Raw genomic sequence first — 57,671 nt, forward strand, 5'->3', positions numbered from 1 at the left:
TTGTGGAAGGTCTGGCTCTGCCAGGTCGCGTCCGGCGGGCAGGGCGCCGGGCCGGTCGCGGTGGTGATGCCGTTGTCGATGAGGGTGGCCGCGCTGACGATCTTCATGGTGGAGCCGGGCGCGACCTGTCCCAGGAAGGCGGCGTTCCAGCCGTCGTTGCGGTTGTTGGCTATCGCGAGCACCTCACCGCTGCTCGGCTGGACGGCCACCACCGACGACTCGGCGTACCTCAGGACCGCCTTCTCGGCGGCGGCCTGCGCGCTCGCCCGGAGCGTGGTGGGCACCCGGCCCGCCTTGCCCTCGGCCAGGGTCAGCAGCGGGGTGTCGGCGGACTCCGGGGCGGCGTGGTGGATCGCCAGCTCGACTCCGGCGGTGCCGCCCGCCTTGTCGCCGTACTTGGCGCGCAGTTCGTTCAGGATCGGCCCCAGCGAGGGGTACTTCTCCTTCGTCAGGACCTTGCCGTCGCGGTCCACGGCCTCGATCGGCGGCGCCGCCGACTCGCCCGTGACCAGCGTGTCGTCCATGCTCTTCAGCTCGGGGTGTACGACCGACGGCTGCCAGTCGACCAGCGCCTTGCCCGTGGTCACCCCGCGCACGACGGTCAGCCGGCTGCTGTAGGCGAGCGGCTTGGACTTCCCCTCGTACGAGACCGTGGCCTTCACCGTGAACGGCACACTGTCCCCGGCCGGCGCACCCGGTGTGATCTTCACGCCGACGATGTGCGCGGCCTGGCCGTACGAGGTGAGCAGCGGCTCCGCCTTCCCGGCGTTGTTGGTGAGCGCCGCCGCGCTCGCCGCCTGCCCCTGCTCCCAGGCGGCGAAGAACGCGGCGCTGGTGTCCTTCACCTCGGCGGCGCTCGGCGGCCCGGTCTTCACGGGCGCCGGTCCGCTCGATCCCGGTGCGCCGCCGCCGTCCCCGTCCAGCGCGTTCACGATGTTGAAGGCGCCGTACCCGGCCCCGCCCACCATGACGGCGAAGACCGATCCGACGACCGCCGCCTTGGCCCCCTTGCGCATTGCCACCCCTCCCCGTTGGCCTCCCAGGCCTTTCTGAACGCGTTCAGAAAGCTCCCCTCAAGCTCACAGTAAGCGGAAGGGAGACCTACGGGGCAGGAGTTGTTTGAATCGTTAGACCCAGGTGTCCAACCACATACGTGAACGCCAGTCGTCGATCGGGATGGCGGTCCCCGTGTACAGGGGCCAGAAATAGATGAAGTTCCACGCGATCAGCAGCACCAGGACGCCCGCGCCCGTCGCGCCCACCACCCGCCGGGTGTCGCTCGATCCCGGTCGGCCGACCAGCGCCCCGATCATCATCGCCACCGCCAGACACAGGAACGGCAGGAAGACGACGGCGTAGAAGAGGAAGATCGTGCGCTCCTGGTACAGGAACCACGGCAGATACCCGGCCGCGATGCCGCACACGATCGCGCCCGCCCGCCAGTCGCGGCGGAAGAACCAGCGCCACAGCACGAACAGCACCGCGAAGCAGGCCGCCCACCACAGCATCGGCGTGCCGATCGCCAGCACCTCCCGCGCGCACTTCCCGCCCGTGTCCACCGGACAGCCGTCCGTGCCGGGCGCCGGGGACTCGTAGAAGTACGACACCGGACGGCCCAGGACCAGCCAGCTCCACGGGTTCGACTGGTAGGTGTGCGGTGAGGTGAGGTGGGTGTGGAACTCGTACACCTCGTGCTCGTAGTGCCACAGGCTGCGCAGCCAGTCCGGGAACAGCCACGTCCAGCTGCCGCCCTTGCCGTCGGTGGCCGCCCAGTTGCGGTAGTAGCCGCCCGAGCCGCTGTCCGAGGAGAGGATCCAGCCCGTCCACGACACGAGGTAGGTGACCAGCGCGACCGGCACGGTGGCCAGGAACGCCAGGCCCGTGTCCCGCTTCAGCACCACCCGGTACGGGTGCCGGGCACCGGCCACCCGGCGTGCGGCGACGTCCCACAACACCGTCATCAGGCAGAACGCGACCATGATGTACAGGCCGTTCCACTTCGTGCCGATCGCCAGCCCCAGCATCACACCCGCCGCCCAGCGCCATGGGCGCAGGCCCAGCCGCGTCGTCTCGGCGATGTGCACGTCCGGGCGGTACCGGCCGTCCGCGTCCGGCGGCAGCGCGGCGGCCAGCCTCGCCCGCGCCCTGTCCCGGTCGACGACCAGACAGCCGAACGTGGCCAGCACGAAGAACATCAGCACCCCGTCGAGCAACGCGGTGCGGCTCATCACGAAATGCAGCCCGTCGACCGCCATCAGCGCGCCCGCCAGACAGCCCAGGAACGTGGAGCGGAAGATACGGCGGCCGATCCGGCACAGCAGGAAGACCGACAGGGTGCCGAGCAGCGCCGTCATGAACCGCCAGCCGAACGGATCGAATCCGAAGATCAGTTCGCCGAGCCCGATGACGTACTTGCCGACCGGCGGATGGACGACGTACGCCGCGTCCGTCGGGATCGTGACATGGCCGCCGCTGTTGAGGATGAGGTCGTTGGCGTTCTTGTCCCAGTTGACCTCGAAGCCGCGGTGGACCAGCGCCCACGCGTCCTTGGCGTAGTACGTCTCGTCGAATATCACCTTCTTCGGGCTGCCCAGGTTCCAGAACCGCAGCACGCCCGCCACCAGCGTGACCAGCAGCGGACCCAGCCAGCCCGACCAGCGGGTGATCCGGTCCGCGAGCCCGGGGGGCACGCCGAGCGCCTGCCAGAGCCGCGGGCTCGGCTCGGCGAACGGCGGCACCAGCCGCTCACGGACGTCGCCGTCCGGCTCCGCCGCATAGCCGAACCGGCGCAGCCGCGACGGCCATCCCGGCCGCCGGTCCGGCGGTGCCTGGTCCTGCCGGTGGTCCGTGGAGTCCGTGGAGTCCATGGAGGACGCTGTACTGGTCACCGCGCCATCGTAGGGAACAGGGCTGTGGGAGTCCCGTGCATGGGCCCTACTCGCCCTGCCATCCCAGGCCCGGGTCCGGCCGGTCGAGTACGGCCCCTCTCCCCCTGCGAGGATGGAAACGTGACAGTCGCACCCGGAACTCTGGTCCTTGCAGGCACTCCCATCGGGGACATCGCGGACGCCCCGCCCCGGCTCGCGGAGGAGTTGGCCGGCGCCGACGTCATCGCCGCCGAGGACACCCGCAGGCTGCGCCGGCTCACGCAGGCGCTGGGAGTGACGCCCAAGGGGCGTGTCGTCTCCTACTTCGAGGGCAACGAGTCCGCCCGCACCCCCGACCTGGTCGACCACCTCCTCGGCGGCGCGCGCGTGCTCCTCGTCACCGACGCCGGGATGCCGTCCGTCTCCGACCCCGGCTACCGGCTGGTCGCCGCGGCCGTCGAGAAGGACATCCGGGTCACCGCCGTACCCGGCCCGTCCGCCGTCCTCACCGCGCTGGCCCTGTCCGGCCTGCCCGTCGACCGCTTCTGCTTCGAGGGCTTCCTGCCACGCAAGGCGGGGGAGCGGCTGTCCCGGCTGCGCGAGGTCGCCGAGGAGCGCCGCACCCTCGTCTACTTCGAGGCCCCGCACCGGCTCGACGACACCCTCGCCGCGATGGCCGAGGTGTTCGGCACCGACCGGCGGGCCGCCGTGTGCCGCGAACTGACCAAGACGTACGAGGAGGTCCGGCGCGGCCCGCTGGGCGAACTGGCCGAGTGGGCCACGGAGGGCGTGCGCGGCGAGATCACCGTCGTCGTCACCGGGGCGCCCGAGCGTGCCCCCGGCGAACTCGACGCGGCCGAACTGGTCCGGCGGGTGCGGGTGCGCGAGGAGGCCGGCGAGCGGCGCAAGGAGGCGATCGCGGCGGTGGCGGCGGAGGCCGGGGTGCCCAAGCGGGAGGTCTTCGACGCGGTCGTCGCGGCGAAGAACGCCACCGCGTGAGAGAAATGCCCATCGGGCGGTAAAGAAGTGTCGCCGACGGCAAAGCCCAGAAGTCGCTCCGCGTCCCGCTTCGGCAAGGAACCCCCAAATCGGGCCCAACACTCGACAGGTCGGCTGCGTTCGCCCCGGCGCGGCAGTCCACTGGACGCAGGGACGCACCCGTCCCTCCGTCCAGCGGACCAGAGGAGCTGGCATGAGCGAGACCAGCGGGATCAGCGAGATCACCGGGCAGATCAGCGGGCAGAGCGGCCTGCGCAGCGCGGCGATCCCCGTCGTGCACGAGTCGTACTCCTTCGCCTGCATGCGCTGCGGGCACGCATGGGAACAGTCGTACGAGATCGAGCACCACACGGATGCGGAGGGGCACGAGTTCGTCCAGTACGTGGCGAACGGACGGCTCGTGCCGTCCCCGCTGAGCCGTCCCGCCTGCCAGAACTGCGACGGCCACGTCGTGCGCATCATGCGGGCCGGCCAGGTCTCCTCCGTGCTCAGCGCGGCCCGGCCCCGCCCCGCGCCCCCGGCCGGACCGGTGGAGGCGCCGGTGGCCGCGGCGGAGCGGCCGGCGGACCAGCACCACTGGCACCTGTCCGACCTCCTGCACCCCTTCCAGCGCCGGGCCAGCTGAGCCGAAGGCGGCCGGGACCGGGGGAGTGCGCCTTCCGTAGGATCGGGGCATGCCTTCGAACGCCGACAAGAACGCGGCGCCGCCGCTCCCGGCCCCCCTGCGGGTACCGGTCGCCGACTCCCACACCCACCTCGACATGCAGTCCGGCACGGTCGAGGAGGGCCTCGCGAAAGCCGCGTCGGTCGGCGTGACGACGGTCGTCCAGGTCGGCTGCGACGTCTCCGGCTCCCGCTGGGCGGCCGAGACGGCGGCGGCGCACGACAGTGTCCACGCGGCGGTCGCCCTGCACCCCAACGAAGCCCCCCGCATCGTCCACGGCGACCCCGACGGATGGTCCCGGCAGGGGGCGCGCGAGGCGGGAGGCGCCGGGGCGCTCAACGAGGCGCTCGCCGAGATCGACCGTCTCGCCGCCCTCCCCCAGGTGAAGGGCGTCGGCGAGACGGGCCTCGACTACTTCCGCACCGGCCCCGAGGGCAAGGACGCGCAGGAGCGTTCCTTCCGCGCCCACATCGAGATCGCCAAGCGGCACGGCAAGGCCCTCGTCATCCACGACCGCGACGCCCACGCGGACGTGCTGCGCGTGCTGAAGGAGGAGGGCGCCCCCGAGCGGACCGTCTTCCACTGCTACTCCGGCGACGCCGGGATGGCGGAGACCTGCGCCCGCGCCGGGTACTTCATGTCCTTCGCCGGCAACGTCACCTTCAAGAACGCCCAGCACCTGCGCGACGCCCTCGCCGTCGCCCCGCTGGAGCTGGTCCTCGTCGAGACCGACGCGCCCTTCCTCACCCCGGCGCCCTACCGCGGACGGCCCAACGCCCCCTATCTCGTTCCGGTCACGGTCCGCGCCATGGCGTCGGTACGCGGTATCGACGAGGACACCCTGGCGGCCGCGCTGGCCGCCAACACGGCCCGCGCCTTCGGCTACTGACCCGTGGACAGCGGATCCGAACACAACTCTGGGTAGCCGCGCCGCTTTGGAGAGTGACAGTCGCTCCGCTAGGTTCTGGGGGCCCGATCCGGACCCCTCCGGACCCCAGGACCCCTGGAGCGTGTCGGCGTGAGCAACGTGCACCACCTGCGGGACGCGCAGTACGCACAGAACCCGGAACCCCTCGCCCACGGCGCCGACGACACGTACGTCGACGTCCACAACGCCGAGACCCTCGCGTACGGGGTGTACGCGGCCCCCTGGGAGCAGGGCACGCCGCTCGGGACGGCGTACGAGGACACCTACCGGCCCGCCTACGAGTCGCCGGAGCCGACGCTGCCCCGCCAGGCGTACGCCGGAGACGAACGGGTGGGCGGCCGGGCCGCACGCCGGCGCAGGACGCGCGAGTCGGAGCGCTCGGACTCCCCGATGCGCCGCCTGCTGCCCCTGTTCCCCCTGCTGCCCCAGGCGCTGGTCGTGGCCTTCCTCGCGGGCGGCACCACCGCCTTCGTCGCCAAGGACAAGGCGATCGAGCTGACCGTCGACGGCAAGCCGCGCACCCTGCACACCTTCGCCGACGACGTGAGCGAGCTGCTCGCGGAGGAGGGCGTGCGGATCGGGGCGCACGACATGGTGGCGCCCGCCCCCGGCACGGCACTCGGCAACGGCGACGAGATCGCCGTGCGCTACGGCCGCCCCGTCCGGCTCGTGCTGGACGGCCAACGGCACGAGGTGTGGACGACGGCCCACACCGTGGAGGAGGCGCTCAGGCAGCTCGGGGTGCGCGCAGAGGGCGCGTACCTCTCCGTGTCGCGCTCCCAGCGCATCGGGCGCGAGGGGCTGGCGCTGGACGTCCGTACCGAACGCGCCGTGACGATCATGGCCGACGGCCGGGCCCGCACCGTCCGCACCAACGCGGCGACCGTGCGCGAGGCCGTCGAGGAGGCCGGGATCACCCTGCGCGGCCAGGACACCACGTCCGTCGCGCTCGGCAGCTTCCCGCGCGACGGCCAGACGATCACCGTCCTGCGGATCACCGCCATGAGGGAAGTGCGCGAGGAGGCGATCCCCTTCCTGGTACGGCGCACCGAGGACCCCACGCTGTTCCGGGGCACGGAGGTCGTGGAACAGGCCGGGCAACCGGGGCTGCTGCGGGTCACGTACGCCCTGCGCACCGTCAACGGCGTCCGCCAGAAGCCGAGACACATCAGGACCGAGATCGTGCGCGAGCCCCGCGCGCAGGTGGTCAAGGTCGGCACGAAGCCGCTGCCGGCCTCGGTGCGGGGCGCCGACCACCTCGACTGGCAGGCCCTGGCGGTCTGCGAGTCCGGCGGCCGCCCCGACGCGGTGGACCCCTCCGGCAACTACGGCGGCCTCTACCAGTTCGACACCCACACCTGGCACAGCCTCGGCGGCACCGGCCGCCCCCAGGACGCCCCCGCCTCCGAACAGACCTTCCGAGCCAAAAAGCTCTACACCCGCCGAGGCACAGCCCCTTGGCCCCACTGCGGCCCCCACCTCCAGAACTGAACCCGCCGCCGCCCCTTCGGCCACCCCCGCACCGCCTACGCGACGCACCGAGCCACCGGACGCGGGCCCCCACGCCCCCGCAGCCTGAGACCACCTGCCCGACCCACGGCCACCTGCCGCCGCCGGGTCCGCGCCCAACTGCCCGGCCAGCGGCCACCTGCCCGGCCAGCGGCCACTCGCTGAACCGCCCGCCCGGCGCGCGGCCACGCGCTGAGCCGCCCGGCCTGCGCCCCACCCGCTCAGCCTGCGGCCTGCTGTCCGGCCTGAGGCCACCCGCCCAGCCTGAGGCCACCCGCCGCCCGGTGCGCGGCCACCCGCCCGGCCTGCGCCCCACCCGCTCAGCCTGCGGCCTGCTGTCCGGCCTGAGGCCACCCGCCGCCCGGCGCGCGGCCACCCGCCCGGCCTGCGCCCCACCCGCTCAGCCTGCGGCCTGCTGTCCGGCCCGAGGCCACCCGCCGCCCGGCGCGCGGCCACCCGCCCGGCCTGCGCCCCACCCGCTCAGCCTGCGGGCATGCGTGCCGCCTGGGGCGGCACGGGTGGGCGCAGGCGGCACCCCGTAAGCGCCGGGCTGCGCGACCCGCCCCCCGCACCAGCACCGGGTGACCTGCACACCCCACCCGCGTCCAGTGCACCCCGGCCACCCCGCCCCCCCCGCACCAGCACCGGGGTGACCCGCACACCCGCGTCCAGTGCACCCCGGCCACCCCGCCCCCGCCCAGCTCGCCCCGGGCACTCCCGGTCCGCACACCCCCGTACCCTTGTCCCGTGACGAGCCCCGCCCCCGACGCCCTCCTGGGCCCCGCCGACATCCGCGAACTCGCGGCAGCCCTCGGCGTGCGCCCCACCAAACAGCGCGGCCAGAACTTCGTGATCGACGCGAACACGGTCCGCCGTATCGTCCGCACCGCGCAGGTGCACCCCGAGGACGTGGTCGTCGAGGTGGGGCCGGGCCTCGGTTCCCTCACACTCGCGCTGCTGGAGGTCGCCGACCGCGTCACGGCCGTGGAGATCGACGACGTACTCGCGAGCGCGCTCCCCGCGACGATCACCGCCCGCATGCCGCGGCGAGCGGACCGCTTCGCGCTGGTGCACTCCGACGCCATGCAGGTGACCGAGCTGCCGGGCCCCGCCCCCACCGCCCTGGTGGCGAACCTGCCGTACAACGTCGCCGTGCCCGTGCTGCTGCACATGCTCGGCACCTTCCCGACCATCGAGCGCACCCTCGTGATGGTCCAGTCGGAGGTCGCCGACCGCCTCGCCGCCGCCCCCGGCTCGAAGGTGTACGGCGTGCCGTCCGTGAAGGCCAACTGGTACGCCGAGGTCAAGCGCGCGGGCGCGATCGGCCGCAACGTCTTCTGGCCCGCCCCGAACGTCGACAGCGGCCTCGTCTCCCTCGTCCGCAGGGCGGAGCCGGTCAAGACGACCGCCTCCCGGCAGGAGGTCTTCGCCGTCGTCGACGCGGCGTTCGCCCAGCGGCGCAAGACGTTGCGGGCGGCGCTCGCCGGGTGGGCCGGTTCCGCGGCGGCGGCCGAGGCCGCGCTGGTGGCCGCGGGTGTCTCCCCACAGGCCCGCGGAGAGGCCCTGACGGTCGAGGAGTTCGCGCGGATCGCCGAGAACAAACACCACGACCCCGAGAACGAACAGCACGAGAAGGACTCCGAGTGAGCGTCGTCACCGTCCGCGTGCCCGCCAAGGTCAACGTCCAGCTCGCCGTCGGTGCCGCCCGCCCCGACGGCTTCCACGACCTGGCGAACGTCTTCCTGGCGGTCGGCCTCTACGACGAGGTGACGGTCACCCCGGCCGACGACCTGCGCGTGACCTGCGAGGGCCCGGACGCCGCCCAGGTCCCCCTGGACCGCAGCAACCTGGCCGCGCGCGCGGCGATCACGCTGGCCGAGCGCCACGGCCGTACCCCGGACGTGCATCTGCACATCGCCAAGGACATCCCCGTCGCGGGCGGCATGGCGGGCGGCAGCGCGGACGGTGCGGGCGCTCTCCTGGCCTGCGACGCGCTCTGGGGCACCGGCGCCTCCCGCGAGGAACTGCTGGAGATCTGCGCCGAGTTGGGCAGCGACGTACCGTTCAGCCTGGTCGGCGGTGCCGCCCTCGGCATCGGGCGGGGCGAGCAGCTGACCGTGCTGGAGGCCGGCGGGACCTTCCACTGGGTGTTCGCGATGGCCGGGCGCGGCCTGTCGACCCCGGCCGTGTTCCGGGAGTTCGACCGCCTCGCCGAGGGCCTCGACATCCCGGAGCCGGTCGCCTCGCGGGAACTCCTCGACGCCCTCGCCAAGGGCGACCCCGACGCCCTCGCGGCCGCCGTCTCCAACGACCTCCAGCCCGCCGCCCTCTCCCTCTTCCCCGAACTCGCCGGCACCCTCGCCGCGGGGGAGGCGGCCGGCGCGCTCACGAGCCTCGTCTCGGGTTCGGGCCCCACCACCGCGTTCCTGGCGCGCGACGCCGCCGCCGCGGAGAAGATCGCGGAGGCGTTGCGGGCGTCCGGCACGTGCAGGAGCGTGCGCACGGCGTCCGGCCCCGCCCCGGGCGCCACGGTCGTCAGCGCGTCCTGAGAGTCCTTCCAGGCCTGGGGGTCTTCGCGTCCCCTGCCCGTTGCAGGCGATCACCGTCCACCACACGGACACCCCGAACGACGACCCGGACCCCGCGGCGACCGTCCGGGGCATCTACGAGTACCACGCGGTCACCCTCGACTGGGGCGACATCGGCTACCACTTCCTCATCGACGAGGCCGGCACCGTCTACGAGGGCCGCTACTCCGGCGACGACCTCCTCCCGGCCTTCGACCCGGACGGCCAGCTCGGCACCGCCTTCCACACCGCCGGCTACAACTCGGGCAACCTCGGCATCGCCCTCCTCGGCACCCTCACCGACCGGCCCCCGACGGCCGCCGCCAAGAAGGCGCTGATCCGCCTGATCAAGGTGATCGCCCGCTTCAAGGGCCTCGACCAGCAGGCGAGGATCACCTACGTCAACCCGGTGAACGGCGTCACCAAGGACGTGACGACGGTCGGCGGCCACCGCGACTGGCTGGTCACCCAGTGTCCCGGTCAGACGATGTACGACCTGCTCGACGAGGTCCGCGAGGCGGGCCGCTGACCTGCGGGGGGATCGGCGACCGACCGGCTCCCATTAGGCTGGGAGGCTGACCGATCCCCCTGGCAGGAGAAAAATGGCCGTCAACCTGGTCAATGTCGAGAACGTCAGCAAGGTGTACGGAACCCGTGCGCTGCTCGACGGCATCTCGCTCGGCGTGTCCGAAGGGGACAGGATCGGTGTCGTCGGTCGCAACGGCGACGGCAAGACCACCCTGATCCGCATGCTCGCCAAGCTGGAGGAGGCGGACACCGGCAGGGTCACGCACTCCGGCGGGCTGCGCATGGGCGTGCTCACGCAGCACGACTCCCTGGACCCCACCGCCACCGTCCGCCACGAGGTCATCCGCGACATGGCCGACCACGAGTGGGCCGGCAACTCCAAGATCCGCGACGTCCTGACGGGACTGTTCGGCGGGCTCGACCTGCCCGGCTTCCCACAGGGACTGGACACCGTCATCGGACCGCTGTCCGGTGGCGAGCGGCGCCGTATCGCGCTCGCGAAACTGCTGATCGACGAGCAGGACCTGATCGTCCTCGACGAGCCGACCAACCACCTCGACGTCGAGGGCATCGCCTGGCTCGCCAGGCACCTGCGCGAGCGCCGCTCCGCGCTCGTCTGCGTCACCCACGACCGCTGGTTCCTGGACCAGGTCTGCACCCGCATGTGGGACGTGCAGCGCGGCGCCGTCCACGAGTACGAGGGCGGCTACTCCGACTACGTCTTCGCGCGCGCGGAGCGGGAGCGGATCGCCGCGACCGAGGAGGTCAAGCGGCAGAACCTGGTCCGCAAGGAGCTGGCCTGGCTGCGGCGCGGGGCGCCCGCGCGGACGTCCAAGCCGCGCTTCCGGGTCGAGGCCGCCAACGAGCTGATCGCGGACGTGCCGCCGCCGCGGGACAGCAGCGAGTTGATGAAGTTCGCGTCGTCGCGGCTCGGCAAGACCGTCTTCGACCTGGAGGACGTGACCGTCCAGGCGGGCCCCAAGGTGCTGCTGAAGCACGTCACCTGGCAGCTCGGCCCCGGCGACCGCATCGGCCTGGTCGGCGTCAACGGCGCCGGGAAGACGTCGCTGCTGCGCGCCATGGCCGACGCCGCCCGCACCGAGGGCGAGGCCCAGCCGGCCGGCGGGAAGGTCGCCGTCGGCCGCACCGTCAAGCTGGCGTACCTCTCCCAGGAGGTCTCCGAACTCGACCCGAACCTGCGGGTCCTGGAGGCCGTCCAGCAGGTGCGGGAGCGCGTCGACCTCGGCAAGGGCCGCGAGATGACCGCCGGGCAGCTGTGCGAGACGTTCGGGTTCAGCAAGGAGAAGCAGTGGACGCCGGTCGGGGACCTGTCCGGCGGTGAGCGCCGCCGCCTCCAGATCCTGCGGCTGCTGATGGACGAGCCCAACGTCCTCTTCCTCGACGAGCCCACCAACGACCTCGACATCGAGACCCTCACCCAGCTCGAGGACCTCCTCGACGGCTGGCCCGGCTCGATGATCGTGATCTCCCACGACCGTTTCTTCGTCGAGCGGACCACGGACCGCGTCTTCGCCCTCCTCGGCGACTCCGCCCTGCGGATGCTGCCGCGCGGCATCGACGAGTACCTGGAGCGCCGCCGCCGCATGGAGGAGGCCGCGGCCGCCGCGGTGCCCGCCGTGCAGAAGGCGGTGCCGGAGAGGAGCGCCGCCGACCAGCGCGCCGCGAAGAAGGAACTCCAGAAGATCGAGCGCCAGTTGGACCGCGTCTCCGAGAAGGAGACCAAGCTGCACGCGCAGATCGCCGACAACGCCACCGACTTCGAGAAGGTCGCCAAACTCGACGCCGAGCTGCGCGGGTTGGCCGGGGAGCGTGAGGAACTCGAGATGCGCTGGCTGGAGTTGGCCGAGGACGCCTGAACCTGCGGGTGCCCGGTGCGGGCGACCGGCGTGCGTGACCGAAACGCGCGCCACGGCTGGTCGGGGGCTTCGCCAGCGAGCTGCACGCTCGGTGAACGGGCCCCCGCGCGCGGTGACGGCGCGTGCGCCGCGTGAAGGGGGCGTGAAGGCGCGTAACGGCGGCATCACGGCCCGGTCCTCCCTTGGGAACAGGGGCGGATGCGGGCCCCTTGGCTGTCGGTCCCGGGTGATAGAAAGAGCCGTCTGAGAACTTTCTGAGCACGAGTCCGGGACCGTCACGAGCCTCAGGGCGTGGCTAAAAATCAGTGAGCGAGGGGGAGACGCTGATGACTCAGCCGCCCAACCAACAGCCGCCGCAGGGTGGTTTCGGCGCACCGCAGGACCAGCCGCCGCAGCCGCCGCAGGGTGGTTTCGGCGCACCGCAGACGCCGCCGCCACCGCCGCAGGGCCCGCCCGCCCAGCCGCCGCAGGCTCCGCAGCCCGGTTACGGCTACCCGCAGCAGCCTCCGCAGCAGCAACAGCCGCCGCAGCCGGGGCCGTACGCCCAGCCGAGCGGTCCCTACGGCACACCGGGTACTCCGGGCGTGCCGGGACCGTACGGGCAGCCGGCCGGTCCCTACGGGCAGCAGCCCGGATACGGCTATCCGCCGCCGCAGTTCCCCGGTGCCCCCGGCACCCCGGGGCCCGGCTCCCGCAACCCCTTCAAGGGGAAGCCCGCGCTCGCCGTCGGGGCCGCGGTGGCGGCGCTGCTGGTGATCGGCGGGACGGTGTTCGCGGTCACGAGCGGTGACGACGGCGGCGGCAAGAAGAAGCCCGTCGCCGGGCCGAGCGACGACGGCAAGCCGTCGGCGAGCGACAGCCCCGTCAACCCCGGTGACGGCGACGGCGACGGCGGCGAGGACCCCGAGGACTTCAACGCCGACCGCAAGAGCGGCGAGGCCAAGGTGCTCTGGTACAAGGAGGCGCCCGACGCGCCCGCCTCCGGCGCCGAGGCCCCCGGCATGTGGATCACCTCCAAGACCGCGGTGAAGGCCGCGTACAAGGAGGTCGTCGGGTACAACGTCGGCGACGGCAAACCGGCCTGGGACACCATCGCCCTGCCGCAGAAGGTCTGCGCGGTCACCCCGCAGAAGACGGCCACCGACAAGATCGTCGTGGCCTACATGAACGGCAGCAGCGACCGCGCCAAGTGCAACCAGCTCCAGCAGATCGACCTCAACACCGGCGCCAAGGGCTGGACGGGGACGGTCGCCGACGGCGCGCTGTTCGACAGCGCCATCACCGTCGAACTGTCCGTCACCGGCAACACGCTGATGGTGGGCCGCTCACAGTCGGGCACGGCGTACGACGTGAACACCGGCAAGCAGCTGTGGGAGAAGAAGAAGTACGGCGACGCCTGCTTCCCGACGGCCTTCGCGGGCGGCGCCAAGCTGATCTCCGTGGCCTCCTGCGACGCGACCGACCCGACCGAGCACGACGAGGTGCAGGAACTGGACCCGGCGACCGGCAAGGTCAAGTGGACCCAGAAGTTCGACAAGGGCTGGACGGTCGCCCGCGCGTACTCCATGGACCCGCTGGTCATCTACAGCACCAACAAGGACAAGAACGCCTGGAACATCTCGACGCTCAAGCCGGACGGCACGTTCCGTTCGCAGGTCGGCGTCGACGAGGACTTCGCCCCCGAGTGCGGCTGGGCCATCCTCCAGCGCAACCTGACGGGCTGCGAGGGCACGGCGGCCGACGCCAACACCCTCTACCTGCCCACCGAGGCGACCACCGGAGCCAACGAGATCGTCGCGATCGACCTCGCCACCGGCAAGGAGAAGTGGCGCGTGAAGTCCCCGGCGGACGAGTCGATGGTGCCGATGAGCGTCGAGGGCGGCAACCTCGTCGCCTACGTCGAGCCGTCGTACGACGCGGCCGGCCGGGTCGTGTCGATCCCGGTCGCCGGTTCCACGCACACGCCGACGACGCTGCTCCAGATGCCGGAGAGCACGGTCGACCTGGAGGACAGCTTCTTCTCCCGCGACCTCGCCTGGGCGGACGGCCGCTTCTTCATCTCCTCCACCCGGCTGGCGGGCAACGACGACTCGAAGGAGAAGCTGATGCTCGCCTACGGCAAGTGAGGCGAGCGACTCCGGCCGGAGCGGTTCGCCACGGCCGGTCGGGCGGGCCGCCGCCCCCGGTCGGCACGGCTCGTCCATGGTCCGTCCGTCGATAGTCCGTCAGGCGGACCGCTCCGGCCGGAGCGATCCGCCTGCGGCCGGTCGGGCGGGCCGCCGCCCCGGTCGGCGCGGCTCGCCCGAGGCTCAGTCCGGCGGGCCACCCCGGCCGCAGCGTGCGGCCCTCTCGTCGCCGCCCGGTCACCCCGCGTCCGCGAGGTCCCGTACTCCCGTCCCCGTCTCCCCCAGCGTTCTCCCGAGGTACCCACCATGACCCAGCCGCCGCCCCCGCCGCCGAACCAGCCGCCCCAGGGCACCCCCGAGGACCAGCCCCCGCAGGGCACCTCCGGCGCACCCCAGGACACCCCGCCGCAGGACACCCCGCCGCAGGGTGCCTTCGGCGCTCCCGAGGAGCCGCAGGACGCCCCGCCGCAGGCCGGTTTCGGCGCACCGACCCCGCCCCCCGCGGCACCCCAGCCCCCCGCCGCGCCTGCGGCCCCGCCCGCGGGACCGCAGCTCAGCAAGGCCCCGCAGGCCGGTTACGGCTATCCCGGCCAGCCGACGCCGCCCCCCGCGGGCCCGCCGCAGGCACCCGGTTACGGCTATCCGCAGGCGGCCCAGCCCGCCCAGCCGCCCCAGCCACCGACGGGTCCCGGCTACGGCTACCCCGGTCAGCCGGGCCAGCCGAACGCCTACGGCCAGCAGCCCGCGCCAGCCACCGTCCCCTTCGGCCAGCAGGCGCCGTACGGCCAGCAGCCGGGCTACGGCTACCCGGGCCAGCCCGGCTACCCGACGCAGCAGGCCTACCCGGGCTACCCCGGTCAGCCCACCGTGCCGATGCCGTCGCAGCCCACCGGCGGTGGCCGCAAGATGAACGCGCAGGTCGCGATCATCGTCGCGGCCGTCGTCGCGATCGCGCTGATCATCGGCGGTGGCATCTGGTACGCCGGCTCCGGAGACGACGAGGGCAGGACGGACACCGCGAGCACCGGCGGCACGACCGGCGGGGGCGGTGACGAGAAGGGCGGCAGCGGCGGCACCGGCGGCACGACGTCGTCCGGCGGCACCGAGAAGGTGCCCGGCGACCCGGCCTCCAAGGTCCTCTTCCAGATCCCGTCGCCCGCGGTCGCCAAGGACGACACGGTCATCGTGAGCGGCTCCTGGCTGACGGAGAAGGCGTACGTGAAGTCGGGCGTCGCCGAGATCGTCGGCTACGACCCGGACAAGGGCACGAAGCTCTGGACGATCAAGCTGCCCGGCCCGGTGTGCACGGCCAGCCGGAAGGCCACGGCGGACGGCAAGACCGCGGTGGTCTTCCAGCCGAAGATGCCCGCCAAGGACTCCTCGGCCGGTTGCAGCGAGGTCGCCGCGATCGACCTCGCCGCGGGCAAGGAGCTGTGGCGCAAGACCGTCAAGTCCGGTGACTACCCGATCACCTTCGACAACGTCACCGTCGGCGGGAACACCGTCGCGCTGGGCGCCACCGAGGGCGGCTCGGCCTTCGACATCACCACCGGCAAGCTGCTGTGGTCCCCGAAGGCGGCCGACACCTGCTACGACGCCGGTTACGGCGGCGGCACGAAGCTGGTCGCGGTGCGCAAGTGCGGTACGTACGACGCGCGCGAACTGCACATCCAGACCATCGACCCGGCCTCCGGGAAGGTGCTCTCCGAGTACAAGATGGCGACCGGCATCGAGTACGCGAGCATCGTGTCGACGGACCCGCTGGTCGTGGCCGCCGACGTCGGCGACAGCGCCCAGGACGGCAGCGGCGTCTCGGACTTCTTCTCCATCGACAACAAGACCGGCAAGCTGCTGGCCAAGATCTCCGCCCCGGGTGAGCAGTTCGCGGCCCGCTGCGACGGCATCACCGAGATGGAACAGTGCAGCGGCATCGCCGTCGGCGCGAACCGGCTGTACCTCCCGACGGAGGAGCACGACGGCACCGGCGAGTACAGCCGGACCAACGAGATCCTCGCCTTCGACCTGACCACCGGCAAGCAGACCGGCCAGCGCGCCGACGCCGGCGACGGCTACACGCTGTTCCCGCTGCGCACGGACGGCACCAACGTCATCGCGTACAAGGGAGCGCCGTACGACGAGGGCGGACAGGTCGTCAGCATCGACGGCGGTACGTTCAAGCAGACCAAGCTGCTCCAGAACCCGTCGACGGAGGCGGTGCGGGACGCCGAGAGCCGGATGCTCCCCGAGCACTCGGAGATCATCTACTCGCAGGGGCACCTGTACATGGCCTCGGAGTACGCGGACGACTCCAGCTCCAGTTCCGGTGACAAGGAGTACCTGGCCCTGGCGTTCGGCACCAGCGGCTGATCGTCGCGCCGCTGCCGTGACGGCCCCGTCCCTGTTCAGGGGCGGGGCCGTGCACGTACCGCTCATCACCCTCGAATGCGAGGAATTTCGGCGATCCGGGGCACTTCTCGCCGGTAGGGGGAGCGCAACGTCGAACAAGCGTGTAGCTTCCGGGGGCATGAAGGACGGGGTGCCGGGGGGCACCCTTTGTCTGTCTGTACATGTGCCGGTATCTGGCTTTGCCTGTTTGCCCGTGTGGGCATCCATGGGGGGACTGGGGGGTTGCTCGATGGGAGTGCGGCTGATGGTGGTCGACGACCACCGACTGCTCGCCGAGGCGCTGGCCTCGGCACTGAAACTACGGGGGCACCGGGTGCTCGCCGCGGCGGCGCCGGCCGCGGGCGCGGCGGAACTGGTGATCACGCGGGCACCCGAGGTGTGCCTGATGGGCACGGCGACCCCGGCCGAGCCGGGCATCTTCGACCCGGTCGTCCGCATCAAGCGGGAGCGGCCCCAGGTGGCCGTCCTGGTCCTCGGCCCGGTCCCGAGCCCGCGCGGCATCGCGGCGGCCTTCGCCGCGGGTGCCTCCGGCTACGTACGCCATGACGAGCGCATCGAGGGAGTGGAGCGCGCGATCATGAAGGCGAGGTCGGGAGAGGCGGCGGTGGCCCCCCAACTCCTGCAAGGAGCCTTCAGTGAACTCCTCAACCCCACCGCCCAGCCCGACGACGAGGGCCAGCGTCTCCTCCAGCTCCTGACCCCCCGCGAGGTGGAGGTCCTGGTCCGGGTGGCCGACGGCGAGGACACCCGCCTGATCGCCGCCGGCATGAACATCGCCCCCTCCACGGCCCGCACCCACGTCCAGCGAGTCCTGATGAAACTGAACGTCGGCTCCCGCCTGGAGGCGGCGGCGCTGGCGGCGAGGACGGGGCTGCTGGACCGGGCGGGACCGTTGACGCGGGAGCTTCGGCACGCGGAGGCGGGGCCGGAGTTCCCGTAGGAACTCCGGCCCCGCGCGCGGTGTTCGGCGGCGACGGGCGGCCCGCCCGACCGGGTGGGCCGCCCGTCCGGTCCCGAGGTCAGCCGAATGTCAGCTTGGTCGTGGCCCAGGCGCTGTCCCCGCTGATCACCGCCGTTCCCGTGCCGATCGTCGCTGCGCCGCCCTTGTGGAAGTAGATGCTCCCGGCGCTCGACAGGGCCCAGATGTCGGGGATGCCGTCCTGGGTGACGTCCGGGGTGCCGCGGAGGTGGGTGACGGGCACGGTGGCCGTCGACCAGCCCTCGGCGTAGACCTCGTCGGCGCCCGTTTTGGAGGCCGCCGCCGTGGACAGCGAGGCGATGGTGGAGCCGCCCGCGCCGTCCTTGACGCCGAACCTCAGGTAGAGGCGGCTGGAGGAGCCGGAGCGCCACAGCAGGTCCGGGGCACCGTCGTTGTCGTGGTCGCCGACCGAGACGAGGTCCCGGTCGAGCCACGCCGTGGAGGCGATCTTGGTGACCGTCAGGAAGGTGGCCCCGGTGTACCCCTCGAACGCCCACAGCTCGCCGCCGGTGGCGGTGGCGAAGAGGTCGGGGCGGCCGTCGGCGTCGTAGTCGCCCACGATGAGCTGGTCGAACGTCGCCGGGTCGGGTGAGCCGGACGGCAGTCGGACGGTGCTGCGCTGCGAGATGTCGACGCTGCCGTAGCCGTCGCCGGGGTAGACGTAGAGCTTGCCGTCCGGCATACGGGCGAACAGGTCGCCCACACCGTCGGCCGCGAGCGCGTCGCCGGCGTGTGCGATCAGCGCGGGCTTGCCGTCGCTGCCCATCCAGTAGCCGGGCAGGTGGTCCTCGCCGTCGCCGTCCGGGTCGGAGAGCAGGCCGACGCCGTCGTCCTGGCCCGCCTCCAGCCCGACGTGCAGGTCACCGGCGATGGTGGACGGGTACATCAGCAGGTTGCCGTTGGAACTGATCGCGTACAGGTCCGGGATGCCGTCGCCCGTGGTGTCGCCCGGCTTGTCGGCCGCGTCGCGCGGGGTCACGTAGAACAGGTACTTGGTGCCCAGCGACGGGTTTCCCGAGCTGTCCACGGCACGCACGTAGAGCACGTTGGGTCCCGCCGTGGGCGGCGGCAGCGACACGGTCGCCGAGGAGCCCGCGGTGACCGTCTTGCTGCTGGCGTAGCTCGTGGTGTTGAAGGACCACTCGTACTTGGTGACGTCGGTGTCCTCGTCCGGCGCGAACGTGAAGTTGCCGGACGAGCCGAACTTCACCGTCGACCACACCGAGCCGTCCTCGTCGGCCGGCGGGAAGGCGGTGGACGTCACGAGCGGCTCATTGGGCTTGGAGCTGTCGAAGATGAACCGGCACACGTACGGATCGGAGGTCGGCGCGTACGGTGAGGCGGCCCCGCTGGAGTCGATCGCGCGCACCCGCCAGGAGTACTGGTAGCCGTTGGTGAACTTGTCCTTGGTGACGACGGCCGAGGCCTTGCCGGTGCTGGTGACCGCGACGTTCTTGTCGAGGATCTTGGTGTCGCCGTAGCCGGTCCGCCACAGCTCGAAGTCCAGGTACTCCAGGTCCTGCCGGGTGGAGGTGTCGTCGGCGTCGGAGGAGACCGCCGACAGCGTCAGGTCGCGCTTGCCGATGTGGATGTACGGCGTGGTGCGGTCGCAGCCGCCGCCGGGGGCCTGGGCGAGCGAACTCGGCGTCTTCGGCTTGCGGTTGTAGACCACGGTGAGCTTCGGCGCGCTGTCGCCCTCGGCCCGGAACTTCTTCCAGGAGTACGCGGAGTCCTCGGTGCTGGCGCGCAGCCCGATCGTCATCGAGTACCAGCCGCCGTCCGCCGCGTCCTGGGCGACCGACTTGGCGTCATAGCTGACGTAGGCGTCCGGACAGGACGAGTTGTAGCCGTACGAGAAGGACTTGGTGCCGATCTCCGACTTCCAGTCCGGCTGGTTGTTCCAGGTGGTCTTGGAGGAGATGCCCCCGGTCAGCCACACCTGCATCTCGCGCGCGGAGCAGGACCAGGAGTACGTCTCGCGCAGTTTGATGGAGGCCGAGGAGACGTGGGCGCCCTTGATGCTGGTGGACCAGCCCAGGCGGAAGAAGGACCGGGACAGCCCCCAGGTGGTCGACTCGAAGCCGACACGCGCCTCGGTGGTGCCGCTGTTGTAGTTGGCGCCGTCGTAGAAGCTGGAGCTCGGGTACTTCTTGTACGCCGTGGTCCAGTTCTTCGTCTTGCCGTAGATCGTGGGGTCGATGAAGACCGGGTAGACGGTGTCGTCGTCGGTGAGCAGTCCGGCGTCCGGGACCAGGGACAGCCCGGTGGCGGTGGCGCCGGGCGCGGTCAGTTTCGCGTCGGCGGCGGCGAGGTGGGTGCCGGGGTCGGGGCCGGCGAGTCCGGGCAGCGCGAACACCTGCTCGTCCGGGAGGTCGGCGGGGGCGGCATCGCGGTACGCGGCCTGCCGAAGGACGGCGGGGCCGGCGTTCGCCGCGCCGCGGAAGGCCGCCGGATCGGCGGTTCCGGTTCCCGCGGTGTCGGCGTCCGGTTCCTCGGACGCGGCCGGCTCCTGCGGTGCGTCCGTGTCGAGACCGCCCTCGGGGACGGCCTTCTCGTCTGGGACGGGGGCTCCGGGCTCCTCCGAGTACGAGGGGGTGGGCTCCGGGCTCTCCGCCGGCTCGGGGTCCGCGCCCGCGGTGACGGCCGTGCGGCCCGCCGAGTCCCACAGGTAGGGCGTGGGGGAGACGGCGATCTCCTGGCCGTCGCGGTCCCTGCCGCTGACGACCTTGGTGACCGGGTCGAGGTGGAAGGTCAGGTCCGGTGAGGACAGGCCGTAGGACAGCCCGGAGACGCCCGCGTCCTTCCCGGCCTGCGCGCTGTGCACGATCAGGACGTGGCTGAAGCCGCTGGCCTGGGCGGTCAGCATCAGGTCGACGCCGCTGAGCACGTTCCGGTACAGGGCGCTCGGCCCGCTGATCACCGGCTCGGGCAGCGCTCCCGGCCAGCTCAGCGTGATCTCGTGGCCGCCGCTGGTCATGGTCGCCAGCTCGGTGTACCCCTCGGGGGCATCGGCGGCGCGTACGGCACGTCCGCCGCGCGCGACGGTGAAGACGGCCGGCTGGACGGCTGTCGCACCGCGGCCGGAAGCGTCGGCTCCGCGCGCACCGGTGCCGCGGGCGGCACCGCCGCCCGCCGAGAACACCACGGGGTCCACCGCCGCCCTGGGTGCCCACCCGCCCCCGGCCGTCTCGGCCAGCGTCGTGTCGATGGGCTTCCAGACCCCGTCCACCCGGGCACGCACCGGCGCGCCGTGGGCGACGAGTTCGAAGCTGCCGTCGGGTCGCGCGTAGGTCGTGGACGTCTCGTCGCGCAGCGCGGTCACCTCGACGCGCTTGCCGGTGGCGGCGGCCTTCTCCTGGGCGGTGTCCTGGGTGAGGGGGCCGGTGGCGGCCTTCTTCGTCCCGGCCGGAGAGTCCGCGGGGCTTGGATCGTCGAACAGGGGAACGGCGAGCAGACCGATGCCCAGCGCGCCGGCGACCAGCGCGCCCACCCCTGCCCGTCCTCGCCCGGACGCGGGCAGGCCGAAGCGACGACGTTGCATGGTACTGCGTCCCCTCCCCCTGGAATTCCGGAGTGCCCGGAACTCTGTGTGCTCCCTGTGCCGTCCGCCGTGTTCCGTTCGGAAGTCGGGGAAAGCGATCACAGAGCATGGCCGATGCGAAGCGGATGCGCCACATCGCTCGATCCACTTTGCCTTTCCGTGACTTTGTGAAGTGAGCGAAGCGGCTCGCAGGTTCGTCTTGAGGGTGAGGCTGACCAGCAGGTTCACTTCCAGGTCAGGTGGGAGCAAAGGATCACAATGTGCCCTTGTTCAGGGGGTGATTACCCTCCGTTTGGGATGATCTTGACCGGGATAAACCCTGCGGAATGCATTTATCGCCAGCCGTGTGAATTGCTCTCGTGACCTAGATCACCGGCCCTATTCCGCTTGTTGACTTTCCGTGAACATGTGCCCGAGCATTCGTGATCGTCAATGGCCGGAACTGTGTGCGCGGGGGCTGCCGCTGTGTGGGGATCGCTGTCATGGAGCGGCAGGAGGGGGCGCGTGAGCACGCGCGCCGACCGCCGCAGGCAGGCGCGGATACGGGCCGGCGTCGTCGGCTCGCTCGTGGTGGCGCTGATGGTGGGCGTCGCGCCCACCGCGTCGGCGCTGCCGCCGGGTGACGACCGCAGTGGTGTCGACCTGGTCGACCTCCCGTCCGTCGAACAGGCGGACGGTGAGGAGGGCGGCAAGCTCGCCGAACTCACCACGGCCGAGGCCGAGCAGCCCGTCGAGTACGAGCCGACCGACGTGACGGCGCCCACCGGCGGCACCGTCACCAAGGACCTCACCGGTCTCGCCCCCGGCACCCTGGTCCCGCTCGACCAGCCCGACGGCACCGCGCTGCCTGTCGAGGTCGGCGCGCCGGAGACGGCCACCTCGACCGAGGCCGCCGCCCTGGAGGGCGAGTGGCAGGTCTCCCTCGCCGGCCAGAACGAGCTGTCCACCACCGCGATCGAGGGCGTGGCCCTCACGGTCACCCCGCCCGCCGAGGCCAGCGGCGACGCCGTCATCGCCCTCGACTACAGCGACTTCTCCGAGCTGTACGGCGCCAACTGGGCCGACCGGCTGTCGTTCGTGCAGTACCCGGCGTGCTTCCTGACCACCCCGGACACCGCGGGCTGCGCCGAGCCGACCGAGGTCTCCACCGACAACGTGGTCGCCCAGACCGGCACCGACGCCGACGGCAAGCCCGTCTACGAGCGCCGCATCCTGGCGACCGTCGCCACCGAGGACCTGGCGGCGGGCGGCACCAGCACGGCGCCGACGGCGTCCACCGCCTCCGCCCGGGAACAGGGCACGGTCACCGACGCGGTCTACCGCGAGCCGGAGGCCGGCGGCGGCACCCGCCTCGCCTCCCTGGCCGCCGCGACCGCCGACGGCTCCGGCTCCTCCGTCCTCCTCGCCACCGACTCCGGCTCCGGCTCCAAGGGCGACTTCGGCGCGACCCCGCTGGTCAGTGCCGGTTCCTGGTCCGCCGGCGGCAACTCCGGCGCCTTCACGTACTCGTACACGCTGCAGACCCCGAGCGTCCCCGGCGGGCCGTCCCCGTCGGTGTCCTTCGGCTACAACTCGCAGGTGGTGGACGGCCGCACGTCCGCCTCGAACAACCAGCCCTCCTGGATCGGCGACGGCTGGGAGTACAACGCGGGCTCCATCACCCGCACGTACACCTCCTGCCGCGACGACCAGACGAACGGCAACAACACCAAGAAGACCAGCGACCTCTGCTTCGGCTCGTACAACGCCACGCTCACGCTCGGCGGCACGACGACCGAACTGGTCCTGCCCGACGGCAGCGGCCCGTACGGCGACAAGTGGGTCACCGCCAACGGCGACGGATCGCGCGTCGAACTGCTGCGCGACAGCGGCCTCGCCAACGGCGACGCCGACGGTGAGTACTGGCGGGTCACCACCCGCGACGGCACCCAGTACTACTTCGGCAAGCACAAGCTGGCCGCCGACTGGGCCAGTGGGGACCCGGTGACGAACTCGGTGTTCGCCGCGCCCGTCGCCGGCAACCAGGACGGCGAACCCTGCTACAAGGCGGGCGACTTCGCCGGCTCCTTCTGCGACCAGGCCTGGCGCTGGAACCTCGACTACGTCGTCGACACCAACGGCAACGCGATGACGCTGTGGTGGGCGAAGGAGACCAACCACTACGCCAGGAACAACAAGTACAAGACGCCCGTCTCCTACGACCGCGGCGGCTACCTCAAGCGCATCGAGTACGGCCTGACCTCGGCCGACCCGTACGCCACCCCGATCTCCAAGGTCACCTTCGACGTCGACGAGCGCTGTTTCAAGGAAGGCGAGATCACCTGCACGGCGGAGGGCGACGAGAACGACAACTTCGCCTCCGGTGACTTCGCCAAGAACCGCATCTGGTACGACACCCCGGCCGACCTGTACTGCGCCGCCGGCAAGGAGTGCTTCGTCCCCGTCCCCACCTTCTGGTCGCGCAAGCGGCTCGCCCAGGTGACCACGTGGACGCAGCGCACCCAGGGCTCCACCGCGCTGACCAAGCTGGACAGCTGGACGCTCCAGCAGTCCCTGCCCGCCGACCTCACCGACGAGGGCACGGCCCTGTGGCTGGAGTCGATCACCCGCACCGGCTACGGCACCGACGGCGAGGCCATCGCGCTGAACCCGGTGGAGTTCCTCGCCAACAGCGTCTCGATGCCCAACCGCGTCAAGCGCGGCAGCGACGACCCCAACCCTGCCTTCGACCGACTGCGCATCGCCCGTGTCGTCAGTGAGTACGGCGGCGAGACCCTGGTCACCTACAGGACCGACGCATGCAAGGTGGACGGCGCGTTCCCCAAACCCGAGTCCAACGTCGGCCTGTGCTTCCCGGCGTACTGGAACGCGGACCCCGACAAGGAGACCATCGACTGGTTCCACAAGTACGTCGTCGACAAGGTCCAGGAACTGCCCGCCCTCAGCGGACTCGATCCGATCACCACGACGTACGAGTACCTCGGTGACGCCGCCTGGAGCCTGAACCAGGCCGAGTTCTCCAAGAAGAAGACGCGTACCTACGACCAGTGGCGCGGTTTTGCCCGGGTCCGCACCTACACCGGTGACGACAGCGGCACCGCGTACATGTCCACGAAGCGGGGCATGACGGAGACCCGCTTCTTCCGGGGCATGGACGGCGATCCCCTGCCCGGCGGGGGCAGCCGGTCGGTCATCGTGAAGGACTCCGAGGGCGCCACTGTCGCCACGGACGAGGAGCCCTTCGCCGGCCGTGTGGCCGAGTCCCTCACCTACGCCTCCGCCACCGCCTCCACCTGGCTGACCCGCACGGTCGACAAGCCGAAGGCGGTCAAGCTCGCCGCCCGCAGCCGCTCCGGCGGCATCCCCGACCTCAAGGCCTGGCGGGTCCTCACCCCCGAGTCCCTCACCTACACCCGCTCCTCCGGCGAAGGCACCGACAAGCGCACCGTGCGCGTCCTGCGCACGGTGACGGAGTACGAGGACACCTACGGCCTGCCGACGCGGGTCACCGAGTACAACGACTGGTCGTCGGACTCCGCGGCGAACAACACGGACGACGACACCTGCACGGTCATGTCGTACGTCCACAACACGGCCAAGCACCTGATCGGCCTGCCCGAGCAGACCCTGACCACCGCCGGCACCTGTGCACAGGCGGCCACCGCGACCGCCGCCGACTGGATCGACGGCTCCCGCGTCGCCTACGACGGCCTCGCCTACCAGGCCGCCCCGACCGTCGGCAACGCCACCGCCACCTGGGCCGTCACCGGCACCGGCGGCGGCTGGGTCAAGGACGCCGAGGTCACCTACGACGCGTACGGCCGCACGACGTCCACGAAGAACGCCCTGGCGATCGCGAACGACGAGGACTCGAAGGACACCACGACCTACACCCCGGACAAGGGGCAGGTCTTCCAGATCACCACCACCAACGCGCTGAACCACAGCGAGACCAGCACGCTGGAGCCCGGCCGTGGCGTGGCCCTCACCGACGAGGACGTCAACGGACGGGTCACCACCTACACCTACGACGCCCTCGGCCGCGCCACCCAGGTGTGGAACCCGAACCGCGCCACGTCCAAGTCCCCGTCGGCGAAGATCACCTACGACACCACGATCGGCCAGCCGGTCTCGATCACCACCGCGTCCCTCACCGACACCGGCGACTACGGCGTCTCCACCGTCATCTACGACGGCCTCGGCCGCGAACGCCAGAAGCAGGAACCGGCGGTCGGCGGCGGACGCCTCATCACGGACACCCTGTACAGCGCCAACGGCACCATCAAGCAGACCAACAACGCCTACTACGACAAGGACGAGCCCTCCACCGTCCTGTTCGAGCTGGCCTCGGACTACCAGGTCCCCAACGCCACCCTCTACGCCTACGACGGCCTGGGCCGCACCCTCACCGAGACCCCGTACCTCAACGGCACCGAGGTCCCGGCGAAGGCGACCCGATACGAGTACGGCCTCGACAACTCCACGGTCATCAACCCGCAGGGCGCCACCGCCCAGCGCACCTGGTCCGACGCCATGGGCCGCATGGTCCGAGTCGACACCTTCACGGACGCGCTGCGGGCGGCGTACCGCTCGACGACGTACAAGTACGACGAGCGCGGCGACCGCGTGGAGGCCAGGGACTCGGAGGGCAACCTCTGGACCTGGAAGTACGACGCCCGGGGCCGTCAGACCCAGGCTGTCGACCCGGACACGGGTACGACCACGACGAGGTACGACATCCTGGACCGGCCCGAGCTGGTCACGGACGAGAACGCGGCCGTCCACACGGTCTACGACAAGCTGTCCCGCCCGATCGAGCAGCACCAGGACTCCGCCACCGGCGCCCTGCTGATGAAGACCACGTACGACACGCTGATCGGCGGCGTCGGGCTGGCCACCTCGCAGACCCGTTACACGGACAACCTGGCGTACACCCAGGCGGTGACCGGCTATACGGCCGACTACCAGCCGACCGGCCAGAAGATCTCCATCCCCGAGTCGGTGGCTCTCTCCTACGGCTTGCAGAAGGAGTACACCTACAGCTTCGAGTACTCGGAGTCGGGAGCCATGGAGGCGGTCAACCTGCCCTCGGTGGGCACCCTGCCCGCCGAGAAGCTGGTGATCCGCTACAACGACGACGGCATGCCGGTCTCCACCTCGGGCCTGGCCTGGTACACCGCGCAGACCTCGTACTCCCCGTACGGCCAGGTCCTGCGGACGGTCAGCGGCGAGAACCCCAACCGGGTCTGGACGACGAACCTGTTCGACGAGGCGACGGGCGAGCTGACCCGGAGCATCGTCGACCGTGAGTCGACCAGCGACACCACGGCCGTCACCGGCCACCGCGTCAACTCCCGCGCCTACGCCTACGACCCGGCCGGCAACGTCACGTCGATCGCGGACACCGCGAACTCGTCGACCGACCGCCAGTGCTTCACCTACGACGCGTTGGGCCAGCTGGCCGAGGCGTGGACGGCTCCCACGTCCTGCACGGCGACGGGCAAGACGACGGCGGCGCCGAAGTACTCGGACGGCACGACCAACGTCACGGCGGCGAACAGCGGCTACTGGCAGTCGTACACGTACGACGCGATGGGCAACCGCAAGAAGCTCGTCGAGCACGACCCGGGCCTGGACACCACCAAGGACGCCACGACCGACTACGTCTACGGCAAGGCGGACGGCACCCAGCCGCACACCCTGACCGGCATGTCCTCCACGTACAAGGCGGACTCCGGCGCCCAGGTCACCAAGGCGACGACCCTCACGTACGACGCGGCGGGCAACACCGAGACCCGTACCTTCGACGGGTCCGAGCAGGCCCTGGACTGGACCTGGGACGGCCAGGTCGAGAAGATCACCGGCTTCGGCGAGAACGGCTCCGGCGCATGGCTGGGCCTCTCCAAGAAGTGCCTGGACCTGTCCAGTTCGTCGACCACGGCCGGCACCGCGCTCCAGCTGTACACCTGCAACGGCAGCAAGGCGCAGAAGCTGCGCATCGACTCGGCGTCCACCGCCGACCCCTCGACGGGCGCCCTGAAGGTCCTCGGCAAGTGCGTGGTCCCCAAGGACGGTGGCACGGCCAACGGCACCCTGGTCGTCATTGCGGACTGCACGGGTACCACGGCCCAGCAGTGGACGGCGACCTCGACGGGCACCCTGAAGCACGTCTCGTCTGGCAGGTGCCTGGACGTCCCGAGCTCCAACTCGGCGGACGGCACGGACCTCCAGCTGTACACGTGCGACGCGTCGGCGAAGCAGTCGTGGGTGCCGGACAAGGAGACCAAGTACATCTACGGCGGTGACGGTTCGCGCCTGATGGCGATCTCCGCCACCGAGCGCACGCTGTACCTCGGCGAGTCGACCATCTCGGTCAACGCGGCGGGCGGTCCCGCCTACACCGAGCGCTACTACTCCCAGCCCGGCGCGCCGACCGTGATGCGGCACGCGCAGGGCGCGGGTGCGGCCGAGCTGTCGGTCCAGGTGACCGACCAGAACGGCACGGCGTACGTCAACGTGGCGCTGGCGTCGGGCAACAAGGTCAAGTTCTCCAGGACGGACCCGTTCGGCGCGAAGCGCTCGGAGTCGTCGACCTGGCGGTCGCACCAGAGTTACGTGGGCGGCGACGACGACACGAGCGGCGGCCTGGTCCATCTGGGCGCCCGCGAGTACGACCCGAACACGGGCCGCTTCCTCTCCCCGGACCCGGTCCTGGACCTGGCCGACCCGGTTCAGATGAACGGCTACGTCTACTGCGAGAACAACCCGGTCACCTTCAGCGACCCGTCAGGTCTGGCGTCGGAGGGTGGCACCTCGGAGTACGGCGGCCCGTCGGCCTCGGAGGAGGCGGCGGCGAAGAAGACGCTGAACACCTCGGTCTCGGACGTCATCCTGTCCATCGGCTGGGCGGCTCTGAAGGAGTTCGTCGGCTGGAACAGCGTGGTGGGCTGCTTCTCCCGCGGTGACGTCTGGGCGTGCGGTGAGCTGTTCCTCAACGCCATCCCATGGACAAAGGCGTACAAGGCCTTCGGATTGGCCAAGGCGGCGTACCGGATCGCCAAGGCCGTCAACGCCCTGATGAAGGCCAAGGAGAAGGCCCGCAAGGTCCTCGAACTGGCCCGTAAGGCCCGTGAGCTGGCCCGCAAGGCGGCCGAGGCCAAGAAGAAGGCGGCCGCGCTGGCGGCACAGCTGAAGAAGAAGGCCAAGGAAGCGGCTACCCGGCAGGCGAAGAAGGCCGCGCAGAAGACGGGTAACGCGATCCAGAAGGCGCGCAAGACGGCGGCGAAGAAGGTGGAACCGAAGCCGCAGCAGGCGAAGGCGAGGAAGCAGTCGTCAGGAGGAGGCGGCGGCGACAACGGCGCGTCCGGCGCCAGCTGCCCGATCAACAACAGCTTCGTCCCCGGCACCCGGGTCCTGATGGCCGACGGCACCACCAAGCCGATCGAGGACGTCGAGAACGGCGACAAGGTCCTGGCGACCGCTCCGGAGACCGGCGAGACCGCTGTCGAGACGGTCACCACCGAGATCGTCGGCGAGGGCGTCAAGCACCTGGTCGAGGTGACCGTCGCGGTCGGAGACGGCAAGGAGACCGCCCAGGTGACGGCCACCGAGGGACACCCGTTCTGGGTTCCGGAACTCGGTGAGTGGGTCGACGCCACGGACCTGCGGACGGGGGAGTGGCTGCGCACCAGCGCAGGCACCTACGTCCAGGTCACGGCGGTGGAACGCTGGACCGACCAGCACGCGCGGGTGCACAACCTCACGGTCAGCGACCTGCACTCCTACTACGTGCTGGCGGGCGGAGCACCGCTGCTCGTCCACAACTGCGGCACCGGTGGCGCCGACATCGACCATCTCACCGACATGGTCGACGACATCACGGACGCGGCCGGAGCCGGAGCGGGCTGGCGCACAATGGGTGCTTTGCACGCCGACGTGCCCGGCAGCTCCCAGGGGCTGGATGTCGTCGCGGTCGGTGCCCGCGCGGACCTGACGGCCGGGCAGTGGCAGCGGCTCCCGAACCTCGGGGCCGGAACGCTCGCCATCCGGGTTCCGCAGCCGTTGAAGACGGTGCCGAAGGAACACCTTTGGCACGCGGAGACCAAGATGTTCTTCGAGGCGGCCGGAATTCTCCAGATCAAGCCGAGACTTCTGGTCGTGAGCCGGCCCATCTGTCCCGCATGCCAGAACTTCCTCTCACGGGTGGGAGCCAGGATCACATCGGACACAACGGCCGAATGGCCCTGAAGATAGGATGCGGGTTGTGCTCGCAGGTGCCTGACTCCGAGCACAACCCCGTCGTCCTGGAGGTGAGTTCTTCCCATGCCGTCACTGCAGGGTGAGAAGGCGGTGCTGTTCGGCTGTTCCGCGGTTGCCCGTGTGGGTGGGGCCGTCTTCGTCGTCGCCTCCGACGAGGAACGTCTCCAGCAGCTTTACTACCGGGTCGACGCGGGAGTCAGCGCCGTCTGGCGGTCTTTCCGGGGATACGAACTGAGGGAGCGCCTGCTGGCGGACGCGGCCTCGGCGAACGAGAAACTCCTGGGTGAATTTCCGCCCGCACTGTTGCCGCGTGAATTCATGGCCGATTACTCGCGACTGGCCAGGAATCTTTTCCGGGCGCTACCCGCAGGTCAGAGCACGGTAACCGGGATTGATTTCTCCGAAATCGCCCTCCGTGCGGCGGGAACTTTGGCGGCCGGCGTTCCCGCGGCCCGGGAGGCCGCCGAGTTCGAGCGGTCCTGTCAGGAAGAGGCGGCGCGGATCCTCTCCGGTGACGGCCCTGTCGAGGAGAGCGCCGTCAGGGAGATCCGCAAGCGGTCCGGCGTATGGGCGCTGCAGTACCAAAGACTCGTACGTCCGCAATGACGACGTTTCGCTCAGGAGAACCGAGGGGTGGAATGAAGGAGGCCCGGGTGAAGCGACGGGGTTCGGCAACCGCTGCCGTCGTGCTGAGCGCGCTGCTGTCGGCATGTGACGCGGCGGGCGACGGCGGGGGCGGCAGCACCGACGGTCTGCTGAAGCCCACCGCCCAGCCGGGCGCGACGACGCGGGCGGGAGGGCTGGGCACTGCGGCGCTGGCGGCCAGGGACGTGGACGGCTTCACGGTGTCCACCACGGCCGGCCTCCGCAAGGTACGGGTGACGGAGGACGCCTGCGCCCCGCTCGCCTACGCCCTGTCCGGCACGACGGTCGGCAAGCCGACCTCCACGGTCGTGCGGGAGGCGTCGGGCGAAGGTGCCACCGTCACCGTGGTCCTCGCCGAGTACACCTCGGACGAGGCCCGGACGGCGATGGACGCCATCGGTACGGCCCTCGACGAGTGTGCGGCCGGTTTCACGGCGACGGTCGACGGCGTGGCGCACAAGGTCGGCAAGGTCACCCCGGAACTCGCCCCCGAGGGCACGGACCAGGCGATGGGCCTGGGCGCGACGGTGGAGCGGGGCGGCGGGAAGACTCCGGCCAAGGCCGTGATCCTGCGCTCGGGCAACACGGTGGCGTACCTCAGCGGCACGCCGTCGATCCCGGCCGCCGTCGCCGACGCTCAGCTGGTCAGACTGCGCTGACGGCCGTGGCTCGCGCGTATGCCCTTCAACAGGTGGGCGAGCGTGGTGGGGTTGGTGGTGAGGGTGACGGCGGGAGTGTCGCTCTCGCGGAGGTGGATGTGGGTGGGGGAGGCGGCGAGTTCGACGCAGGTGTCTCCTTCGCCGCCGTCGGAGAACGTCGACTTCTGCCAGCGCAGTGTGTGGTTCATAAGCTGCCTCACAGCTCCTTTGTCAGTCGGTGGATGAAGTCCCGTGACGCAACCGGGTCGAGCGACGCTTCCTCCACTTTACGAAGGAGTTTTCGAAGCCTTTCCAGCTGCGCTTCTGCATCAATGAAGACCACACCGGTGGGAGCGTCCCGCAGCCCGGTGTCGAGTCGGGGCACCGGGCCTCCCGCGTACACCATCGATGCTCCGGCACCGGCGAACCCGTCCTGATCGGTGGGGATGACGCGCACGGTGGCATGGCCTAGCTCGATCTGACGCAGAATCCAGCGGAGTTGAGACAGCGATGTCTGGCGGTCGGATACGCGGATGCGCAGCCCGACTTCGTGAACGATCGTCTCGTACGGGGTTGGAGAATCGCCCTCGATGACGGAGCGCCTCCTCAATCGGTACTCGACACGGGGCCCAAGCTCCCTCTCGGGCAGTTCGGGGCGCATGTACCTGAAGACCGCTCTGGCGTAGTCCGGGGTCTGAAGAAGCCCAGGGACGCGGTTGATCACGATCTCCCTCAGAAACGTCGCGTGATGCTCGGCCTCGGCCACGTCCAGGTTCACCTGAGGGAGAACGTCCCGGTACTCGTCCCACCAGCCGCGAGGGCGATCGCCCGCCATGGCCGCGAGCGCGTCGATCAAGGCCTCGTCCGTACAGGCGTAATGGGCTGCGAGGCGACGAATGCGGTCCGCGCTGACGGCCGCGATGCCGGCCTCTATCTGGCTCATCTGGCCCGAGGTCGAATTCAGGAACGTCGCCACCTCGCGGGCCTTGAAGCCTGCCGCCTCGCGTAGCCTGCGCAGCTCCGCTCCCAGGCGCATCTGTCGCGCGGTGGGTTGGCTCCTCGGTGCCATGCGTGCTCCTGTCTCAACACCCCTGCTGTCGTGCCACGTTCGGGTGTCAGATTACGGCAATGGGTTGCAGGGGCAGAAATTAATGCCTTACCGTCGGTGATGCGTTGAACACCCTGCGGAAGCGCACCGCACCGTCCTGCCATGGCGGTCGCGGCAATGCCACCGCGCCTTCACTCACCCACCCCCCACCCGGAGCTGACGCATGCCTGAACGCACTTCCGACTCCTGGGAGTACTCCCTCTCCCTCCCCAACGACCTCAGAGCCGTCCCGATCTCGCGCCGCACCCTGCGTCTGATCCTGACCATGTACGGCCTGATCCACCTCGTGGACACCGCGGAGCTGATCGCCTCGGAGCTGGTCTCCAACGCCGTACTGCACACCAAGGGCCCGGCGGCCCTGCGTGTCGGCTGGGCGGACGGCGTCCTGCGGATCGGCGCGTGGGACGCGAACCCGGAACCCCCCGACCCGCCGCGCGACTTGGCGGAGCTGACGGGCGCCGAGAACGGGCGCGGCACCGCGCTGGTCCGGGCCTGCGCCGACGTATGGGGCTGGCACCCGCTGTCCCGGTTCGGGCACCGGGGCAAGTACGTGTGGTGCGACCTGGCGGCGGCGTAGGTGGTCGGCTCGTCGCACGAGGCCATGCACCGGATCTTCCAGAAGGATCCCGCGCTGCTGACCCGTGCCCTGCAACAGGTGTTACAGATCCCCTTCCCCGAGCCGCACGACTTCGCCGCCATGAACGTCGACCTCACCGAAATCGAGCCCGTCGAGCGGCGTGTGGACACGCTGCTGCGGGCCGAGACGGACGAGGGGACGTATCTGCTGGTGGTGGAGTCGCAGGGGAAGCCGGACGAGAGGAAGCGCGGAAGCTGGCCGTACTACCTCAGCTACCTCTACGAGAAGTGCCGCTGCGAGCCGGTCCTGATCGTGGTCACGCAGAACAGCGCCACGGCTCGGTGGGCGGCCGAGCCGATCCATCTCGGGGTACGGGGGTGCCCGTCACTGACGGTGCGTCCGTTCGTCCTCGGCCCGGACAACGTGCCAGTGATCGCGAAGGCGTCGGCGCTGGTGGCCGCCCTGAAAACGCTCGACGCGGACACCGCCGCGGTCTTCGTGCAGTTCGTCGACTCCTGCCTGGCGGAACCCCAGGCACAGCAGATGGGAGGGACCTGATGACGGCGATGCAGTACTTCTGGCGGCACCCGCTCGCGGAGCAGGTGCGCGAGGAGGGGCGGGAAGAAGGCAGGGAAGAAGGCAGGGTCGGGGCGCTTGCTGAGATGACCCTGAACATCCTCCGCTGGCGAGGCATCGAAGTCGGCGACCACGTCCGCGAGCGCGTCGAATCCTGCACCGACCTCGACCAGCTCACCACCTGGTCCCAGCGAGCCGTTCATGCCGCCACCGCCGACGACCTCTTCACCGGCGAGTAGACAGGACGGGCACCGCCTGATCCCCGCACACGCACCGGGCCGGACCCCGCCACCCACGCGGACCCCGGCCCCGTACGCGAAACGCCCTCTCAGTCCCGGCGCTCCACCGCCTCCGGCGGCAGCTGCGCCGGCGGGACCGACGGGCGCAGTTTCATCCAGACCAGGAAGAAGATGCCGAGGGCCAGCATGCCCAGGCCCGTCCACAGGTTGATGTTGATGCCCTGGGCCTTGGCGATCTCCGCGTCGCTGTCGGTGAGGCCCGCGATCGTGACGATGACGCCGTAGACGACGAACAGGCCGCCGATGATGCGGCGCAGGTCGAAGATGCGGGCGGCGGTCGCCGACTTCTCCTCCAGCTCGGAGACCTCACGCTGGACGTCGGCCTCGGAGTAGCCGGCCTTGCGCAGCCGCTCGGCCGCTTCCGCCCGCTCGGACGGTTCGAATTGCTCGGACATGGTCTTTCCATCCTCCCGCGGTCGGGCCTAGAACGAGAACGGGATGTAGCAGGCGGCGGCGAGGATGATCGCGCCCCAGCCCAGCAGCGCAGGTCGCCGGTACCAGGCGTCGTCGCCTTCGGCGGCCGGCTCGGCCTTGCCGGGCGAGACGGTGCCGTAGACCAGGCCCTGGAGTTCCTCGGCCGACTTGGGGGCGGTGAACAGGGACACCGCCACCATCACCACCGCGCCGGCGACGAAGCCCGCGATCGCGGAGACGAAGTTGGCGCCCTGGTCGGTGGGGATGCCGATGATGTCCTGCTTGTAGAGGACGAAGTAGTTGACCATCGCGGCCGTAGTGCCCGCGAGCAGGCCCCAGAAGCCGGACTTCATCGACGCCCGCTTCCAGAACATGCCGACGATGAAGACGACGAACATCGGCACGTTGAAGAAGGAGAACAGCGTCTGGAGGTAGCTCATGATGTTGGAGAACGACGAAGCGAGGAACGCCGTCCCGATCGACGCCACCACGCCGATCGCCGTGATCAGGCGGCCGAAGCGGACGTAGTAGGCGTCCTCGCGACCCCTCACCACGTACTTCGCCCAGATGTCGCTGGTGAAGACCGTGTTGAAGGACGACACGTTCGCCGCCATGCCCGCCATGAACGCCGCCAGCAGACCGGTCACCGCGATGCCCAGCACACCGTTGGGCAGCAGCTGTTCCATCAGGTACGGGATCGCGTCGTTGTACTGGAGGTCGGAGTCCGCCGTGCCGATCTTCGGGACCAGGACCGCCGCCACCAGGCCCGGGATCATCACCAGGAAGACGATGAAGATCTTCGGGAACGCGGCGATCAGCGGGGTGCGCTGGGCCGCCGAGAGGTTCTTCGCGGACAGGGCGCGCTGCACCTCGGCGAAGTTCGTCGTCCAGTAGCCGAAGGAGAGCACGAAGCCGAGGCCCAGGACGATCGTCAGCCAGTTCGCGCCCAGCGGGTTGTCACTGCCGATGCCGGTGCCGCCCCAGGCGCTGACGAAGTTGTCGCCCTTGGCCGCCGTCAGCGAGTCCGTCAGGCCGCCCCAGCCGCCGACCTTCTTCAGGCCCAGCACCGTCAGCGGGATCAGGGCCGCCAGGATCACGAAGAACTGGAGCACCTCGTTGTAGATCGCCGACGACAGACCGCCCAGCGTGATGTACGCCAGGACGAAGAAGCCCGCGACCACGATCGCCAACCACTGCGGCCAGCCCAGCAGCGCCTCGACGACGATCGCGAGGGCGTACAGGTTCACGCCCGAGATCAGGATGGCGGCGAAGGCGAACAGGGCCGAGCTGAGCAGGTGCGCGCCCCTGTCGAAGCGCAGCAGCAGGAACTCGGGGACCGAGCGGACCTTGGAGCCGTAGTAGAAGGGCATCATCACCAGGCCGAGGAAGACCATGGCCGGGATGGCGCCGATCCAGTACCAGTGGACGGTGTACGCGCCGTACTGCGCGCTGTTGGCGGCCATGCCGAGGATCTCCGTGGCCGCCAGGTTCGCCGAGACGAAGGCGAGGCCGGTGATCCAGGCGGGCAGGGAGCGGCCCGAGAGGAAGAAGTCGAGGCTGGTCTTCACCGAGCGGCGCGCGGCGAAGCCGATGCCCAGGACGACCACGAAGTAGATCGCCATGATCGTGTAGTCGAGCCAGTTGGTCGGAAGGCGTAGCTCAGCCGCGAGATACGTGGGGGTTCGCATGCACTGCTCACTTTGCTTGGTGGTCTTTGTTTGGTTGTGGTGGTGACTCTCGTGGGGGATTGTGGTTTGATGTGTTTAGTTCTGTTGGAAGCTTGTTCTGCTCGGTGTGAAGCGAGCCTCGCTCGACGCGAAGACTGACGCGCTTCGCTCGGTGTACGGATGGAGAGCCGCGGTGAAGAAGACCTCGACCCGCTTGGCCGACGGTCGTGAGCTCATCTACTACGACCTGCGGGACGACGCGGTGCGCGACGCGGTGGACCGGCGTCCGCTGGACCCCACGGTCACCACTTCGGAGGTACGCAGGGACCCGCTCCTCGGCGATTCCGTCGCGATCGCCTCGCACCGGCAGGGGCGCACCTACCACCCCCCGGCCGACGAGTGCCCCCTGTGCCCCTCGCAGGGCGACCGGCTGAGCGAGATCCCGGACTCGTCGTACGACGCCGTCGTCTTCGAGAACCGCTTCCCCTCGCTGGCCGGTGACTCCGGGCGCTGCGAGGTGGTCTGCTTCACCTCCGACCACAACGCCTCCTTCGCCGACCTCACCGAGGAGCAGGCGCGACTGGTCCTCGACGCGTGGACGGACCGGACGTCCGAGCTGTCGCATCTGCCCTCCGTGGAACAGGTGTTCTGCTTCGAGAACCGCGGTGCCGAGATCGGTGTGACTCTGGGTCACCCGCACGGGCAGATCTACGCCTACCCGTTCACCACGCCCCGCACCGCCCTGATGCTGCGCCAGGTGGCCGCCCACAAGGAGGCCACCGGCGGGGAGAACCTCTTCGACGCCGTCCTGGAGCGTGAACTCGCCGACGAGCGGGTCGTCCTGGAGGGTGAACACTGGGTCGCCTTCGTGCCGTACGCCGCGCACTGGCCGTACGAGGTGCACCTGTACCCCAAGCGCCGGGTGCCCGACCTGCTCGGTCTCGACGAGGACGCGCGCACAGAGTTCCCCCAGGTTTATCTGGAACTCTTGAGGCGCTTCGACCGGATATTCGGGGAGAACCAACCCCTCACGCCGTACATCTCGGGCTGGCACCAGGCGCCGTTCGGCGCGCTGGAGGAGTTCGAGGGCGTCAACCGCGACGACTTCGCGCTGCACCTCGAGCTTTTCACCATCCGCCGTACGTCCGGCAAGCTGAAGTTCCTCGCGGGTTCCGAGTCCGGCATGAACGTGTTCATCAACGACGTGCCGCCGGAGCACGCGGCGAAGCGACTGCGAGAGGTAGCGAGTTGATGAGCGGCAAGTACTTGGTCACGGGCGGAGCGGGATACGTCGGCAGCGTGGTCGCCCAGCACCTGCTGGAAGCGGGACACGAGGTCGTCGTCCTCGACAACCTGTCCACCGGCTTCCGCGAGGGCGTCCCGGCGGGCGCCACGTTCGTCGAGGGCGACATCCGCGACGCCGGGAAGTGGCTCGACGCCTCCTTCGACGCGGTCCTCCACTTCGCCGCGTTCTCGCAGGTCGGCGAGTCCGTCGTGAAGCCCGAGAAGTACTGGGAGAACAACGTCGGCGGCACCATGGCCCTCCTCGGCGCCATGCGCGAGGCGGGCGTGCGCAAGCTCGTCTTCTCCTCCACCGCCGCCACCTACGGCGAGCCGGTCAGCACCCCCATCACCGAGACCGACCCGACCGCGCCGACCTCCCCGTACGGCGCGTCCAAGCTCGCCGTCGACCACATGATCACCGGCGAGGCCACCGCCCACGGGCTCGGCGCGGTGTCCCTGCGCTACTTCAACGTGGCGGGCGCCTACGGCGCGCAGGGCGAGCGGCACGACCCCGAGTCGCACCTCATCCCGCTCGTTCTCCAGGTCGCGCAGGGCCGCCGGGACGCCATCTCCGTCTACGGCGACGACTACCCGACGCCGGACGGCACCTGCATCCGCGACTACATCCACGTCGCCGACCTGGCCGAGGCCCACCTCCTCGCCGTCGAGGCCGCCACCCCCGGCGAGCACCTCATCTGCAACCTCGGGAACGGCAACGGCTTCTCCGTCCGCGAGGTCGTCGAGACGGTCCGCAAGGTCACCGGGCACCCGATCCCCGAGGTCATGGCCCCGCGCCGCGGCGGCGACCCCGCGGTCCTGGTCGCCTCGGCGGCCACCGCCCGCGAGCGGCTCGGCTGGAACCCGTCCCGCGCGGACCTCGCGGGTATCGTCGCCGACGCGTGGGAGTTCACGCAGAAGATCGCAAAGGAGCGGTAAGTGGGGGCAGAGCAGCAGGTCAGGGCCGGCTTCGTCGAGCTGTACGGAACCCAGCCCGAGGGCGTCTGGGCGGCGCCCGGCCGGGTCAACCTCATCGGTGAGCACACCGACTACAACGACGGCTTCGTGATGCCCTTCGCGCTGCCGCACACGGCGACCGCCGCGGTCTCCCGCCGCACGGACGGCGTCCTGCGCCTGCACTCGGCGGACATCGAGGACGGCGTCGCCGAGCTGCGGCTGGACGACCTCGTCCCCGAGTCGGACCGCGCCTGGACGGCGTACCCGGCCGGCGTGGTGTGGGCGCTCCGCGAGGCCGGGCACCCGGTCACCGGCGCCGACATCCACCTCAGCTCGACGGTCCCGTCGGGCGCGGGACTGTCCTCGTCGGCGGCCCTGGAGGTCGTCGTCGCACTGGCCCTCAACGACCTGTTCGAGCTGGGCCTCCAGCGCTGGCAGCTCGCCCGCCTGTGCCAGCGGGCCGAGAACGTCTACGTCGGCGCCCCCACCGGGATCATGGACCAGACCGCGTCCGCCTGCTGCGAGGCCGGCCACGCCCTGTTCCTCGACACCCGCGACCTCTCGCAGAAGCAGATCCCCTTCGACCTCGCCGCCGAGGGCATGCGCCTGCTCGTCGTCGACACGCAGGTCAAGCACGCCCACAGCGACGGTGAGTACGGCAAGCGCCGCGCCGGCTGCGAGAAGGGTGCCGCCCTGCTGGGCGTCGACGCCCTGCGGGACATCCCCTACGCCGACCTGGACGCGGCGCTGGAACGGCTGGGCGACGAGGAAGAGGTCCGCCGGCTCGTCCGTCACGTCGTGACGGAGGACCAGCGGGTGGAACGGGTGGTGTCCCTGCTGAAGTCCGGCGAGACCCGCGCGATCGGCCCCGTCCTGGTCGAGGGCCACGCCTCGCTCCGCGACGACTTCCGTATCTCCTGCCCCGAACTGGACCTGGTCGTCGACACCGCCCTCGCCGGCGGCGCCCTCGGCGCCCGCATGACCGGCGGCGGCTTCGGCGGCTCGGCGATCGTCCTCGCGGAAGCGGCCGACGTCGACACCATCACCAAGGCCGTCGAAGAGGCCTTCGCGGCGGCGGGCTTCACGGCCCCGCGGATCTTCGAAGCGGTCCCGTCGGCGGGCGCCCGCCGACTCGGCTGAACCGTTCGGACAACGCCTCAGCCCCGCACACCCGTGCGGGGCTGACGGCTTTTCCGGGGGAGCGCGGCGGGCGCGGACGGCTCCGAGGCCGTCACCCCAGCCGCTTGGTCAGCGTGTACTCCGTGATTCCCGGCGGGTAGTCCTCGATCACGCACACGACCTCGTAGCCCTGCCGGCGGTAGAAGTGGGGGGCCTGGAAGTCCCAGGTCTCCACGCGGGAGCGCCGGCACCCGCGTTCGTCGCGGGCCAGGCGCTCCGCCTTCGCGAGCAGGCGGGTGCCGAGGCCGGTGCCGCGGTGGCGTTCGTCGACCCAGAGGTAGGTGACGTGCAGCCAGGTCGTCCAGGTGTGGCCGACCAGACCGCCGGCCAGCGCGCCGGTGTCGTCCGACGCCCACACGTGCAGCGGCGCCTCGCGTTCGGCGGGGGTGCCGCGCAGCGCGCGCAGGACGGGGGAGGCCGCCGTGTTCGTGTCGCGCAGCCGGGAGCGGAGCAGATCACGCCGGGACCTGTCGACTTCTGCCTCAAGACGGAACATGCGGCACACCATAAGCGCGCGGGACGGCCAGTTCTGCCATTCGCCTTCCCCTCCCCGCGCACAGCCCTACGCTGTTCACCAGCACCGGTGGGGGCCGGTACTGATCAGGGGGCGAGACAGCCGGGTACGACGCCCGCGGTGGGGGTAGCACTCTCTGCACGGCGGCGGCCGTGCGGTCGAACACCCCTTCCGGGCGTCGTGCCCGCGCCGGTCGTCGTTTCTCCGCCGTTCTCCGCGCCTGGGGTATCCCCTGCTCCGTGAAGGAGCCTGGGGAAGGGGGTTTCGTGGTTCGTATCCGAGTTCTGGTCGTCGACGACCACCGTATCTTCGCCGAGTCGCTCGCCGCCGCCCTGGCGGCCGAGCCCGACGTCGACGTCTCCGCGGCCGGCAGCGGCCCGGCCGCGCTGCGCAGTCTGGAGCGCGCCGCCGCCGAGGGACGCCGCTACGACGTCCTGCTCGTCGACGCCGACCTGGGCGGGAACCTGCCCGGCGTCCGGTCGGCCGTACCCGTGCGGGAGGTGGGCGAGGACGGGCTCGTCGACGGGCTCTCCCTGGTCGCCGGCGTCCGCGTCAGCCAGCCGTACGTCCGGATCGTCGTCCTCGCCGAGAAGGACGACCCGCGCCGCGCGGCCCTCGCCCTCCAGGCCGGGGCGTCCGGCTGGGTGGCGAAGGACTGCTCGCTGTCCCGGCTGCTCACCGTCGTCCGCGGGGTGCTGCGGGAGGAGACGCATCTGCCGCCCGCCCTGCTCACGGGCGTGCTCAAGGAGCTGACCGCCGCGCGCAAGCACCGTACGGAGAGCGAGCGGCTCGTGGAGTCCCTCACGCCGAGGGAGCGCGAGGTGCTGCGCTGCATGGTCGCCGGGCTGGGGCGCAAGGCGGTCGCCGAGCGGCTGTTCCTGTCCCCGCACACCGTCCGCACCCACATGCAGAACGTCCTCGGCAAGCTGGGGGTGCACTCCACGCTCGCCGCGGTCGCGCTCGCCCGGCGGGCGGGCGTCGGACCGGCGGACCTAACCGGGGATGTTGTCGAACGGGGCGGTCAGCTGGCGTAGCAGCGCGGCCAGCTCGCCCCGCTGGGCGTGGGACAGCTCGGCGAGGATCGCCCGCTCCTGTTCCAGGAGACCGGCCAGTGCCTGGTCGGCGCGGTCCTTGCCGTCGTCCGTGAGCCGCACCAGCACACCGCGCCGGTCGCTCGGATCGGGCAGCCGCTCCACCAGGTCCTTCTTCGCCAGCCGGTCGATACGGTTCGTCATCGTGCCCGACGTGACCAGCGTCTGCGTCAGCAACTGCCCAGGCGACAGCTGATACGGCGGACCGGCGCGCCTCAGCGCGGTCAGCACGTCGAACTCCCAGGGCTCCAGCTGATGCTCGGAGAACGCCAGACGGCGTGCGCGGTCCAGGTGCCGGGCCAGCCTGCTCACCCGGCTGAGTACTTCCAGCGGCTCCACGTCGAGGTCCGGGCGCTCCCGGCGCCACGCTGCGACCAGTCGATCGACCTCGTCCTCCATGACGATCAGTGTAGTGGTTGTGTCGATGTGAAGTCTCTTGATGTGAAGTCTCTTGACGTCAAGCTAAATCGGCTGGGACCGTGGACCCACCGAACGAGGAAGACTTCACCACGAGGAGGCCGCCGCCCCATGTCCACCCCCACCTGGGACCCCGCCCAGTACCTGCGCCACGCCGGCCACCGCGCCCGCCCCTTCGCCGACCTCCTCGCCCGCGTCCCCGGCCTGCCCGGCGACCCGCCCCGCATCGCCGATCTCGGCTGCGGCCCCGGCAACGTCACCACCGTGCTCACCGACCGCTGGCCCACCGCCCGCGTCACCGGCTACGACAACTCCGACCAGATGCTCGCCGAGGCCAGGGCGCACGCCGGCCCGCGCCTCGACTTCGCCCACGCCGACCTCACGACCTGGACGCCCACCGAGACGTACGACCTGATCGTCTCCAACGCCGCCCTCCACTGGGTCCCCGGTCACCTCGACGCCTTCCCCGCCTGGCTGGCCGGCCTCGCACCCGGCGGCACCTTCGCCTTCCAGGTCCCCCACAACATCGACGCGCCCCTGCACGCCCTCATGCGCGAACTCGGCAACACGCCCCGCTGGAAGGGCCGCCTCGGCGAGGTCCTCCGCCCCGAGGACTCCGTCCACGCCCCCGAGGTCTACCTCGACCACCTCGCCCGCCTCGGCTGCGAGACCGACGTCTGGACGACCACGTACCACCACGTCCTGGCGGGCGAGGACCCCGTCCTCGACTGGGTCAAGGGCACCGGCCTGCGCCCCGTCCTCACCGCCCTCGCCGACGACCCCGAGGCCCGCGACACCTTCGTCACCGAGTACCGCGACCTGCTCCGCGAGGCCTACCCGCCCCGCCCGTACGGCACGGTCCTCCCGTTCCGCCGCCTGTTCGCGGTGGCCCGGAAGGGGAAGTGAGATCTACGGTGCCCGGCCCAGGTGGGTGACCAGGATGCGGATCGCGGCGTCGTCGATGACGTAGAGGACCCGGTGGTCGCCGATGCGGAGCCGGCGGAGGTCGGGGGATCCGTTGGGGACGATCCCACCGGGCGGGGATCGTCGGCCAGCTTGTCGATGCCGTCGAGACCCGAGCGGCCACGTCCGGGGCGGGCGGCTCGAACTCGATCTCGTAGGTCACTTGTGCTCAAGTCCCAGCCGCTTGCGTACCTCTGCCATGGGGATGCCGGGCGCCGGCGTGCCCTCGGCCTGGCGGCGCTCGTGGTCCGCGACGGCCAAGGCGCCTTCGAGATCTTCGGCAGTGGGCCACGCGGTGTACCAGGTCATCGAGCTGGGAGCCGGCCTCGTCGACCGGAATCCTCGTCATCCGCACAGCGTGTCAGGGGCGGTCGCGTGAATGGTTGTTTCAGACAGACGCGACGGGTCACCCGTAGTAGTGCGACAGACGCCGTACCTCACTAGGAGTGATGGAACGTGGCACGCGAGAAGAAGTCCAAGGCGAAGATGGAGCAGGCCAAGGGCAAGGCCAAGGAAGCGGCCGGGCGGGCCGTCGGCAACGAGCGGCTCGAGGCCGAGGGACGTGCCGAGCAGGCCAAGGGTGACGCCCGCCAGTCGAAGGAGAAGGCGAAGGACGTCTTCAAGCACTGACGGACCGATGTGCCGAGGGCCCCCGTCCACAGGACGGGGGCCCTCGTACGCGTACGTCAGCTCTTGCGGCGGCCTATCAGGTGCGGCTTGGCCTCCAGGCCGTCCAGGCCGTGCCACGCCAGGTTCACCAGATGCGCCGCGACCTCCGCCTTCTTCGGGCGCCGCACGTCCAGCCACCACTGACCGGTCAGCGCGACCATCCCCACCAGCGCCTGCGCGTACAGCGGCGCCAGCTTCGGATCGAAGCCGCGGCTCTTGAACTCACGGCCCAGGATGTCCTCCACCTGGGTGGCGATGTCCGAGATGAGAGACGCGAAGGTACCCGTCGACTGCGGGATCGGGGAGTCGCGCACCAGGATGCGGAAACCGTCCGTGTACTCCTCGATGTAGTCCAGCAGAGCGAACGCCGCCTGCTCGCACAGCTCGCGCGGGTGACCGGCCGTGAGGGAGCTGGTCACCATGTCCAGCAGGCGCCGCATCTCACGGTCCACCACCACCGCGTACAGCCCCTCCTTGCCGCCGAAGTGCTCGTACACCACCGGCTTGGACACCCCGGCCTTCGCCGCGATCTCCTCCACCGACGTGCCCTCGAACCCCTTCGCCGCGAAGAGCGTGCGACCGATCTCCAGCAGCTGCTGGCGACGCTCCGCACCGGTCATCCGGGTGCGACGCACTCGCCGCGGCTTCTCATTGCTCGGGGTACTGCTGGAGTCGGTCGCCACGGCGTCCATCATGCCGCGTCGGCGGCCACCTTCCCGCGCCGGGAGCCGTCCCCGCCCGTGTTCCGGCGCGAATCGATACGCGAGCGTGACGGCCAGCGCACGTCGTACGCCCAGCCCAGCATCTCGAACCAGCGGATGAACCGCGCCGAGGAGTCCAACTGGCCGCGCATCACACCGTGCCGCGCCGACGTGGGGTCGGCATGGTGCAGGTTGTGCCAGGACTCACCGCAGGACAGAACCGCCAGCCACCACACGTTGCCGGACCGGTCGCGCGACTTGAACGGCCGCTTGCCCACCGCGTGACAGATCGAGTTGATCGACCAGGTCACGTGGTGCAGCAACGCCACCCGCACCAGCGAACCCCAGAAGAACCCGGTGAACGCCCCCCACCAGGACATCGTCACCAGCCCGCCGATCAGCGCCGGCAGCGCCAGCGAGAGCACCGTCCACAGCACGAACTGCCGGGAGATCGCCCGCAGTGCCGGGTCCTTGATCAGATCCGGCGCGTACTTGTCCTGGGGCGTCTGCTCCTCGTCGAACATCCAGGCGATGTGCGCCCACCACAGGCCCTTCATCAGCGCCGGCAGCGTGTCACCGAAACGCCACGGCGAATGCGGGTCACCCTCCGCGTCGGAGAACTTGTGGTGTCTGCGGTGATCCGCCACCCAGCGGACCAGCGGTCCCTCGACCGCCATCGACCCCATGATCGCCAGGGCGATCCGCAGAGGCCGCTTCGCCTTGAAGGAACCATGCGTGAAGTACCGGTGGAAACCGATGGTGATGCCGTGGCACCCCAGGTAGTAGAAGAAGACCAGCAGGCCGAGATCCAGCCAGCTCACCCCCCAGCCCCAGGCCAGCGGCACCGCCGCCAGCAGGGCCAGGAACGGCACGATGATGAAGACGAGCAGTGCGATCTGCTCGATCGATCGCTTCTGCTCACCGCCCAGAGTGGCGGAGCTGGTGGGGGAGTCGTCGGGCGCCGGTGAAGGGTCTTCGATCACGTCGGAGCTAGAGGTCATGCGCGTCCCCTGTGGGGTCGTGGGTTGAGAGAGGTGCCAGGCCGGGAGACCGCACCACACTTCCTACGGTCCCGTAACCTACGGCGTCGTAAGTATGGCAGTGCGGCGCCCGGCGGCAAGGCCCGCGAGTCTGCGCGTCCGCACGGACACCTATCCTTGGAGACGGTCGGACAGCGCGGTCCGCTCTGTTTTCTTCCCGGATGTCAGGTCTGTATGCGGCCCCGCCGCGGGGCCTGACGTCCGAGTTCCCTCCCGGACGAGCTTCAACACTGCAAGGAGCCGCACCTGTGAGCAGTGCCGACGACCAGACGACAACCACCCCCGAGCTGCGCGCCGACATCCGCCGACTGGGTGACCTCCTCGGTGAGACCCTCGTCCGGCAGGAGGGCCCCGAGCTCCTCGACCTGGTCGAAAAGGTCCGCCGCCTCACGCGCGAGGACGGCGACGCAGCCGCCGCGCTGTTGCGCGGCACCGAACTGGAGACCGCGGCCAAGCTGGTCCGCGCCTTCTCCACGTACTTCCATCTCGCGAACGTCACCGAGCAGGTCCACCGCGGCCGCGAACTGCGCGCCAAGCGCGCCGCCGAAGGCGGCCTCCTCGCCCGCACCGCCGACCGCCTCAAGGACGCCGACCCGGACCACATCCGCGAGACGGTCCGGAACCTCAATGTTCGCCCCGTCTTCACGGCACACCCCACCGAAGCCGCGCGCCGGTCGGTCCTCAACAAGCTCCGGCGCATCGCCGCGCTCCTGGAGACCCCCGTCATCGAGGCCGACCGCCGCCGCTACGACACCCGGCTGGCCGAGAACATCGACCTCGTCTGGCAGACCGACGAACTCCGCGTCGTCCGCCCCGAGCCCGCCGACGAGGCCCGCAACGCCATCTACTACCTCGACGAACTGCACGCCGGGGCCGTCGGCGACGTCCTCGAGGACCTCACCGCCGAACTCGAACGCGTCGGCGTCACCATCCCCGCCGAGACCCGCCCCCTCACCTTCGGCACCTGGATCGGCGGCGACCGCGACGGCAACCCCAACGTCACCCCCCAGGTCACCTGGGACGTCCTCATCCTCCAGCACGAACACGGCATCAACGACGCCCTGGAGATGATCGACGAACTCCGCGGATTCCTCTCCAACTCCATCCGCTACACCGGAGCCACCGAGGAACTCCTCGCCTCCCTCAAGGCCGACCTGGAACGCCTCCCCGAGATCAGCCCCCGCTACAAGCGCCTCAACGCCGAGGAGCCCTACCGGCTCAAGGCCACCTGCATCCGGCAGAAGCTGGAGAACACCAAGCAGCGCCTCGCCAAGGGCATCCCGCACGAGCCCGGCCGCGACTACCTCGGCACCAGCGAGCTGATCGGCGACCTCACCCTCATCCAGACCTCGCTGCGCGAACACCGCGGCGGCCTCTTCGCCGACGGCCGCATGAACCGCACCATCCGCACCCTGGCCGCCTTCGGCCTCCAGCTCGCCACCATGGACGTCCGCGAACACGCCGACGCCCACCACCACGCCCTCGGCCAGCTGTTCGACCGCCTCGGCGAAGAATCCTGGCGCTACTCCGACATGCCCCGCGAGTACCGCACCAAGCTCCTCGCCAAGGAACTGCGTTCCCGCCGCCCCCTCGCGCCCACCCCGGCACCCGTCGACGCCGCCGGCGAGAAGACCCTCGGCGTCTTCCTCACCGTCAAGCGCGCCCTGGAGGTCTTCGGACCCGAGGTCATCGAGTCGTACATCATCTCCATGTGCCAGGGCGCCGACGACGTCTTCGCCGCCGCCGTCCTCGCCCGCGAGGCCGGCCTCGTCGACCTGCACGCCGGCTGGGCCAAGATCGGCATCGTGCCCCTCCTGGAGACCACCGACGAGCTGAAGGCCGCCGACACCATCCTCGAGGACATGCTCTCCGACCCGTCGTACCGCCGTCTGGTGGCGCTGCGCGGAGACGTCCAGGAGGTCATGCTCGGCTACTCCGACTCCTCCAAGTTCGGCGGCATCACCACCAGCCAGTGGGAGATCCACCGCGCCCAGCGCCGCCTGCGCGACGTGGCGCACCGCTACGGCGTCCGCCTGCGTCTCTTCCACGGCCGCGGCGGCACCGTCGGCCGCGGCGGCGGCCCCTCCCACGACGCGATCCTCGCCCAGCCCTGGGGCACCCTCGAAGGCGAGATCAAGGTCACCGAGCAGGGCGAGGTCATCTCCGACAAGTACCTCATCCCGTCGCTGGCCCGCGAGAACCTGGAACTGACGGTCGCCGCCACCCTCCAGGCCTCCGCCCTGCACACCTCACCCCGCCAGTCCGACGAGGCCCTCGCCCGCTGGGACGCGGCCATGGACCTCGTCAGCGACGCCGCCCACGACGCCTACCGCAAGCTCGTCGAAGACCCCGACCTCCCGTCGTACTTCTTCGCCTCCACCCCCGTCGACCAGCTCGCCGACCTCCACCTCGGCTCCCGCCCCTCCCGGCGCCCCGACTCCGGCGCCGGCCTCGACGGGCTCCGCGCCATCCCGTGGGTCTTCGGCTGGACCCAGTCCCGCCAGATCGTCCCCGGCTGGTACGGCGTCGGCTCCGGCCTCAAGGCCCTGCGCGAGGCCGGCCTCGACACCGTCCTCGACGAGATGCACGGCCAGTGGCACTTCTTCCGCAACTTCATCTCCAACGTCGAGATGACCCTCGCCAAGACGGACCTGCGGATCGCCCAGCACTACGTCGACACCCTCGTCCCCGACGAGCTGCGCCACGTGTTCGACACCATCAGGACCGAACACGCGCTCACCGTCGCCGAGGTCCTCAAGATCACCGGCGAACAGGAGCTGCTGGACGCCACCCCTGTCCTCAAGCAGACCTTCACCATCCGCGACGCCTACCTGGACCCCATCTCCTACCTCCAGGTCACCCTGCTCAAGCGCCAGCGTGACGCCGCGGCCGCCGGCCAGGAACCCGACCCGCTCCTCGCCCGCGCCCTCCTCCTCACCGTCAACGGCGTGGCGGCAGGCCTGCGCAACACCGGCTGACCCGCACACGACATGAAGGGCGCCCCCGAGAAACCGGGGGCGCCCTTCGCGCGTCGTACGTCCTCTCCTACACCGCCAGGAACGCCGCCGTCAGCAACGCCATCCCCGACCCCGCCAGCACCCACCCCCACCGCGCCCGCCCCAGCCCACCCGCGACCACCACCGACGCCAGCAGCAGCGCACCGCCCATCGGCACCCACGCGTACAACACCCCGGCAGGACCGGACCGTACGACCTCGTCACCGCCCGGCTTGATCACCACGGTGTAGGTCCGCCCCTTGCGCACCGCCACCGTCTTCTCGATCACCACCCGCGCACGGGCCTGCGACCCCGACGACAACGGCGTGTACGGCCCCGAACAGCTGTCCGCACCGCAGCGTGCCACCTCGATCGTGCCCTGCTCCCGGCCCTTCGTCAGCATCACGTGCTGCGCCGTCCCCCAGGACCCCCACACCCCCGCCACCAGAATCAGCGAGGCCACCACCCACATCGCCGCCAGCCGGCCGAACCGCAACGCGGCCGCCGCGGCCCGACGGGAGGAACCCCGGCGAGCGGGACCCCGATGGGACGTGGCGGCGGCGACGGTGGCAGGCATGGCCGGGATCATTGGCCATGCCCGAACGGCACGTCAACCTCGGCGGGTGACAAGTCGCGAGTTGTCCGTACCTTTCCGCGACCCACACCCCGCACCTACGAGTTGTACGTCCCCTGCGCCCGCTCCAGGCCCTCGATCACCAGACACTCCACCGCGTCCGCCGCCCGGTCCACGAAGTAGTCCAGCTCCTTGCGCTCCGCCCCCGAGAAGTCCTTCAGCACGAAATCCGCCACCTGCATCCGCCCCGGCGGACGGCCGATCCCGAACCGCACCCGGTGATACTCCGCCCCGAACGCCTTCGTCATCGACTTCAGACCGTTGTGCCCGTTGTCCCCGCCACCCAGCTTCAGCCGCAGCACCCCGTAGTCGATGTCCAGCTCGTCATGGACGGCCACCACATTGGCCACGGGCACCTTGTAGAACTCCCGCAGGGCATTCACCGGCCCACCGGAAAGATTCATGTACGACATCGGCTTCGCCAGCACCACCCGACGGTTCGCCGGCCCCGGCGGACCGATCCGCCCCTCCACGACCTGAGCCTGCGCCCGCCCCGCCCGCTTGAACCTCCCCCCGATCCGCTCGGCCAGCAGATCGGCCACCATGAACCCCACGTTGTGCCGGTTCATCGCGTACTCCGGGCCCGGATTGCCCAACCCCACGATCAACCAGGGGGCATTGGCGTCGGTCGTCACGTCCATGTCTCCTTGATACGCGCCAGCCGCTGCCCCCGAAGGGAACAGCGGCTGACGAACAAACGACGACGGTGAGGATCAGGCCTCCGCGGAAGCCTCTTCGCCCTCGCCCGCCGCGGCCTCCTCCGCCTGCGCGGCCAGCACCTGGAGGACGACGGTGTCGCCGTCGACGCCCAGCTTGGTGCCCGACGGCAGCGGGATGTCCTTGGCGAGCACCGAGTCGCCGGCGGTCAGGCCCTCGACGGACACCGTGACGGACTCGGGGATGTGCGTCGCCTCGGCCTCGACCGGCAGCGCGTTGAGGACGTGCTCCAGCAGGTTGCCACCGGGAGCCAGCTCGCCCTCGGTGTGCACGAAGATCTCGACGTTGACCTTCTCGCCACGCGTGACCAGCTGAAGGTCGACGTGCTCGAGGTAACCGCGGATCGGGTCACGCTGCACGGACTTCGGGATCGCCAGCTCCTTGGACTCGCCGTCGATGTCCAGGGAGATCAGGACGTTCGGCGTACGCAGCGCCAGCAGCAGCTCGTGACCAGGCAGCGTCAGGTGGATCGGGTCCGAACCGTGGCCGTACAGAACACCGGGAACCTTGTTGTCACGACGGATGCGGCGGGCCGCACCCTTGCCGAACTCGGTGCGGGACTCAGCGGCGATCTTTACCTCGGACATGGAAATCACTCCTCGTAGAAACAGCGACGGACAAGGTCACCCGGCCACGAACGGCCTGCTACGAAGAGCGCGTCGATAACGGACCGCCGTACCACGTGACACACGCGTACGGCCTCCCTCGCCGAGCAACCTGAGCAGTCTACTCGGCAGGGGAGGCCGCAGAAAAATCGATCAACCAGAACGGAAGGCCGCGTACGCCTACTGCTCGTCGAACAGGCTCGTCACCGAACCGTCCTCGAACACCTCACGCACCGCGTTCGCGATCGTCGGCGCGATCGACAGCACCGTGATCTTGTCCACCTCCAGCTCGCCCGGGGTCGGCAGCGTGTTCGTGAAGACGAACTCACTCACCGGCGAGTTCTTCAGACGGTCCGCCGCCGGACCGGACAGCACACCGTGCGTCGCCGTCACGATGACGTCCTCCGCACCGTGCGCGAACAGGGCGTCCGCCGCGGCACAGATCGTGCCACCCGTGTCGATCATGTCGTCGACCAGCACACACACCCGGCCCTCGACCTCGCCCACGACCTCGTGGACCGTCACCTGGTTCGCCACGTCCTTGTCGCGCCGCTTGTGCACGATCGCCAGCGGCGCACCCAGACGGTCGCACCAGCGGTCCGCGACCCGGACCCGGCCCGCGTCCGGCGACACGACCGTCAGCTTCGAGCGGTCCACCTTGCTGCCCACGTAGTCCGCCAGCAGCGGCAGCGCGAACAGGTGATCCACCGGACCGTCGAAGAAGCCCTGGATCTGGTCCGTGTGCAGATCGACGGTGAGGATCCGGTGCGCACCCGCCGTCTTCATCATGTCCGCGATCAGCCGCGCCGAGATCGGCTCACGGCCGCGGTGCTTCTTGTCCTGCCGCGCATAGCCGTAGAACGGCACGATCACGGTGATCGAACGCGCCGACGCACGCTTCAGCGCGTCGATCATGATCAACTGTTCCATGATCCACTTGTTGATCGGAGCCGTGTGGCTCTGGATCAGGAAGCAGTCCGCACCACGAGCCGACTCCTCGTAACGGACGTAGATCTCACCATTGGCGAAGTCGAAGGCCTTCGTCGGGACGACCCCGACACCCAGCTGGTGGGCGACCTCCTCGGCAAGCTCGGGGTGGGCGCGGCCGGAGAAGAACATCATCTTCTTCTCGCCGGTCGTCTTGATCCCGGTCACAGCACTGTCTCCTCAGAGGTGTCTCAGCCGGCTGTCGAGAGACCTCGCCGCTGGGCGCGACGGGCCGTCTCAGCTGGTGGGGGTGCGGGTGTGCACTTATCACGGTACGCCGTGTACGACGCACTCGATTCCGGTCAGTCTTCGCCGTCGCCCTGCCGGGAAGCCGCCTCGGCCGCCTTCGCCGCCGCGCTCCCCGGACGCTTACGAGCCACCCAACCCTCGATATTCCGCTGCTGACCACGGGCCACGGCCAGCGAACCGGGCGGCACATCCTTCGTGATCACGGACCCGGCAGCGGTGTACGCGCCGTCCCCGATCGTGACAGGAGCCACAAACATGTTGTCCGAACCCGTCTTGCAGTGCGAGCCGACGGTCGTGTGGTGCTTGTGCTCTCCGTCATAGTTCACGAACACGCTGGCCGCACCGATGTTGGTGTACTCACCGATCGTCGCGTCACCGACGTACGACAGATGCGGCACCTTCGTGCCCTCGCCGATGACGGCGTTCTTCGTCTCCACATACGTACCGACCTTCGACTTCACGCCGAGCCGCGTACCGGGCCGCAGATACGCGTACGGCCCCACGGTCGCCTCCGGACCGACCTCGGCCCCGTCCGACACCGTGTTGTCCACCCGGGCCCCCGCACCCACCGTCGTGTCCTTCAGCCGGCTGTTCGGACCCACCACGGCACCCTCGCCCAGATGCGTCACCCCGAGCAGCTGCGTCCCCGGAAGAACCACCGAGTCCTGCTCGAACGTCACCGCGACATCGACCCACGTCGTGGCCGGGTCGACGACCGTCACACCGGCCAGCATGGCGGCGGTCAGCAGCCGGTCGTTCAGGATCCGGCGAGCCTCCGCCAGCTGCACCCGGTTGTTGATCCCGGCGATCTCCCGGTGATCACCGGCAACCGAAGCACCGACCCGGTGACCGGCCTCCCGCAGGATCCCCAGCACATCGGTCAGGTACTCCTCACCCTGACTGTTGTCCGTACGGACCTGCTTCAACGCCTCCGCAAGGAGCTGCCCGTCGAACGCGAACACACCCGAGTTGATCTCCCGGATCGCCCGCTGCGCCTCCGACGCGTCCTTGTGCTCCACGATCCCCGTGACCGCACCCGACACCTCGTCCCGGACGATCCGCCCGTACCCGGTCGCGTCCGGCACCTCGGCCGTCAGCACCGTGACGGCGTTCCCGTCGGCCCGATGAGTGGCGGCGAGCTGCGCGAGAGTCGCACCCGTCAGCAGGGGAGTGTCACCGCAGACGACCACAACGGTCCCGTCCACGGCCCCACCGAGCTGCTCCAGCCCCATCCGTACGGCATGCCCGGTGCCGTTCTGCTCCTCCTGCACCGCGGTCCGTACGGCGGCGTCGACCTCGGCGAGATGCGCGGTGACCTTCTCGCGCGCGTGCCCGACGACGACGACCAGGTTCTCGGGGTCCAACTCACGAGAGGCGGCCAGCACATGGCCCACGAGACTGCGGCCGCAGATGTCGTGCAGGACCTTGGGTATGGCCGACTTCATACGGGTGCCCTCACCCGCTGCGAGAACGACGACGGCTGCCGGGCGAATGGCGCTCACGGAGTTGCCCTTCGGCTGTGGAGAGGTGGGACATCCGAAGGATACCGGGGCGTTTCCCGGCGGACATGAGAGCGGGCCCTGACAGTGCTGTCAGGGCCCACCTTCACCAGAGCTCCCGGGGAAGGATTCGAACCTCCATAAGCGACACCAAAAGACGCTGTCCTGCCCTTAGACGACCCGGGATTGCCCTTATGTCCGGTTCGGTAGATCGCCCGGACGGACAGCTCCTACTATGCCGTACCAAGCGCCCTCGATGCGACGGTACAGATCGGCCCCTCGCCGCACTTTGATGCCAAGGCACCCTCGATATGCGTCTCCTGTGTTCTTGCGCACGGTTGCCGGGTTGTGCTTCTTGAGGATCGTCCTGCCCAAGGCTGACCGGTCGACGCCGACGAGGTCGGCCCAGTAGCGCTCGGCGGCAGCGACGTCTGCGGACTCGTGGATCATGACGCGACAGTGCAGCCGGTCTCGACTTATTCCGAGCAGGTCCAGCCAGGCGAGGAAGACGGTGATCATTCCGGGATCGCTGTTGACGAACTCCACGCTTTCGCGGCGGGTGTGCGGCTTGTCCTTGGTGCCCTCGGCCCAGTAGAGCGCAACGCCTGCGATGAATGGCTCGCGATCCGACAGCTCGCCAATGGCTGCTGCTGCCGTTTGTTTTGTGGCCTCACGCTCTTGGTTTCGAGAGGCTTGCAGTCGCGCGAGCCCCGCGTTCATCCGCTCCGGTCGTTCCTCCGGAGTGCACTTGAGCTCCGGGTGGGGCTGATCTCGCACCCAAAGTGACACGGAACTCTTCGAGCAGCCCAGTTCCGCCCGGATTCGGGTGTACGTCCCCCCTGCTGCCGTAGCTCCCGCGCCCTCTCGCGGAGGTCGTCCTTCGCTCGTGGGCGTTTCGTCCACTCGGGGGGTGGCTCGCCCTCGACGAGGCGTTGAAGTGCCTCCTTGTTGTGTACTTGGAGCTCGTCGCGGATCTGCCGAAGGCTATAGCCCTCGCGTCTCAGCGCGACCGCCTGCTCCCGGAGCCCCTCGAAGTCCACGTACTTGCCATGGGAATGTGCCATGGGCGTACCGTCAGGTCGGAATAGGGGATTCCGGGATCGAACAGGCCTGGTTCGTCAGTCCGAGGGATACCGGTGGGTTTCGGTGATGTCCGGTTGCGGAGTGTGGTGTAGGCCAGTCGGGGAAAGTCGCCGGAAATGGCAGAGGCCGCGCCCGTAGGCTGGGGGCATGACCACGACGGGGGAAGAGGGCACGGCGGTCCGGGGAGGGCCTTGGTGGTGGGCGAGGCGCCGCAGTGCGGTGTTCGACTGGAGTCTTGCGGTGTTGTCCGCCGCGGAGTGTGCGCTGGAGGGGTATCCGTTCGCGCAGGACGCGGGCGTTCCGGTGGCCGCGGGGATGGTGTTCGGGCTGCTCGCCGGGTCCGTGCTGCTGGTGCGGCGGAAGTGGCCGATCGCGGTGGTGCTGGTGTCGATCGCCATCACACCGGCGCAGATGGGCTTTCTGATGGGGATCGTCGGCCTGTACACGCTGGCCGCGTCCGAGCTGCCTCGGCGGATCATCGCCTCGCTGGCGGGGATGCAGTTGGTGGGGACGTTGATCGTGACGTTCGTGCGGGTGCGCCAGAGCATGGATCAGGGGCGTCTGACGATCGGGGACTGGTTCATTCCGTTCGCCGCCATCACGACCTCGCTGGGACTGACCGCTCCGCCGTTGCTGCTCGGGCTGTATGTGGGGGCGCGGCGGCGGTTGATGGAGAGTCTGCGGGAGCGGGCGGACAGTCTCGAGCGGGAGTTGCAGCTGCTGGCCGAGCGGGCCGAGGAGCGGGCGGAGTGGGCGCGGGGCGAGGAGCGGACGCGGATCGCGCGGGAGATGCATGACGTGGTCGCGCATCGGGTGAGCCTGATGGTGGTGCACGCGGCGGCGTTGCAGGCGGTGGCGCGCAAGGACCCGGAGAAGGCCGTGCGGAACGCGGCGCTGGTGGGGGACATGGGGCGGCAGGCGTTGACCGAGTTGCGGGAGATGCTCGGGGTGCTGCGCAGTGGCGACGGTGTGGGGGCGCGGGGTGCCTCGGTGCCGTTGGCGGCGGTGGGGGTGGCCGCGGCGGCTGCCGCTTCGCGGGCGGTGGAGGAGGGGGAGGGGCCGTGTCTGTCGGAGCTGGACGTGTTGATCGGGCAGTCGGCCGCCGCGGGGATGGTGGTGGACCTGTCGGTCGAGGGTGAGGTGCGGGGGTATGCGCCGGAGATCGAGCAGACGGCGTACCGGGTGGTGCAGGAGGCGTTGACCAACGTGCACAAGCATGCGGCGGGTGCGAAGACGTATGTGCGGTTGGCGCATCGGGTGGCCGAGATCGCGATGCAGGTGGAGAACGAGCCGCCGCCGGAGGTGGGGTCGGCGTCGTCGGCGCGGTTGCCGTCGGGGGGCAACGGGCTGGTGGGGATGCGGGAGCGGGTGCTGGCGTTGGGTGGGGTGTTCGTGTCGGGGCCGACCGAGGCGGGGGGGTTTCGGGTGTCGGCGGTGATTCCGGCGGGGTAGGGCGGTGCATGGCCTGGGGCCCTTGTGGGGGGTCAGCCCGCGGTGAGGCGGACGGGCTCGATGCCGGAGATGAGCGCGCCGAGGGCCTGGTCGATGTCGGGGCCGAGGTACCAGTCGCCGGTGTGGTCGAGGGCGTAGACGCGGCCTTCGGCGTCGATGGCGAGGAGGGAGTGGCTGTCGGTCTCGGCGCCGAGGGGGCTGACGTCGGTGTCGAGGGCACGGCCGAGGTCGGCGAGGGTGCGGGCGAGGTGCAGGCCGTGGAGGGGGTCGAGGTGGACGGCGGCGGGGGCGATCTGGCGGCCGGGTCCGGTGGGGGCGATGTGGAGGCCGCCGAATTCGGCCCAGGCTTCGACGGCGGCGGGGAAGACGGCGTGGCGGTGGCCGGCCGGTGAAGTGTGTTCGCGCAGGGTGTCGGCCCAGATCTCGGCTTGTTTGATGTCCCAGCGTCCGGGTTGCCAGCCGGCGGCGCGCAGGGCGGCGTCGGCGGGTACGGGGAAGCGCGTGGTGGTGCGGTCGGGGTGCATCTGCCCTTCGTTCGTCGGGGTCATGGGTCGGTGCGAGGCCGTACGTGTGCGGGCGTCAGTTGCCGTCGGTGGTGGGGTCGACGATGCGGACGCCGAAGTGGGCGCTGAGGGCGGTGCAGGCGCGGCAGGGGGCGGCGAAGCTGCCGTGGAGGGGGTCGCCGTCCTCGCGGATGCGGCGGGCGGTGAGTTTGGCATGTTTGAGTGCTTTGCGGGCCTCGCCGTTGGTCATGGGTCTGCGGGTGGCGCGTCTGCTGCGGGTGGCGTCGGCGGCGGCGATGTGGCGGGAGATGAGGAGCGCTTCGGCGCAGCGGCCGGTGTAGCGGTCGCGTCGGTCGCTGGGGAGGGTGTCGAGGAAGTCCTGGACGAGGGGGTGGAGTGCGGGGGGCTGGTCGCCGCGGGCGGCGGTGCCGGTGAGGGTGGCGCCGCGGACGGAGAGGGCGGCGGCGACGGTGGGGAGTATGCCGTCGCGGCGGTGGCGGAGGACGGGTGCGTGGAGGGTCTCGTCGCTGCTCCAGCCGATGCGCGGGTCGCCGGAGCGGCTCGTGTGCGGTCCCGTTTGTGTGGCGTTCATGATCGTCATTCCCCTCCCGTGCATCCCCCGGAGGACTCAGAGTGCCAAATGGCGTGGGGTGTGGGAAAGCTGGGGCGGCGCGACACGCCCGTGTTTGGGCTGGCTGTCACGGCGGGGTGACGGCAGGTCACGGAAGTGGAGGGCCGGTGACCGGTGTCGCCGTACCGCATAGGCTGTCGGCACCGCCTGGCGCGCGGTTGACGCGCGTTGGAGACCGTTGGAGACAGTCGGATACGGAGTGTGGTGGTCGGGTCCGGATGCGGATTCGGCCGCCGGGGTCCGTCCAGAGTGCCGCAGGGGGCAACCGCCATGACGACAGGTCGGCTCGGGCAGCAAGCCGCGCCGCCGAACGCGGCCTACGCCGGGCAGGTCGTGCATTTCCCGGATCCGGTCCGGGCCGCACGTCACCCGAGGGGGGTGCGGGTGGACGAGCGCGGCTACCCGGACTTCTCGGCCTATGCGCGGGCGGCCGCGGAGATCGCGGAGCCGCCGGAGGGTTTCGGCGTCGATGAGCTGCGGCTGACGGACTACGTGTCGGCGAACGCGGCGTTGTCGGCGTCGGGGCACGAGCTGTGGGACACGGTGGACAGCGTGGCGACGCCGCATGGCTGGACGTGGCATCACGTGGTGGGTTCCCGGCGGCTGGAGTTGGTTCCGGTCGAGGTGAAGGCGTTGCTGCGACATCACGGCGGGATCGTGACGGCGGTGGTGGATCAGGCGAAGCGTGGGACGCGGCCGTTGCAGGAGACGCGTCCGGCGCATTTCGGGCTGCCGAAGTCGGGTGTGGCGGTGTCGGAGCAGCAGGTGCAGGGGGTCGAGGAGGACCTCGGGTACCGGTTGCCCGGTGCGTACCGGACGTTCTTGAAGGCCGCGGGTGGCTGTGCTCCGGTGGGGCCGGCACTGGACGCGGAGTTGGGGCTGCTGGTGGACCAGCCGTTCTTCACGGTGCGGGACGAGGCGGCGGTCAACGATCTGGTGTACGTGAACAAGTGCCTGCGTGACCATTTGACCAAGGATTACCTGGGTGTCGGGTTCGTGCAGGGTGGTCTGCTGGCCGTGAAGGTGAAGGGCGAGCGGATCGGTTCGGTGTGGTTCTGCGCGTACGACGATGTGCGGGACGTTGATCCGGCGTGGTCGCCGGCAGAGCGGGTGGAGCGGTTGTTGCTGCCGTGCGGTGAGGATTTCGATGCCTTCCTGTCGCGGTTGGCGGGGCGGCCGCCCGAGTTGGAGACGGTGGCGAATCTGATGGTGGACGGTGGTTTCGCGCGGGTTGCTCCCGCTGCTTCCGGTTCTTCTGTTCCGTCCGTCGGCGTGGGGGAGTGATCCGGCGATGGTGACGTTCGCGCAGGCGCAGGAGCGCGGTGAAGAGTGGGTCAACGGGGACGTTCCGGCGTATCAGCACCGTGAGGTGCGGGTGCGGGAGTTCGGGCTCGGGTTCGTGGTGTGGGCCGAGGACCGTGCGGAGGGGCCGCGTTCGGACGGGGGCGGTCAGCGGTTGGTGCTGGCCCGGGACAGTGGTGAGGTCACGTTGTGGCCGGCGCTGCCGGTGGGCGAGGTGGTCCGCCGGTACGAGGAGGAGTACGGCCGTCCGGAGGGTGAGCCGGAGCCGGTGCAGCCGGCTGCGGCGCGGGTGGATCTGAATCAGACGTCGTTCCTCCTGTCGCCGCCGGAGTGGCTGCAGGAAGCGGCGGACCGGCTGGGGATCGGGGAGGCGGCTGGTTCGTCGTCTTCCCCTTCCCCTTCTGCGGCTTCGGTCGGGGAACCGGGTGATCCCTCGCTGCCTCGGACGCAGGCGGGCGTGCCGACGCCGTCCGCCCCGCCTGCCGGGGCTACGCCCTGGGCGGGTACGGACACCAATGGCGATTCCGGTGACGACCGTTCCGTACCGCTGCCGGCGACCGTGTTCGCGCCGCAGCTGAGCGGCTCGGACGACGAGGACGTGCCGCCGCCGTCGTCGGTGCCAGAGGCCAAGACGGCGCTGATGTCGGGCGGCAGCCGGCTTCCGTCCACGACGGTCGCGCCGGCGCTCCAGAATCCGAACGGGCAGGATGCGCCGGGCGGGACGCCCGCGCCCACTCCTACTCCTCCCCCCAGCCCCACCCCTCCGCCTCCGCCTCCGGCGCCGGTTTCGGGTGGGCCGGGGACTCCGCCCCCTCCGCCACCGCCGCCGGCCGGGCCGCAGGGCACGCCTCCGCCGGGTGCGTCGTCCTACGGCGGTCAGCAGCCGCCCGGTGTTCCGCAGCCGCCGGCCGGTCCGGGTGCGCCGAGCGCTTCGGCCCGGTCGCTCGCGCCGAACGCCGGGGACATCGCCGATGCCGCGACCAGCAAGGCGGCTCCGCCGCCGCGTCGGCGTGTCGGTGGGGCGCCG

General features: G+C 70.5%; 43 protein-coding genes, 1 tRNA gene and 2 pseudogenes (2 of these 46 running past the window's edge). 26 read left to right on the forward strand and 20 right to left on the reverse strand.

The genetic code is table 11. From position 1 onward, the window contains the following. Together ACFWJX_RS05100 and ACFWJX_RS05105 are read right to left on the reverse strand one after the other, a co-directional pair. On the reverse strand, window positions 1-1,016 hold the 5' portion of the coding sequence (locus tag ACFWJX_RS05100; RefSeq protein WP_383236961.1) for a penicillin-binding transpeptidase domain-containing protein. 619 nt of this gene lie to the left of the window's left edge; only the first 1,016 of its 1,635 coding nucleotides appear in the window; the start codon lies at window positions 1,014-1,016; the stop codon falls past the left edge of the window. A 111-nt stretch (window positions 1,017-1,127) separates the two neighbouring features. Further along, complete coding sequence (locus tag ACFWJX_RS05105) at window positions 1,128-2,888, reverse strand: dolichyl-phosphate-mannose--protein mannosyltransferase (protein WP_383236963.1); 1,761 nt, start codon at window positions 2,886-2,888, stop codon at window positions 1,128-1,130. Between the two features lie 120 nt (window positions 2,889-3,008). Between ACFWJX_RS05105 and rsmI the strand changes: the two genes are divergently transcribed. The 11 genes from rsmI to ACFWJX_RS05160 all read left to right on the forward strand — a co-directional run bounded on the left by rsmI (window position 3,009) and on the right by ACFWJX_RS05160 (window position 17,411). After that, window positions 3,009-3,866, forward strand: coding sequence for a 16S rRNA (cytidine(1402)-2'-O)-methyltransferase (gene rsmI, locus ACFWJX_RS05110; RefSeq protein WP_383236964.1), 858 nt, complete (start codon window positions 3,009-3,011; stop codon window positions 3,864-3,866). Between the two features lie 193 nt (window positions 3,867-4,059). Next, window positions 4,060-4,491, forward strand: coding sequence for a hypothetical protein (locus ACFWJX_RS05115; protein WP_383236966.1), 432 nt, complete (start codon window positions 4,060-4,062; stop codon window positions 4,489-4,491). Between the two features lie 49 nt (window positions 4,492-4,540). Continuing rightward, window positions 4,541-5,419, forward strand: a complete 879-nt coding sequence (locus ACFWJX_RS05120; RefSeq protein WP_383236969.1) for a TatD family hydrolase — start codon at window positions 4,541-4,543, stop codon at window positions 5,417-5,419. 129 nt (window positions 5,420-5,548) lie between these two features. Continuing rightward, a complete protein-coding gene (locus tag ACFWJX_RS05125; RefSeq protein WP_383236972.1) occupies window positions 5,549-6,949 on the forward strand; it encodes a ubiquitin-like domain-containing protein in 1,401 nt (466 codons plus the stop codon). A 765-nt stretch (window positions 6,950-7,714) separates the two neighbouring features. Then, window positions 7,715-8,614 (forward strand): 16S rRNA (adenine(1518)-N(6)/adenine(1519)-N(6))-dimethyltransferase RsmA, encoded by a 900-nt coding sequence (gene rsmA, locus ACFWJX_RS05130; protein ID WP_383236975.1) that lies wholly within the window; start codon window positions 7,715-7,717, stop codon window positions 8,612-8,614. Further along, window positions 8,611-9,516 carry a 4-(cytidine 5'-diphospho)-2-C-methyl-D-erythritol kinase gene (locus tag ACFWJX_RS05135; protein WP_383236977.1) on the forward strand — a complete coding sequence of 302 codons (906 nt, stop codon included), beginning with the start codon at window positions 8,611-8,613 and terminating at the stop codon, window positions 9,514-9,516. The genes rsmA and ACFWJX_RS05135 overlap by 4 nt, the downstream gene beginning before the upstream one ends. Window positions 9,517-9,556: 40 nt before the next feature. Continuing rightward, the gene (locus ACFWJX_RS05140) at window positions 9,557-10,063 is read left to right on the forward strand and encodes a peptidoglycan recognition family protein (protein WP_383236980.1); all 507 of its coding nucleotides are present in this window, start codon (window positions 9,557-9,559) and stop codon (window positions 10,061-10,063) included. Window positions 10,064-10,136: 73 nt separating this feature from the next. After that, the gene (locus ACFWJX_RS05145; RefSeq protein ID WP_383236983.1) at window positions 10,137-11,939 is read left to right on the forward strand and encodes an ABC-F family ATP-binding cassette domain-containing protein; all 1,803 of its coding nucleotides are present in this window, start codon (window positions 10,137-10,139) and stop codon (window positions 11,937-11,939) included. A 326-nt stretch (window positions 11,940-12,265) separates the two neighbouring features. Beyond that, on the forward strand, window positions 12,266-14,065 hold the full coding sequence (locus tag ACFWJX_RS05150; protein WP_383236986.1) for a PQQ-binding-like beta-propeller repeat protein: 1,800 nt from the start codon (window positions 12,266-12,268) through the stop codon (window positions 14,063-14,065). Between the two features lie 306 nt (window positions 14,066-14,371). After that, on the forward strand, window positions 14,372-16,432 hold the full coding sequence (locus ACFWJX_RS05155; RefSeq protein WP_383236988.1) for a PQQ-binding-like beta-propeller repeat protein: 2,061 nt from the start codon (window positions 14,372-14,374) through the stop codon (window positions 16,430-16,432). 268 nt (window positions 16,433-16,700) lie between these two features. Further along, entirely contained in the window at window positions 16,701-17,411 is a 711-nt protein-coding gene (locus tag ACFWJX_RS05160; RefSeq protein ID WP_383236990.1) for a LuxR C-terminal-related transcriptional regulator, read from the forward strand. A 79-nt stretch (window positions 17,412-17,490) separates the two neighbouring features. Here the strand turns inward: ACFWJX_RS05160 and ACFWJX_RS05165 are convergent, their stop codons facing one another. Then, the gene (locus ACFWJX_RS05165; protein WP_383236993.1) at window positions 17,491-20,991 is read right to left on the reverse strand and encodes a DNRLRE domain-containing protein; all 3,501 of its coding nucleotides are present in this window, start codon (window positions 20,989-20,991) and stop codon (window positions 17,491-17,493) included. Between the two features lie 504 nt (window positions 20,992-21,495). Here ACFWJX_RS05165 and ACFWJX_RS05170 point away from each other — a divergent pair. The 3 genes from ACFWJX_RS05170 to ACFWJX_RS05180 all read left to right on the forward strand — a co-directional run bounded on the left by ACFWJX_RS05170 (window position 21,496) and on the right by ACFWJX_RS05180 (window position 30,554). Continuing rightward, on the forward strand, window positions 21,496-29,238 hold the full coding sequence (locus ACFWJX_RS05170) for a ricin-type beta-trefoil lectin domain protein (RefSeq protein WP_383236996.1): 7,743 nt from the start codon (window positions 21,496-21,498) through the stop codon (window positions 29,236-29,238). Between the two features lie 75 nt (window positions 29,239-29,313). Then, window positions 29,314-29,856, forward strand: a complete 543-nt coding sequence (locus tag ACFWJX_RS05175) for a hypothetical protein (RefSeq protein WP_383236999.1) — start codon at window positions 29,314-29,316, stop codon at window positions 29,854-29,856. Window positions 29,857-29,903: 47 nt separating this feature from the next. Then, the gene (locus ACFWJX_RS05180; RefSeq protein ID WP_383237002.1) at window positions 29,904-30,554 is read left to right on the forward strand and encodes a hypothetical protein; all 651 of its coding nucleotides are present in this window, start codon (window positions 29,904-29,906) and stop codon (window positions 30,552-30,554) included. Here the strand turns inward: ACFWJX_RS05180 and ACFWJX_RS05185 are convergent. Continuing rightward, window positions 30,533-30,742, reverse strand: coding sequence for a DUF397 domain-containing protein (locus ACFWJX_RS05185; protein ID WP_383237005.1), 210 nt, complete (start codon window positions 30,740-30,742; stop codon window positions 30,533-30,535). The two genes, ACFWJX_RS05180 and ACFWJX_RS05185, sit on opposite strands and share 22 nt — an antisense overlap. 8 nt (window positions 30,743-30,750) lie before the next feature. Further along, entirely contained in the window at window positions 30,751-31,602 is an 852-nt protein-coding gene (locus ACFWJX_RS05190) for a helix-turn-helix domain-containing protein (RefSeq protein ID WP_383237008.1), read from the reverse strand. A gap of 202 nt (window positions 31,603-31,804) precedes the next feature. Here ACFWJX_RS05190 and ACFWJX_RS05195 point away from each other — a divergent pair, with 202 nt between their 5' ends. Together ACFWJX_RS05195 and ACFWJX_RS05200 are read left to right on the forward strand one after the other, a co-directional pair. After that, window positions 31,805-32,218, forward strand: coding sequence for an ATP-binding protein (locus ACFWJX_RS05195; RefSeq protein ID WP_383237011.1), 414 nt, complete (start codon window positions 31,805-31,807; stop codon window positions 32,216-32,218). Beyond that, window positions 32,219-33,033 (forward strand): annotated as a pseudogene (locus ACFWJX_RS05200) (hypothetical protein). 89 nt (window positions 33,034-33,122) lie between these two features. Here the strand turns inward: ACFWJX_RS05200 and ACFWJX_RS05205 are convergent. Together ACFWJX_RS05205 and ACFWJX_RS05210 are read right to left on the reverse strand one after the other, a co-directional pair. Further along, window positions 33,123-33,488, reverse strand: a complete 366-nt coding sequence (locus ACFWJX_RS05205; protein ID WP_383237014.1) for a hypothetical protein — start codon at window positions 33,486-33,488, stop codon at window positions 33,123-33,125. Between the two features lie 27 nt (window positions 33,489-33,515). Further along, on the reverse strand, window positions 33,516-35,195 hold the full coding sequence (locus ACFWJX_RS05210; RefSeq protein WP_383237017.1) for a sodium:solute symporter family protein: 1,680 nt from the start codon (window positions 35,193-35,195) through the stop codon (window positions 33,516-33,518). A gap of 172 nt (window positions 35,196-35,367) precedes the next feature. Here ACFWJX_RS05210 and galT point away from each other — a divergent pair, with 172 nt between their 5' ends. The 3 genes from galT to galK are packed head-to-tail and all read left to right on the forward strand — an operon-like array spanning window position 35,368 to window position 38,552. Beyond that, window positions 35,368-36,426 (forward strand): galactose-1-phosphate uridylyltransferase, encoded by a 1,059-nt coding sequence (galT, locus tag ACFWJX_RS05215; protein WP_383237019.1) that lies wholly within the window; start codon window positions 35,368-35,370, stop codon window positions 36,424-36,426. Beyond that, the gene (gene galE, locus ACFWJX_RS05220; RefSeq protein WP_383237021.1) at window positions 36,426-37,394 is read left to right on the forward strand and encodes a UDP-glucose 4-epimerase GalE; all 969 of its coding nucleotides are present in this window, start codon (window positions 36,426-36,428) and stop codon (window positions 37,392-37,394) included. Before galT ends, galE begins: the two co-directional genes overlap by 1 nt. Then, window positions 37,395-38,552 (forward strand): galactokinase, encoded by a 1,158-nt coding sequence (gene galK, locus ACFWJX_RS05225; protein WP_383237024.1) that lies wholly within the window; start codon window positions 37,395-37,397, stop codon window positions 38,550-38,552. Window positions 38,553-38,643: 91 nt separating this feature from the next. Here the strand turns inward: galK and ACFWJX_RS05230 are convergent, their stop codons facing one another. Continuing rightward, the gene (locus ACFWJX_RS05230; RefSeq protein ID WP_211362877.1) at window positions 38,644-39,099 is read right to left on the reverse strand and encodes an N-acetyltransferase; all 456 of its coding nucleotides are present in this window, start codon (window positions 39,097-39,099) and stop codon (window positions 38,644-38,646) included. Between the two features lie 272 nt (window positions 39,100-39,371). On the opposite strand from ACFWJX_RS05230, the gene ACFWJX_RS05235 reads away from it, so the two are divergent. Further along, window positions 39,372-40,139 carry a LuxR C-terminal-related transcriptional regulator gene (locus ACFWJX_RS05235; RefSeq protein WP_383237028.1) on the forward strand — a complete coding sequence of 256 codons (768 nt, stop codon included), beginning with the start codon at window positions 39,372-39,374 and terminating at the stop codon, window positions 40,137-40,139. Here ACFWJX_RS05235 and ACFWJX_RS05240 read toward each other — a convergent pair. Next, complete coding sequence (locus ACFWJX_RS05240; RefSeq protein ID WP_073498128.1) at window positions 40,098-40,595, reverse strand: MarR family winged helix-turn-helix transcriptional regulator; 498 nt, start codon at window positions 40,593-40,595, stop codon at window positions 40,098-40,100. The genes ACFWJX_RS05235 and ACFWJX_RS05240 overlap by 42 nt on opposite strands. A 129-nt stretch (window positions 40,596-40,724) precedes the next feature. On the opposite strand from ACFWJX_RS05240, the gene ACFWJX_RS05245 reads away from it, so the two are divergent. Together ACFWJX_RS05245 and ACFWJX_RS05250 are read left to right on the forward strand one after the other, a co-directional pair. Further along, window positions 40,725-41,519 carry a trans-aconitate 2-methyltransferase gene (locus tag ACFWJX_RS05245; RefSeq protein WP_383237030.1) on the forward strand — a complete coding sequence of 265 codons (795 nt, stop codon included), beginning with the start codon at window positions 40,725-40,727 and terminating at the stop codon, window positions 41,517-41,519. 513 nt (window positions 41,520-42,032) lie between these two features. After that, a complete protein-coding gene (locus ACFWJX_RS05250) occupies window positions 42,033-42,206 on the forward strand; it encodes a CsbD family protein (protein ID WP_383237033.1) in 174 nt (57 codons plus the stop codon). 56 nt (window positions 42,207-42,262) lie between these two features. Here ACFWJX_RS05250 and ACFWJX_RS05255 read toward each other — a convergent pair whose 3' ends face one another. Together ACFWJX_RS05255 and ACFWJX_RS05260 are read right to left on the reverse strand one after the other, a co-directional pair. Then, complete coding sequence (locus ACFWJX_RS05255; protein WP_383237036.1) at window positions 42,263-42,940, reverse strand: TetR family transcriptional regulator; 678 nt, start codon at window positions 42,938-42,940, stop codon at window positions 42,263-42,265. Beyond that, window positions 42,937-43,947, reverse strand: a complete 1,011-nt coding sequence (locus ACFWJX_RS05260) for an acyl-CoA desaturase (protein ID WP_383237039.1) — start codon at window positions 43,945-43,947, stop codon at window positions 42,937-42,939. The genes ACFWJX_RS05255 and ACFWJX_RS05260 overlap by 4 nt, the downstream gene beginning before the upstream one ends. A gap of 287 nt (window positions 43,948-44,234) precedes the next feature. Between ACFWJX_RS05260 and ppc the strand changes: the two genes are divergently transcribed. Next, a complete protein-coding gene (ppc, locus tag ACFWJX_RS05265; protein WP_383237042.1) occupies window positions 44,235-46,964 on the forward strand; it encodes a phosphoenolpyruvate carboxylase in 2,730 nt (909 codons plus the stop codon). 67 nt (window positions 46,965-47,031) lie between these two features. Here ppc and ACFWJX_RS05270 read toward each other — a convergent pair whose 3' ends face one another. The 7 genes and pseudogenes from ACFWJX_RS05270 to ACFWJX_RS05300 all read right to left on the reverse strand — a co-directional run bounded on the left by ACFWJX_RS05270 (window position 47,032) and on the right by ACFWJX_RS05300 (window position 52,737). Beyond that, window positions 47,032-47,571, reverse strand: a complete 540-nt coding sequence (locus ACFWJX_RS05270; protein WP_383237045.1) for a hypothetical protein — start codon at window positions 47,569-47,571, stop codon at window positions 47,032-47,034. Window positions 47,572-47,654: 83 nt separating this feature from the next. Then, complete coding sequence (gene pth / locus ACFWJX_RS05275) at window positions 47,655-48,257, reverse strand: aminoacyl-tRNA hydrolase (protein ID WP_383237048.1); 603 nt, start codon at window positions 48,255-48,257, stop codon at window positions 47,655-47,657. 72 nt (window positions 48,258-48,329) lie between these two features. After that, window positions 48,330-48,920: a 50S ribosomal protein L25/general stress protein Ctc gene (locus ACFWJX_RS05280; RefSeq protein WP_383237050.1), complete on the reverse strand. Its 591-nt coding sequence runs from the start codon at window positions 48,918-48,920 to the stop codon at window positions 48,330-48,332. 198 nt (window positions 48,921-49,118) lie between these two features. Then, window positions 49,119-50,093 carry a ribose-phosphate diphosphokinase gene (locus tag ACFWJX_RS05285; protein ID WP_383237052.1) on the reverse strand — a complete coding sequence of 325 codons (975 nt, stop codon included), beginning with the start codon at window positions 50,091-50,093 and terminating at the stop codon, window positions 49,119-49,121. 134 nt (window positions 50,094-50,227) lie between these two features. Then, a complete protein-coding gene (glmU, locus tag ACFWJX_RS05290; RefSeq protein WP_383237055.1) occupies window positions 50,228-51,676 on the reverse strand; it encodes a bifunctional UDP-N-acetylglucosamine diphosphorylase/glucosamine-1-phosphate N-acetyltransferase GlmU in 1,449 nt (482 codons plus the stop codon). A gap of 112 nt (window positions 51,677-51,788) precedes the next feature. Further along, window positions 51,789-51,859, reverse strand: a tRNA-Gln gene (locus ACFWJX_RS05295). A gap of 6 nt (window positions 51,860-51,865) precedes the next feature. Continuing rightward, a pseudogene (locus tag ACFWJX_RS05300) lies at window positions 51,866-52,737 on the reverse strand (hypothetical protein). Window positions 52,738-52,903: 166 nt separating this feature from the next. Between ACFWJX_RS05300 and ACFWJX_RS05305 the strand changes: the two are divergent. Further along, entirely contained in the window at window positions 52,904-54,208 is a 1,305-nt protein-coding gene (locus tag ACFWJX_RS05305; RefSeq protein WP_383237058.1) for a sensor histidine kinase, read from the forward strand. A gap of 32 nt (window positions 54,209-54,240) precedes the next feature. Here ACFWJX_RS05305 and ACFWJX_RS05310 read toward each other — a convergent pair whose 3' ends face one another. Both ACFWJX_RS05310 and ACFWJX_RS05315 read right to left on the reverse strand, forming a co-directional pair. Beyond that, window positions 54,241-54,732 (reverse strand): SUKH-3 domain-containing protein, encoded by a 492-nt coding sequence (locus ACFWJX_RS05310; protein WP_383237389.1) that lies wholly within the window; start codon window positions 54,730-54,732, stop codon window positions 54,241-54,243. A 55-nt stretch (window positions 54,733-54,787) separates the two neighbouring features. Beyond that, entirely contained in the window at window positions 54,788-55,312 is a 525-nt protein-coding gene (locus ACFWJX_RS05315) for a YwqJ-related putative deaminase (RefSeq protein ID WP_383237061.1), read from the reverse strand. Between the two features lie 300 nt (window positions 55,313-55,612). Between ACFWJX_RS05315 and ACFWJX_RS05320 the strand changes: the two genes are divergently transcribed. After that, window positions 55,613-56,626, forward strand: coding sequence for an SMI1/KNR4 family protein (locus ACFWJX_RS05320; RefSeq protein WP_383237064.1), 1,014 nt, complete (start codon window positions 55,613-55,615; stop codon window positions 56,624-56,626). 7 nt (window positions 56,627-56,633) lie between these two features. Further along, window positions 56,634-57,671 carry the 5' end (the start) of an SUKH-4 family immunity protein gene (locus tag ACFWJX_RS05325; protein WP_383237066.1) on the forward strand. 1,626 nt of this gene lie beyond the right edge of the window, so 1,038 of the gene's 2,664 nt are visible here — the first part of the coding sequence; its start codon is at window positions 56,634-56,636; its stop codon lies off the right edge, out of view.

This window comes from Streptomyces sp. NPDC058335 (assembly GCF_042723915.1).
GTDB lineage: Bacteria > Actinomycetota > Actinomycetes > Streptomycetales > Streptomycetaceae > Streptomyces.

Bases quoted from the DNA above. Each gene is read 5' to 3' on its own strand.
- ACFWJX_RS05280 (WP_383237050.1), bottom strand. From the start codon at position 48,920: ATGTCCGAGGTAAAGATCGCCGCTGAGTCCCGCACCGAGTTCGGCAAG.
- ACFWJX_RS05320 (WP_383237064.1), top strand. From the start codon at position 55,613: ATGACGACAGGTCGGCTCGGGCAGCAAGCCGCGCCGCCGAACGCGGCC.
- ACFWJX_RS05245 (WP_383237030.1), top strand. From the start codon at position 40,725: ATGTCCACCCCCACCTGGGACCCCGCCCAGTACCTGCGCCACGCCGGC.
- ACFWJX_RS05145 (WP_383236983.1), top strand. From the start codon at position 10,137: ATGGCCGTCAACCTGGTCAATGTCGAGAACGTCAGCAAGGTGTACGGA.
- ACFWJX_RS05175 (WP_383236999.1), top strand. From the start codon at position 29,314: ATGCCGTCACTGCAGGGTGAGAAGGCGGTGCTGTTCGGCTGTTCCGCG.
- ACFWJX_RS05150 (WP_383236986.1), top strand. From the start codon at position 12,266: ATGACTCAGCCGCCCAACCAACAGCCGCCGCAGGGTGGTTTCGGCGCA.
- ACFWJX_RS05115 (WP_383236966.1), top strand. From the start codon at position 4,060: ATGAGCGAGACCAGCGGGATCAGCGAGATCACCGGGCAGATCAGCGGG.
- pth (WP_383237048.1), bottom strand. From the start codon at position 48,257: ATGGACGTGACGACCGACGCCAATGCCCCCTGGTTGATCGTGGGGTTG.
- ACFWJX_RS05305 (WP_383237058.1), top strand. From the start codon at position 52,904: ATGACCACGACGGGGGAAGAGGGCACGGCGGTCCGGGGAGGGCCTTGG.
- ACFWJX_RS05210 (WP_383237017.1), bottom strand. From the start codon at position 35,195: ATGCGAACCCCCACGTATCTCGCGGCTGAGCTACGCCTTCCGACCAAC.
- ACFWJX_RS05165 (WP_383236993.1), bottom strand. From the start codon at position 20,991: ATGCAACGTCGTCGCTTCGGCCTGCCCGCGTCCGGGCGAGGACGGGCA.
- ACFWJX_RS05205 (WP_383237014.1), bottom strand. From the start codon at position 33,488: ATGTCCGAGCAATTCGAACCGTCCGAGCGGGCGGAAGCGGCCGAGCGG.
- ACFWJX_RS05160 (WP_383236990.1), top strand. From the start codon at position 16,701: ATGGGAGTGCGGCTGATGGTGGTCGACGACCACCGACTGCTCGCCGAG.
- ACFWJX_RS05310 (WP_383237389.1), bottom strand. From the start codon at position 54,732: ATGCACCCCGACCGCACCACCACGCGCTTCCCCGTACCCGCCGACGCC.
- ACFWJX_RS05240 (WP_073498128.1), bottom strand. From the start codon at position 40,595: ATGGAGGACGAGGTCGATCGACTGGTCGCAGCGTGGCGCCGGGAGCGC.
- ACFWJX_RS05155 (WP_383236988.1), top strand. From the start codon at position 14,372: ATGACCCAGCCGCCGCCCCCGCCGCCGAACCAGCCGCCCCAGGGCACC.
- ACFWJX_RS05270 (WP_383237045.1), bottom strand. From the start codon at position 47,571: ATGATCCCGGCCATGCCTGCCACCGTCGCCGCCGCCACGTCCCATCGG.
- ACFWJX_RS05195 (WP_383237011.1), top strand. From the start codon at position 31,805: ATGCCTGAACGCACTTCCGACTCCTGGGAGTACTCCCTCTCCCTCCCC.
- ACFWJX_RS05315 (WP_383237061.1), bottom strand. From the start codon at position 55,312: ATGACGATCATGAACGCCACACAAACGGGACCGCACACGAGCCGCTCC.
- ACFWJX_RS05255 (WP_383237036.1), bottom strand. From the start codon at position 42,940: ATGATGGACGCCGTGGCGACCGACTCCAGCAGTACCCCGAGCAATGAG.
- ACFWJX_RS05120 (WP_383236969.1), top strand. From the start codon at position 4,541: ATGCCTTCGAACGCCGACAAGAACGCGGCGCCGCCGCTCCCGGCCCCC.
- ACFWJX_RS05260 (WP_383237039.1), bottom strand. From the start codon at position 43,947: ATGACCTCTAGCTCCGACGTGATCGAAGACCCTTCACCGGCGCCCGAC.
- ACFWJX_RS05230 (WP_211362877.1), bottom strand. From the start codon at position 39,099: ATGGTGTGCCGCATGTTCCGTCTTGAGGCAGAAGTCGACAGGTCCCGG.
- ACFWJX_RS05185 (WP_383237005.1), bottom strand. From the start codon at position 30,742: ATGAACCACACACTGCGCTGGCAGAAGTCGACGTTCTCCGACGGCGGC.
- ACFWJX_RS05190 (WP_383237008.1), bottom strand. From the start codon at position 31,602: ATGGCACCGAGGAGCCAACCCACCGCGCGACAGATGCGCCTGGGAGCG.
- galE (WP_383237021.1), top strand. From the start codon at position 36,426: ATGAGCGGCAAGTACTTGGTCACGGGCGGAGCGGGATACGTCGGCAGC.